The 45092-nt window shown below is 72.9% G+C and carries 50 protein-coding genes; 32 read left to right on the forward strand and 18 right to left on the reverse strand.

Features of this window, described 5'->3' with window-relative positions; translation table 11 throughout:
* Positions 1 to 201 precede the first annotated feature (201 nt).
* Positions 202 to 507 carry a hypothetical protein gene (locus tag FHP29_RS15830; protein WP_139623854.1) on the forward strand — a complete coding sequence of 102 codons (306 nt, stop codon included), beginning with the start codon at positions 202 to 204 and terminating at the stop codon, positions 505 to 507.
* A gap of 3 nt (positions 508 to 510) precedes the next feature.
* On the opposite strand, the gene FHP29_RS15835 is transcribed toward FHP29_RS15830, so the two are convergent.
* Positions 511 to 1524: a hypothetical protein gene (locus FHP29_RS15835; RefSeq protein ID WP_139623855.1), complete on the reverse strand. Its 1014-nt coding sequence runs from the start codon at positions 1522 to 1524 to the stop codon at positions 511 to 513.
* A gap of 19 nt (positions 1525 to 1543) precedes the next feature.
* Positions 1544 to 2515 carry a hypothetical protein gene (locus FHP29_RS15840; RefSeq protein ID WP_139623856.1) on the reverse strand — a complete coding sequence of 324 codons (972 nt, stop codon included), beginning with the start codon at positions 2513 to 2515 and terminating at the stop codon, positions 1544 to 1546.
* Between the two features lie 25 nt (positions 2516 to 2540).
* On the opposite strand from FHP29_RS15840, the gene mshB reads away from it, so the two are divergent.
* The 6 genes from mshB to FHP29_RS15870 all read left to right on the forward strand — a co-directional run bounded on the left by mshB (position 2541) and on the right by FHP29_RS15870 (position 7968).
* Positions 2541 to 3470 (forward strand): N-acetyl-1-D-myo-inositol-2-amino-2-deoxy-alpha-D-glucopyranoside deacetylase, encoded by a 930-nt coding sequence (gene mshB, locus FHP29_RS15845; RefSeq protein ID WP_139623857.1) that lies wholly within the window; start codon positions 2541 to 2543, stop codon positions 3468 to 3470.
* Between the two features lie 5 nt (positions 3471 to 3475).
* The gene (locus FHP29_RS15850) at positions 3476 to 3814 is read left to right on the forward strand and encodes a hypothetical protein (protein ID WP_139623858.1); all 339 of its coding nucleotides are present in this window, start codon (positions 3476 to 3478) and stop codon (positions 3812 to 3814) included.
* A gap of 25 nt (positions 3815 to 3839) precedes the next feature.
* Positions 3840 to 5648 (forward strand): VanW family protein, encoded by a 1809-nt coding sequence (locus tag FHP29_RS15855; protein ID WP_158296595.1) that lies wholly within the window; start codon positions 3840 to 3842, stop codon positions 5646 to 5648.
* 62 nt (positions 5649 to 5710) lie between these two features.
* On the forward strand, positions 5711 to 6316 hold the full coding sequence (locus FHP29_RS15860; protein ID WP_139623860.1) for a 2'-5' RNA ligase family protein: 606 nt from the start codon (positions 5711 to 5713) through the stop codon (positions 6314 to 6316).
* A 27-nt stretch (positions 6317 to 6343) separates the two neighbouring features.
* On the forward strand, positions 6344 to 6787 hold the full coding sequence (locus FHP29_RS15865) for a Zn-ribbon domain-containing OB-fold protein (protein WP_139623861.1): 444 nt from the start codon (positions 6344 to 6346) through the stop codon (positions 6785 to 6787).
* Positions 6784 to 7968: a lipid-transfer protein gene (locus tag FHP29_RS15870; RefSeq protein ID WP_139623862.1), complete on the forward strand. Its 1185-nt coding sequence runs from the start codon at positions 6784 to 6786 to the stop codon at positions 7966 to 7968. Before FHP29_RS15865 ends, FHP29_RS15870 begins: the two co-directional genes overlap by 4 nt.
* 6 nt (positions 7969 to 7974) lie before the next feature.
* On the opposite strand, the gene FHP29_RS15875 is transcribed toward FHP29_RS15870, so the two are convergent.
* The gene (locus FHP29_RS15875) at positions 7975 to 8808 is read right to left on the reverse strand and encodes an adenylate/guanylate cyclase domain-containing protein (protein WP_139623863.1); all 834 of its coding nucleotides are present in this window, start codon (positions 8806 to 8808) and stop codon (positions 7975 to 7977) included.
* A 53-nt stretch (positions 8809 to 8861) separates the two neighbouring features.
* Between FHP29_RS15875 and FHP29_RS15880 the strand changes: the two genes are divergently transcribed.
* From FHP29_RS15880 to FHP29_RS15920, 9 genes are all read left to right on the forward strand, one after another.
* A complete protein-coding gene (locus tag FHP29_RS15880; RefSeq protein WP_139623864.1) occupies positions 8862 to 10310 on the forward strand; it encodes a MoxR family ATPase in 1449 nt (482 codons plus the stop codon).
* Positions 10303 to 10698 (forward strand): OsmC family protein, encoded by a 396-nt coding sequence (locus FHP29_RS15885; protein WP_139623865.1) that lies wholly within the window; start codon positions 10303 to 10305, stop codon positions 10696 to 10698. The genes FHP29_RS15880 and FHP29_RS15885 overlap by 8 nt, the downstream gene beginning before the upstream one ends.
* The gene (locus FHP29_RS15890; protein WP_139623866.1) at positions 10695 to 12722 is read left to right on the forward strand and encodes a vWA domain-containing protein; all 2028 of its coding nucleotides are present in this window, start codon (positions 10695 to 10697) and stop codon (positions 12720 to 12722) included. Before FHP29_RS15885 ends, FHP29_RS15890 begins: the two co-directional genes overlap by 4 nt.
* A gap of 122 nt (positions 12723 to 12844) precedes the next feature.
* Complete coding sequence (locus FHP29_RS15895) at positions 12845 to 13195, forward strand: hypothetical protein (RefSeq protein ID WP_139623867.1); 351 nt, start codon at positions 12845 to 12847, stop codon at positions 13193 to 13195.
* On the forward strand, positions 13192 to 14982 hold the full coding sequence (locus tag FHP29_RS15900) for an alpha/beta hydrolase (RefSeq protein WP_139623868.1): 1791 nt from the start codon (positions 13192 to 13194) through the stop codon (positions 14980 to 14982). The genes FHP29_RS15895 and FHP29_RS15900 overlap by 4 nt, the downstream gene beginning before the upstream one ends.
* Positions 14983 to 14984: 2 nt before the next feature.
* Positions 14985 to 15533 carry a hypothetical protein gene (locus FHP29_RS15905; RefSeq protein ID WP_139623869.1) on the forward strand — a complete coding sequence of 183 codons (549 nt, stop codon included), beginning with the start codon at positions 14985 to 14987 and terminating at the stop codon, positions 15531 to 15533.
* Between the two features lie 11 nt (positions 15534 to 15544).
* A complete protein-coding gene (locus FHP29_RS15910; protein ID WP_139623870.1) occupies positions 15545 to 16324 on the forward strand; it encodes a TSUP family transporter in 780 nt (259 codons plus the stop codon).
* A 23-nt stretch (positions 16325 to 16347) separates the two neighbouring features.
* The gene (locus FHP29_RS15915; protein WP_139623871.1) at positions 16348 to 16722 is read left to right on the forward strand and encodes a pyridoxamine 5'-phosphate oxidase family protein; all 375 of its coding nucleotides are present in this window, start codon (positions 16348 to 16350) and stop codon (positions 16720 to 16722) included.
* 5 nt (positions 16723 to 16727) lie between these two features.
* A complete protein-coding gene (locus FHP29_RS15920) occupies positions 16728 to 17459 on the forward strand; it encodes a VOC family protein (protein ID WP_139623872.1) in 732 nt (243 codons plus the stop codon).
* On the opposite strand, the gene FHP29_RS15925 is transcribed toward FHP29_RS15920, so the two are convergent.
* Both FHP29_RS15925 and msrA read right to left on the reverse strand, forming a co-directional pair.
* Entirely contained in the window at positions 17437 to 18780 is a 1344-nt protein-coding gene (locus FHP29_RS15925; RefSeq protein WP_139623873.1) for an ABC1 kinase family protein, read from the reverse strand. The genes FHP29_RS15920 and FHP29_RS15925 overlap by 23 nt on opposite strands.
* Before the next feature lie 109 nt (positions 18781 to 18889).
* Positions 18890 to 19534, reverse strand: coding sequence for a peptide-methionine (S)-S-oxide reductase MsrA (msrA, locus tag FHP29_RS15930; RefSeq protein ID WP_139623874.1), 645 nt, complete (start codon positions 19532 to 19534; stop codon positions 18890 to 18892).
* 151 nt (positions 19535 to 19685) lie between these two features.
* Between msrA and FHP29_RS15935 the strand changes: the two genes are divergently transcribed.
* Together FHP29_RS15935 and FHP29_RS15940 are read left to right on the forward strand one after the other, a co-directional pair.
* Entirely contained in the window at positions 19686 to 20858 is a 1173-nt protein-coding gene (locus tag FHP29_RS15935; RefSeq protein WP_192904031.1) for a cystathionine gamma-synthase, read from the forward strand.
* Between the two features lie 309 nt (positions 20859 to 21167).
* Positions 21168 to 22517, forward strand: coding sequence for an AI-2E family transporter (locus tag FHP29_RS15940; protein ID WP_139623875.1), 1350 nt, complete (start codon positions 21168 to 21170; stop codon positions 22515 to 22517).
* Here FHP29_RS15940 and greA read toward each other — a convergent pair.
* Together greA and FHP29_RS15950 are read right to left on the reverse strand one after the other, a co-directional pair.
* A complete protein-coding gene (gene greA / locus FHP29_RS15945) occupies positions 22505 to 23011 on the reverse strand; it encodes a transcription elongation factor GreA (RefSeq protein ID WP_139623876.1) in 507 nt (168 codons plus the stop codon). The genes FHP29_RS15940 and greA overlap by 13 nt on opposite strands.
* A 54-nt stretch (positions 23012 to 23065) precedes the next feature.
* Positions 23066 to 23488, reverse strand: coding sequence for a DUF4307 domain-containing protein (locus FHP29_RS15950; RefSeq protein ID WP_139623877.1), 423 nt, complete (start codon positions 23486 to 23488; stop codon positions 23066 to 23068).
* A gap of 32 nt (positions 23489 to 23520) precedes the next feature.
* Between FHP29_RS15950 and mca the strand changes: the two genes are divergently transcribed.
* Together mca and FHP29_RS15960 are read left to right on the forward strand one after the other, a co-directional pair.
* Positions 23521 to 24429 carry a mycothiol conjugate amidase Mca gene (mca, locus tag FHP29_RS15955; protein ID WP_139623878.1) on the forward strand — a complete coding sequence of 303 codons (909 nt, stop codon included), beginning with the start codon at positions 23521 to 23523 and terminating at the stop codon, positions 24427 to 24429.
* Between the two features lie 12 nt (positions 24430 to 24441).
* On the forward strand, positions 24442 to 24687 hold the full coding sequence (locus FHP29_RS15960) for a hypothetical protein (protein ID WP_139623879.1): 246 nt from the start codon (positions 24442 to 24444) through the stop codon (positions 24685 to 24687).
* Here the strand turns inward: FHP29_RS15960 and FHP29_RS15965 are convergent.
* Complete coding sequence (locus FHP29_RS15965) at positions 24672 to 25265, reverse strand: TetR/AcrR family transcriptional regulator (RefSeq protein WP_205014182.1); 594 nt, start codon at positions 25263 to 25265, stop codon at positions 24672 to 24674. The genes FHP29_RS15960 and FHP29_RS15965 overlap by 16 nt on opposite strands.
* Before the next feature lie 60 nt (positions 25266 to 25325).
* On the opposite strand from FHP29_RS15965, the gene FHP29_RS15970 reads away from it, so the two are divergent.
* Positions 25326 to 26597: an oxygenase MpaB family protein gene (locus FHP29_RS15970; RefSeq protein WP_139623880.1), complete on the forward strand. Its 1272-nt coding sequence runs from the start codon at positions 25326 to 25328 to the stop codon at positions 26595 to 26597.
* Here FHP29_RS15970 and FHP29_RS15975 read toward each other — a convergent pair.
* From FHP29_RS15975 to FHP29_RS15985, 3 genes are all read right to left on the reverse strand, one after another.
* The gene (locus FHP29_RS15975; protein WP_139623881.1) at positions 26587 to 27123 is read right to left on the reverse strand and encodes a hypothetical protein; all 537 of its coding nucleotides are present in this window, start codon (positions 27121 to 27123) and stop codon (positions 26587 to 26589) included. The genes FHP29_RS15970 and FHP29_RS15975 overlap by 11 nt on opposite strands.
* Positions 27120 to 27317: a hypothetical protein gene (locus FHP29_RS15980; protein ID WP_139623882.1), complete on the reverse strand. Its 198-nt coding sequence runs from the start codon at positions 27315 to 27317 to the stop codon at positions 27120 to 27122. The genes FHP29_RS15975 and FHP29_RS15980 overlap by 4 nt, the downstream gene beginning before the upstream one ends.
* A 149-nt stretch (positions 27318 to 27466) precedes the next feature.
* Complete coding sequence (locus FHP29_RS15985) at positions 27467 to 27916, reverse strand: hypothetical protein (RefSeq protein WP_139623883.1); 450 nt, start codon at positions 27914 to 27916, stop codon at positions 27467 to 27469.
* 134 nt (positions 27917 to 28050) lie between these two features.
* Here FHP29_RS15985 and FHP29_RS15990 point away from each other — a divergent pair, with 134 nt between their 5' ends.
* Positions 28051 to 28434: an MmcQ/YjbR family DNA-binding protein gene (locus FHP29_RS15990; RefSeq protein WP_240044543.1), complete on the forward strand. Its 384-nt coding sequence runs from the start codon at positions 28051 to 28053 to the stop codon at positions 28432 to 28434.
* A gap of 14 nt (positions 28435 to 28448) precedes the next feature.
* On the opposite strand, the gene FHP29_RS15995 is transcribed toward FHP29_RS15990, so the two are convergent.
* Positions 28449 to 29120, reverse strand: coding sequence for a PaaI family thioesterase (locus FHP29_RS15995; RefSeq protein ID WP_240044544.1), 672 nt, complete (start codon positions 29118 to 29120; stop codon positions 28449 to 28451).
* A 16-nt stretch (positions 29121 to 29136) separates the two neighbouring features.
* Here FHP29_RS15995 and FHP29_RS16000 point away from each other — a divergent pair, with 16 nt between their 5' ends.
* On the forward strand, positions 29137 to 29913 hold the full coding sequence (locus FHP29_RS16000; protein ID WP_139623886.1) for an enoyl-CoA hydratase-related protein: 777 nt from the start codon (positions 29137 to 29139) through the stop codon (positions 29911 to 29913).
* Positions 29914 to 30173: 260 nt separating this feature from the next.
* Here FHP29_RS16000 and FHP29_RS16005 read toward each other — a convergent pair whose 3' ends face one another.
* The gene (locus FHP29_RS16005; protein WP_139623887.1) at positions 30174 to 31133 is read right to left on the reverse strand and encodes an acyl-ACP desaturase; all 960 of its coding nucleotides are present in this window, start codon (positions 31131 to 31133) and stop codon (positions 30174 to 30176) included.
* A gap of 110 nt (positions 31134 to 31243) precedes the next feature.
* On the opposite strand from FHP29_RS16005, the gene FHP29_RS23145 reads away from it, so the two are divergent.
* The 5 genes from FHP29_RS23145 to FHP29_RS16025 all read left to right on the forward strand — a co-directional run bounded on the left by FHP29_RS23145 (position 31244) and on the right by FHP29_RS16025 (position 37052).
* Positions 31244 to 31375: a hypothetical protein gene (locus tag FHP29_RS23145; protein WP_275669452.1), complete on the forward strand. Its 132-nt coding sequence runs from the start codon at positions 31244 to 31246 to the stop codon at positions 31373 to 31375.
* Positions 31372 to 32514 carry a N(5)-(carboxyethyl)ornithine synthase gene (locus tag FHP29_RS16010; RefSeq protein ID WP_139623888.1) on the forward strand — a complete coding sequence of 381 codons (1143 nt, stop codon included), beginning with the start codon at positions 31372 to 31374 and terminating at the stop codon, positions 32512 to 32514. Before FHP29_RS23145 ends, FHP29_RS16010 begins: the two co-directional genes overlap by 4 nt.
* A 136-nt stretch (positions 32515 to 32650) precedes the next feature.
* Positions 32651 to 34657: a thioredoxin domain-containing protein gene (locus FHP29_RS16015; RefSeq protein WP_192904045.1), complete on the forward strand. Its 2007-nt coding sequence runs from the start codon at positions 32651 to 32653 to the stop codon at positions 34655 to 34657.
* The gene (locus FHP29_RS16020; protein WP_139623890.1) at positions 34654 to 35541 is read left to right on the forward strand and encodes a DUF1353 domain-containing protein; all 888 of its coding nucleotides are present in this window, start codon (positions 34654 to 34656) and stop codon (positions 35539 to 35541) included. Before FHP29_RS16015 ends, FHP29_RS16020 begins: the two co-directional genes overlap by 4 nt.
* Before the next feature lie 20 nt (positions 35542 to 35561).
* Positions 35562 to 37052 (forward strand): aldehyde dehydrogenase family protein, encoded by a 1491-nt coding sequence (locus FHP29_RS16025; RefSeq protein WP_139623891.1) that lies wholly within the window; start codon positions 35562 to 35564, stop codon positions 37050 to 37052.
* On the opposite strand, the gene FHP29_RS16030 is transcribed toward FHP29_RS16025, so the two are convergent.
* Positions 37009 to 37944, reverse strand: coding sequence for a DMT family transporter (locus FHP29_RS16030; protein ID WP_139623892.1), 936 nt, complete (start codon positions 37942 to 37944; stop codon positions 37009 to 37011). The two genes, FHP29_RS16025 and FHP29_RS16030, sit on opposite strands and share 44 nt — an antisense overlap.
* Here FHP29_RS16030 and FHP29_RS16035 point away from each other — a divergent pair.
* The gene (locus tag FHP29_RS16035; protein WP_139623893.1) at positions 37943 to 39355 is read left to right on the forward strand and encodes an aminotransferase-like domain-containing protein; all 1413 of its coding nucleotides are present in this window, start codon (positions 37943 to 37945) and stop codon (positions 39353 to 39355) included. The two genes, FHP29_RS16030 and FHP29_RS16035, sit on opposite strands and share 2 nt — an antisense overlap.
* Positions 39356 to 39405: 50 nt before the next feature.
* On the opposite strand, the gene FHP29_RS16040 is transcribed toward FHP29_RS16035, so the two are convergent.
* Positions 39406 to 40134 carry a hypothetical protein gene (locus FHP29_RS16040; protein WP_139623894.1) on the reverse strand — a complete coding sequence of 243 codons (729 nt, stop codon included), beginning with the start codon at positions 40132 to 40134 and terminating at the stop codon, positions 39406 to 39408.
* Between the two features lie 9 nt (positions 40135 to 40143).
* Complete coding sequence (locus FHP29_RS16045) at positions 40144 to 40344, reverse strand: PIN domain-containing protein (protein ID WP_139623895.1); 201 nt, start codon at positions 40342 to 40344, stop codon at positions 40144 to 40146.
* 101 nt (positions 40345 to 40445) lie between these two features.
* Between FHP29_RS16045 and rlmC the strand changes: the two genes are divergently transcribed.
* The gene (gene rlmC, locus FHP29_RS16050) at positions 40446 to 41615 is read left to right on the forward strand and encodes a 23S rRNA (uracil(747)-C(5))-methyltransferase RlmC (RefSeq protein WP_139623896.1); all 1170 of its coding nucleotides are present in this window, start codon (positions 40446 to 40448) and stop codon (positions 41613 to 41615) included.
* Here the strand turns inward: rlmC and trhA are convergent.
* Both trhA and FHP29_RS16060 read right to left on the reverse strand, forming a co-directional pair.
* Positions 41600 to 42340 (reverse strand): PAQR family membrane homeostasis protein TrhA, encoded by a 741-nt coding sequence (gene trhA, locus FHP29_RS16055; RefSeq protein WP_139623897.1) that lies wholly within the window; start codon positions 42338 to 42340, stop codon positions 41600 to 41602. The two genes, rlmC and trhA, sit on opposite strands and share 16 nt — an antisense overlap.
* 100 nt (positions 42341 to 42440) lie before the next feature.
* Complete coding sequence (locus FHP29_RS16060; protein WP_139623898.1) at positions 42441 to 43601, reverse strand: AIM24 family protein; 1161 nt, start codon at positions 43599 to 43601, stop codon at positions 42441 to 42443.
* Between the two features lie 101 nt (positions 43602 to 43702).
* On the opposite strand from FHP29_RS16060, the gene FHP29_RS16065 reads away from it, so the two are divergent.
* Positions 43703 to 44476: an isoprenyl transferase gene (locus FHP29_RS16065; RefSeq protein WP_139623899.1), complete on the forward strand. Its 774-nt coding sequence runs from the start codon at positions 43703 to 43705 to the stop codon at positions 44474 to 44476.
* 36 nt (positions 44477 to 44512) lie between these two features.
* On the forward strand, positions 44513 to 45092 hold a 580-nt coding region (locus FHP29_RS16070), incomplete at its 3' end, for a siderophore-interacting protein (RefSeq protein WP_240044545.1).

Below are 45092 nucleotides of genomic sequence, written 5' to 3' on the forward strand. Positions count from 1 at the left end.
GATGCCGGCGACCTACGTCTGGACCAGCCCCACCGGGTTCCGGTTCCGGGTCGACCACCGCGGCACCCACCCCGTCCACGACACCAGACGCGACACCGGCGACGCCGGCCCGCCCGACGAGTAGCCACCCCGCCCCGAACCCCCGCAGACGCAGCACTCTGCGGGGACACAGGCGTGTCACGGTCTGGGAGGATGGACCCTATGCGGGGCATCTTCTTCGACGAGGACGACGCGCGGGCAGCCGCGCTGGTGCTGGTCCGTGGCGGCTTCGCGGCGGAGGTCGTCCGCGAGCCCCTGGCCGGCGAGGACGACGACGAAGGCCACCCGTGGGCCGTGGTCACCGACGCTCCCGAGATCCAGCTCGAGATGCTCGTGGAGACGTACGACGGCTGGCTGGACCATGACGACGATCCCGCAGCCACGAGCCCTCTGGCGGAGCCCCCCACGAAGGCGGGGTTCGCGCTGCCGCTGCCCGACGCGCCGAAGCGGATCAAGCGCCCCGAGTGAGGTTCAGCGCGGGCAGGCGAGCGGGCCGTCGGCGCCGAGGTACGTCCGGTTCGCGGTGACCCGGTCGGCGAAGGGCACGTCCACATGGACGGTCGTGCCCTCCACTCCGATCGTCACCGGCTTCCCGGCGAGCTCCTGCTCGAGGCGGGCCGCGTCGGCTTGCGCGCTGTCCGCCGATCCGAAGAGCCGCAGCGACCGGGCGGGCTGGTCGGGGTGGATGAGGAAGCCGACCGCCCGGCCGTCGGGTGTCCGCCGGGCGCCGTCGCACGGGCCGTCCAGCCCCAACAATGCGTACTCGAGGCCCTCCGGCTCGGCCTGGGCGAGGATGTCGTCGAAGGTCCCTGCCTCGGCGAGGGAGTCCGCCTTGTCGTCGATCACGTCGAGGACGTCGTCGGCACCGAAGCCGAACAACATGAGGTGCTCGTCGGGGAGGAGGAGGACGTAGGACAGCTCCATCGGGTAGCGGCCGCCGTAGCGGTTCGAGCCGTCGACGGCGCTGAAGTCCGGCTGGAACAGGGGGCGCTCGTCGGGGCCGGACCGCTTCAGCCCGGCGTCCTCGAGGTCGGCGGCGACCGCGTCGAGGTCGAGGTCGTCCGACATCCGCCAGACCACGGCGTCCTTCGGCGTGGGCAGTCCGGCCTCGTCGCTGCCGACGGCCTCCCACTCGACGTCGAGAACGCTGAACGCGGCGGTGCGCATCGCCGGAGCGTCAGTCGTCAGGTGGAGCCGGTATCCCTCGGCGAGGAAGGTCTGCGCCCAGTCGTCGAGATCTGCCTCCGCGGCGTCCCTCGCGACGTCCTCCAGGTCCAGGCGCTCAGCGACGACGGCCCGGTCGGTGAACGTCACCGCCTGGCTGTCGGCAGGCAGGTAGGCGAGCGCCTGTTCCAGCCGCGACCCCTTCGGCTCCGTCGCCGGCTCGTCGCCGGCCGCATCTCCTCCGCTGGAGCACGCACCCAGCGCGGGGGCGCAGAGCGAGACGATGACGGCCGCGACGAGCCGGCCCGAGAGGATCCCCATGGGGCAGGAGTATGCAGTGCTACTTCCCCAGCGGGCAGGCGAACGGACCATCCGCCTGCAGCCACGCCTGGGCCATCGTCTGTCGGTCCTTGGGGCTGGCCCGGGCCAGCACGGCCCGGTCGTCGGCCTCCACCTCGACGTCGGCGTCGAAACCGGTGAGGTCGGCTCGCTCGTCGAGGTACGTCGCCAGGCCGTCCGCGTCCGCGGCGGCGTCCTTCTCGCCCGCGAACAGCCGTACGCCGGTGACCTCGTCGGGCGTGGCGAAGAGGGCGGTCCCGTCGGGGTGGAGCAGCCCTTCGTACTGCTGGGCGGCCTGCGCGGGGCTGATCCGCCCGGAGCCGGCGCACGAGGGCTCGAGGGTCAACGCGGCGTACTCCAGCGCGCCCTGGTCCTCGGCCTCGTCGACCAGGTCGCCGAAGCTGCCGGCGTCGGCCAGTGAGTCGGTGTCGTCCGCGACGACGTCGAGCAGGGCGTCCACCTCGGAGCCGGAGACGATGAGCTCCTCGTCGGGGAGGAGGACGAGCGTGAGCAGCGGGGCGGCCGGGTAGCGGCCACCGATCAGGCCCGTCTCGTCGGCGTCCGCCAGGTCGGCGGTGAACGCCGGACGGTCGGACGAGCCGGAGCGCTCGAACCCCGCGTCCTCGAGGTCGGCGGCGACGGCGTCGAAGTCGAGGTCGTCGGACATCTTCCAGACGCGGCTGAGCCCGTCGCCGCTCGTGACGGCCTCCCACTCGACGTCCGCGTCGTCGAAGGCGGCGTCGTCCATGACCGCCGACCAGCGAGCCAGCTCGGTGCCGTAGGCGGTCTCCGGCTCGCCGTCGCCGACGCGCTCGGTCACGGCCGCTCGGTCGACGAAGCTGAGCGTGGTGGCGTCCGCGGGGAGGTACTCCAGCGCCTCCTCGAGCCGCGAGCTCCCGTCGAGCAGCGCGCAGCCGGTGAGGGAGCCGCCGGTGAGGACCGTGACGAGCGCAAGGCGTCCGGGGAGCCGCATGGGGGACATCATTACGCTCGTCCCCATGAACTCGACCGCCGCCCACCGGCTGCTCCTCGTGCACGCGCATCCCGACGACGAGTCGATCGGCCAGGGCGCCACGATGGCAAAGTACGTCGCCGAGGGGCGCGGCGTCACGCTGGTGACGTGCACGGCGGGCGAGATGGGCGAGATCCTGGTGCCCGACCTCGAGCACCTCGCCGCCGACAAGGAGGACCGGCTCGGCGAGCATCGGCGTGGCGAGCTCGACAAGGCCATGGCCGCGCTCGGCGTGACCGACCACCGCTTCCTCGGCGGCTTCGGCACCTACCGTGACTCGGGCATGAAGTGGCACGCCGACGGCCACGCCGTCGCCGCCGACGACGTGCACGAGAACGCCTTCTGGAACGCCGACCTCACCGAGGCCGCGACCCATCTCGTCGCCGTCATCCGGGAGGTGCGCCCCCAGGTGCTGGTGACCTACGACGAGTTCGGCAACTACGGCCACCCCGACCACATCCAGGCCCACCGGGTGGCGATGTACGCCGCGCAGCTGGCCCAGGCGCCGTCGTACCGTCGTGATCTCGGGGAGCCGTGGGAGATCGAGAAGATCTACTGGAGCGCGATCTCGGAAAGCCGGATGCGCGAGGGCCTTCGCCGGCTGCGCGAGGCCGGCGACACGACGACCTTCGAGGGGATGGACCCCGACGGCGCGCTGCCGCCGATGTTCCGTCCCGACGACGACATCAGCTGCGAGGTCGACGCCGGCGAGTACGTCGAGCAGAAGCTCGAGGCCCTGCGCGCGCACGCCACCCAGATCACCACCGACGGTCCGTTCTTCGCGCTGTCCAACAACGTCGGCGCGCAGGCGTTCGGCCGGGAGCAGTTCCGGCTGGTGAAGGGGACGCCGGGAGCGCCGCTCGACCCCGAGACCGGCTGGGAGAGCGACCTGTTCGCCGGCATTCCCGGCGCCTGACGCGGGTGCGGGGGCTCCTCGCGCTCGCCTGTCTGGCCCTCGGGGCCGGCGTCGGGCTGTGCGCCGTGCTGCTGCACGGCTACGGCTGGGGCCTCGGGCTCGGGATCGCGGCGACGGCGGCCACGCTCGTCGCCCTCCCCGGCGGCTGGCGGACGCGGCTGGCGTTCGCCCTGGGTTGGACGGCGCTCCTCGGCGTCGCGTCCTTCCAACGGCCCGAGGGGGACTACCTGATCGCCGGCGACGCGTCCGGCTACCTGCTGCTCGCCACCGGGGCGGTCGTCCTCGGATGCGGATTCGTCGGGCTGGTGCCGCGGCGCGCGAGCGCTGACGATGAGGACCGGTGAGCAACCCCTCCTTAGGATGAGGCGCGTGACGTTCTGGGACTCTGACGCCGGCGGGGACACCGGCGGGGACGCGGGCAAGGCCGAGCGCCCCGGCGGTCGGGTCGTGCTGGTCGTGGTCGTCCTGCTCGCGCTGCTCGTCGGTGGCGGGTACGCCGCCGCCCACGCCGTGGCGGGCGACAAGGTCCCCACCGGCACGAGCATCTCCGGGGTCGAGGTCGGTGGTCTGACCCGGGACGCGGCGATCGACAAGCTCGAGAGCACCTTCGGCGCGCGTGCGGACGCCCCGATCAAGGTGAGCGTCGGGCACCAGGGCGCCAGTGAGGTCAACGACGCGAAGGTGGAGCCGAGCGACATCGGCCTGGCCATCGACTACGCCGCGTCGGTCGACGCCGCGGGCGCGGGTGACTCGTGGAGTCCCGCGCGCCAGTGGGACTACTTCACCGGCGGCGGCAAGGTCGACGCCGTCGTCGACGTCGACGAGGGCCTGCTGGACCAGAAGCTTGCCGAGCTCTCCGAGGGTCTCGGCACGCCGCCGAAGGACGGCGCCATCACGTTCAGCCCGGACGGCGTGCAGACGACCCAGCCGCTGGCCGGTCAGGCGGTCGACCGCGACAAGGCCCGTGCGGCGCTCACCGACGCGTTCCTCACCGGGGAGACCGCGGTCGAGCTCGAGGTCGCGCCCGCCCAGCCCGACATCGACGCCGCCGACCTGGCCGAGGCCCTCGACGGCTTCGCCAACCCGGCGATGGCGAACGCGGTCACCCTGCAGTTCGGCGAGAACGACGTGAAGCTCGCGCCGCGGACCTTCGCGTCGGTGCTGTCGATGAAGCCCGAGAACGGCGAGCTCGTCCCCGTCGTCGACGAGGCGGCCCTGGCGGCGCTGGTCAAGGGCGCCACCGCCAGCGGTCAGCCCGTCGACGCGACCGTCAAGCTCTCGAAGAAGGGCAAGCCGAAGGTCGTGCCCGCCAAGCCCGGCGTCACCTTCGACCCCGCCGAGGCCGCCCGGGTCTTCCTCGGACTGCTCACTGCACCCGAAGGCTCGCGCAGCGCCCCGGTCACCGCGCAGGTCGTCGACGCGGCCTTCACCACCAAGGACGCGGAGGACCTCAAGATCGTCGAGAAGATCTCGGAGTTCTCGACGTTCTACCCCCACGCCGACTACCGCAACATCAACATCGGCCGCGCCGCCGAGCTGATCGACGGCACCGTGCTCAAGCCCGGGGAGGAGTTCTCCCTCAACGGCATCGTCGGCGAGCGCACCGCCGCCAACGGCTTCACCGAGGGCTACATCATCAGCAACGGCATCCTGAAGAAGGACCTCGGCGGCGGCGTCTCGCAGATGGCGACGACGACGTTCAACGCGATGTTCTTCGCCGGTCTCAAGGACATCCAGCACAAGCCGCATTCGTTCTACATCGACCGCTATCCCGTCGGCCGCGAGGCCACCGTCGCGTGGCCGACCGTCGACCTCCGCTTCCAGAACGACACCGAGTACGGCGTCCTCATCCACGCCTGGGTGGTCCCCAGCACCTGGTCGCGCCAGGGCAAGGTCACCGTGCAGATGTGGTCCACCAAGAAGTGGGACATCGAGTCGCAGACCTCGGGCCGCTATGCCACGGTCCCGCCGAAGGTCCGCACGCTGACCACCCCCGACTGCGAGCCCAACACCGGGTGGTCCGGCTTCCAGGTCGACGTGACCCGGATCTTCCGCAAGCACGGGGACCCCGCGGTCGACCACACCGAGAAGTTCCACACGGTCTACACCCCCGCCGACACGGTGAAGTGCGAGAAGCCCGCCCCGCCGCCGGCAGCCAGTCCCGACCCGGGGGAGTGACCCGCCGATTCGGCTCGAACCCGTCGGCGCCCTGCCGATAGGAGCGGCGTGGAGTTCGGACCATGATGCTGCGCGCGGCCTTCGTGCCGCCTGAGGAGGCGGTCGAGCAGCTGCGCGCGCTCGGCGGGAGGCTGGCCCAGCTGCCGGGGATCAGCGCGGTCGGGCCGGGGCGGGTCGACGTGCCGATCGCGGGGTTGGGCAATGTCGTCGAGGCTGACGCGAGCCGGTTCGCCGGCGTGCTCGCCGAGTGCCTCTCGGACATCCCGCCGGTCGCCGTGCGGGCGGCCGGGGTGGAGCTCGCCGGCGAGGAGGTGACGGTCCGCCTCGACGGGGACGTCGCCACGTTGGCCGCCGTCGCCCGCGCCGTGGGCACGGCGGCGGAGCGCGTCAACGTCTACATCGACCGGCGCGGGTTCCGCCCCGCGGTCGTCGTGGGGTCGGTGGCGAGCACGCGACCGGGATCGCCGCTCGACCGGATGCTCTCGGGGCCGGGCGTGCTGTGCGGGCTCGCGATGGAGCCGTGGCCGGTGGCGGAGGTCGCGCTGATCCGGACGCGCTGGTTCGGGGGCGAGGCGCGCGCGGAGACGGCGTACCGGATCCCTTTCCGGGCGGAGAGTTTCGTTGGCCGGGACTTCCGGACCGCGAAGGCGTCGACTCCCCTAGAATAGGAACACGTTCTATTTCAGGGAGTTCCCATGACCGCGACCCCCGTCATCGAGGGTTGGTTCACCACCGGCGCGGAGCCGCGGCTCCTCGCCTCCCGGTGCACCGCATGCAGCAACGTCGTGTTCCCGCCGGTGTCCGGCGACGCCGGGGCGGCCGCCTTCTACTGCCGCAACCCCGCGTGCGACGGCCAGGAGCACGACACCGTCGAGCTCGCGCGCCGCGGTCGGGTGTGGTCCTACACCGACGCGCAGTACCAGCCGCCCGCGCCGTACGTCCCCGCCAGCGACCCGTTCCAGCCGTTCGCGCTGGCCGCCGTCGAGCTGCCCGAGGGGATCGTCGTGCTCGGACAGGTGGCCGCCGGGTTCGGGGTGGGAGACCTGAGGGTCGGCTCCGAGGTCGAGCTCGTCGTCGAGACGCTCCACGCCGACGAGGCGGGCGAGCGCACCATCTACCGCTGGAGGCCGGTCGCATGAACGTCGTGATCGCGGGTGCGGGCATGCACCCCTGGGGCAAGTGGGGCCGCAACTTCACGGAGTACGGCGTGCACGCCGCCCGCGAGGCGCTGCGCGACGCCGGCGTCGCGTGGACCGACGTCGACCTGGTCGTCGGCGGCGAGACGGTCCGCAACGGGTACGCCGGCTACGTCGCCGGCTCCACCTTCGCCCAGGCACTGGGCTGGAACGGCGCGCGGATCGCGACGTCGTACGCCGCCTGCGCGACGGGCGCCCAGGCCATCGACACCGCCCGGGCCCGGATCCTCGCGGGTCTGAGCGAGGTCGCGCTCGTGGTCGGCGCCGACACGACGCCCAAGGGCTTCCTCGCGCCCAACGCCGGCGAGCGCTGGAACGACCCCGACTGGCTGCGCTTCCGGCTGCTCGGCATGACGAACCCGGCGTACTTCGCGCTCTACGCGCGTCGCCGCATGGATCTCTACGGCGCCACGGCCGAGGACTTCGCCCAGGTCAAGGTCAAGAACGCCAAGCACGGCCTGGAGAACCCCTACGCCCGGTTCCGCAAGGAGTCGTCGGTCGAGGAGGTGCTCGCCTCGCCGATGGTCTCCGACCCGCTGCACCTGCTCGACATCTGCGCCACCTCCGACGGAGCCGCCGCGGTCGTGCTGACCAGCGCGGACTACGCGAGGAGGCACGGCCTCGCCTCGCCGGTCACCGTGGCCGCCGTCTCCACGGTCACCCCGACCTTCCCGAACACGGTCATCGACATGCCGCTGCTCGCCACCGACTCCTCGGCTGTCACCGGGGTGCCGGAGCGGACGTTCAAGGAGTCGATCGGGCAGGCGGCGTACGACGAGGCCGGCATCGGTCCCGAGGACGTCGACGTCGCGGAGGTCTACGACCTGTCCACGGCGCTCGAGCTGGACTGGATCGAGGACCTGCAGCTGTGCAAGCGCGGCGAGGCCGAGGCCCTGCTGCGCGCCGGCGACACCACCATCGGCGGCCGGATCCCCGTCAACCCCTCCGGTGGCCTGGCGTGCTTCGGCGAGGCCGTGCCCGCCCAGGCGATCGCGCAGGTCTGCGAGCTCACCTGGCAACTCCAGGGCCGCGCCGAGGGTCGCCAGGTGGAAGGCGCGAAGGTCGGGATCACCGCCAACCAGGGCCTGTTCGGCCACGGCTCGTCGGTGATCCTCTCGGTCTGAGCTCGGCTAGGACGGCGGCCGGATCTCCCAGACCACGTGCTCGCCGGCGAGTCCCTTGAGCTCGACGGTGTCCCGCTCGACCAGCGTGAGGGCCACCTCCTCGCCGAGCGCCTCGCGGACCGCGTCGCTGGCGAGGATCTCCCCGCCGTGCGCGAGGTTCGCGACCCGGGCCGCCATGGCGACGTTGCGCCCGAAGTAGTCGCCGTCGCGGGCGACCACCTGGCCGGTGTGGATGCCGATCCGCACCAGGATCGGGCCGTAGCGGCGCAGGGTGACGTCGCGGGGGAGGTCGCGCTGGATGCCCAGCGCCGCGCGGCAGGCGGCCTCGGTGTCGCGGAAGGCCACCATGAAGCCGTCGCCCGCGGTCTTCACCACCTGCCCGCGGTTCCTCTCGATCTGGGCACGCAGCACGCGGTCGTGGGCGGCCAGCACCTTGATCCAGGTCGCGTCGCCCAGCCGGTCGTTGAGCGGCGTCGACTCCTCGATGTCGGAGAAGAACAGCGTGACCGTGCCGTCGGAGGCGGCCATGTTGAGGATGTCGGCCCGCTCCTCGTCGCTGGCCCAGGACTGGAGGTCCTCGACGGTGCTCTGGATCAGGCCGGTGATGCCGTGGGAGCGGACCTTCGAGGCGGTGCGGATCACCCGTCGTACGGCGCGCTCGGCCGAGTTGGCCGGCGGCGGGGGACGCAGCGCCGCGTCGAGATCCGACTCGAGCTGAGCGACGTGGGCCCGGATGTCGGCGAGCTGGCGCTGCAGGCGGTCCCGGTCGCGGGCGAAGCCCAGCACCAGCCCCGCCAGCACGACCGACAGCACGCACAGCACCGCGACGAGGATGGTCACGAGTCGAAGACTAGGGGCAGGAATCCTCTTGCGGGCCGCAGTAGCGTGAGACGGTGACCACTCCGGTTCCCACGACTGCCGCCACGTCCGCTCCCACCATCAGCACCCTCGGCGAGCTCCGGGCCTCCGGCCACGAGCTCCGGTCCCTGCGTGCGGAGCTCCGCGACAACCTCCTGGCCCGACTCGCCGCGGGCGAGGACCCCTGGCCGGGCCTGCACGGCTTCGAGGACACCGTGATCCCGCAGCTGGAGCGCGCGATCATCGCCGGCCACGACGTCGTCCTGCTCGGCGAGCGCGGCCAGGGCAAGACCCGCCTGTTGCGCACCCTGGTCGGCCTCCTCGACGAGTGGACGCCGGTGATCTCGGGCTCCGAGCTCGGCGAGCATCCCTACGAGCCGGTCACCGTCGCGTCGAGGGCCGCCGTGGCGTCGTACGGCGACGACCTGCGGATCTCCTGGCGCCACCGCGAGGAGAGGTACGCCGAGAAGCTCGCCACCCCCGACACCAGCGTCGCCGACCTCATCGGCGACGTCGACCCGATGAAGGTCGCGGAGGGCCGATCCCTGGGCGATCCCGAGACGATCCACTTCGGACTCATTCCCCGCTCCCACCGGGGGATCGTGGCGATCAACGAGCTGCCGGACCTGGCCGAGCGGATCCAGGTCGCGATGCTCAACGTGATGGAGGAGCGCGACATCCAGATCCGCGGCTACGTCCTGCGGCTGCCGCTCGACGTGTTCGTCGTGGCCTCCGCCAACCCGGAGGACTACACCAACCGCGGCCGGATCATCACCCCGCTCAAGGACCGCTTCGGCGCCGAGATCCGCACCCACTACCCCCGGGCCCTGGACGCGGAGATCGCCGTGATTCGCCAGGAGGCCGACCTGCTGGCCGACCGCGTCGACGTCCCCGACTTCCTCGTCGAGATCCTGGCTCGCTTCACCCGCAACCTGCGCGAGTCGAGCGCGGTCGACCAGCGCTCGGGCGTCTCCGCCCGGTTCGCGATCGCGGGCGCCGAGACCATCGCGGCGGCCGCCCTGCGCCGCGCGACCATCCACGGCGAGGATCGTGCGGTCGCGCGGGTCGTCGACCTCGAGACCGCGGTCGACGTGCTCGGCGGCAAGATCGAGTTCGAGTCCGGCGAGGAGGGTCGCGAGGCCGAGATCCTCACCCACCTGCTGCGTACGGCGACCGCGGAGACGGTGCGCGAGCGCCTGCGCGGACTCGACTTCGCCCTGCTCGTCGAGGCGGTCGAGGAGGGCGCCACGATCACGACCGGCGGCTCCGTCACGGCGCGCGACGTGCTGGCCGGCCTCCCGGTGCTCGGCGAGTCCGAGCTCTACGACGAGGTCTGCGAGCGGGTCAACGGACCCGGCGGCGGGCGCACCGACGGCGAACGCGCCGCGGCGATCGAGCTCGCCCTCGAGGGACTGTTCCTGGCCCGCAAGATCGGCAAGGACGTCCAGCTCGGCCAGGCCGGATCCGAGACCGTCTATGGCTGATCCGTTCGAGGTCCGCGTGAGCGCCGGCTCCCTCCGGGCGGACGACACCGCCGGCTGGGTGGTGCCGCACGCCTGGACCGAGCGCGGCATCGTGGTCGAGGCGCCGGGCACCGGTGCCCACCTCCTCCACGCCGCCGTCGCGGTGTGTGTGCTGAACGACGTCGTCCGCGAGGCGCGGTCCCTCGACCTGGTCGTGCACGGCGTGGCGGTGACCGCGGAGGGAGGGTTCGACGAGCACTGGACGTCGACCGGCATCTCCTACCGCGTCGCGATCGACTCCGCGGAGGACGCTGCCGCCGTCTCGGCGCTCATCGAGCGGGTCGACGAGGTCGCCGAGATCCCTCGCGCCGTTCGCGCGGGCGCCGACGTACGACGGGTGGCCGGATGAGTCGCTATCGCAGGTACGACGGGGGCGACCCCCTCGCGCCACCGATCGACATCGCCGAGGCGCTCGACGCGATCGGTGAGGACGTCATGGCCGGCTACAGCCCGGAGCGGGCGATGCGCGAGTTCCTGCGCCGCGGTGGGCAGGACCAGGCCGGGCTGGACGACCTCGCCCGGCGGGTGGCCGAGCGCCGCCGCGAGCTGCTCCAGCGGCACAACCTCGACGGCACCCTCGACGAGGTGCGCGAGCTGCTCGACAAGGCGGTGCTCGAGGAGCGCAAGCAGCTGGCCCGCGACGCGATGATGGACGACGGCGACCGCGCCTTCCGGGAGATGCGGCTGCAGAACCTGCCCGACTCGCCGGCCGCCGCGGTCACCGAGCTCGGCGACTACGACTGGCAGTCGCGCGAGGCACGCGAGGCCTTCGAGCAGATCAAGGACCTGCTCGGCCGCGAGCTGCTCGACCAGCGCTTCGCCGGCATGAAGCAGGCGCTCGAGAACGCCACCGAGGCCGACCGGCAGGCGATCGGCGAGATGCTCGCCGATCTCAACGAGCTGCTGGAGAAGCACGCCCGGGGCGAGGACACCCCCGAGGACTTCGACGAGTTCATGGCCAAGCACGGCCAGCACTTCCCGGAGAACCCCCGCAACGTCGACGAGCTCGTCGATGCCATGGCGCAGCGCGCCGCCGCCGCTCAGCGGATGCTCAACTCGATGACGCCGGAGCAGCGCCGCGAGCTGATGGAGCTCTCCGCCCAGGCGTTCGGCTCGCCGGCCCTGATGGACCAGCTCTCCCGCCTCGACCAGAACCTGATGTCCCTGCGCCCCGGCGAGGACTGGGGCGGCTCCGAGCAGTTCGGCGACGGCGACCCGTCGACGACCGGCCTCGGCCTCGGCGACGGCACCGGCGTGCTGCAGGACCTCGCCGACCTCGACGCGCTGGCCGATCAGCTCGCGCAGTCGTACGGCGGGGCGAGGCTCGACGACGTCGACCTCGACAAGCTCGCCCGCCAGCTCGGAACCGAGGCCGCCGTCGACGCCCGCAAGCTCCAGGAGCTCGAGCGGGCGCTGCGCGAGTCCGGCGCGATGGAGCGCGGCTTCGACGGCGAGCTGCGGCTCACGCCGAAGGCGATGCGCCAGCTCGGCAAGGCGTTGCTGCGCGACGTGGCCCAGAGGATGTCGGGCCGGCAGGGCCAGCGCGACGTACGCCAGGCGGGCGCGGCCGGCGACCTGTCCGGCGCCACCCGCCCCTGGGAGTTCGGCGACACCGAGCCGTGGGACCTGCCGCGCACGCTGCTCAACGGCGTCCTGCGCCGTGCCGGGGACCCCGGAGGCCGACTGCTGGCGATCGACGACATCGAGGTCGCCGAGACCGAGGCCCGCACCCAGGCGGCGGTCTCGCTGTGCGTCGACACCTCGTTCTCGATGGCGATGGACGGGCGCTGGGTGCCGATGAAGCAGACCGCGCTCGCGCTGCACACGCTCATCGGCTCGCGGTTCCGCGGCGACAGCCTGGAGCTGATCGGCTTCGGCCGCCACGCCCAGACCATGCGGATCGAGGAGCTCACCGCGCTCGACGCCCGCTGGGCCAAGGGCACCAATCTCCACCACGCGCTGCTGCTGGCCAACCGCCACTTCCGCAAGCATCCCAACGCCCAGCCGGTGCTGCTCATCGTCACCGACGGGGAGCCGACCTCCCATCTCGAGTCGAGCGGCGAGGTCTACTTCGCCTATCCGCCGCACCCGATGACCATCGCGCTCGCCGTGCGCGAGCTCGACAACGCCCGCCGGCTCGGCGCGCAGACGACCTTCTTCCGGCTCGGCGAGGATCCCGGCCTGGCCCGGTTCATCGAGTCCATGGCGCGCCGTGTCGACGGGTCGGTCATCGCGCCGGAGTCCGGCGACCTGGGTGCCGCGGTCGTCGGCTCCTACCTCGGCTCGCGGCGCGGCGGAACGCCCGGCGGGGGCGGCCCGGGGCCGGGGACGTACGGCGACTGGTTCGGCTCGCGCGGGTTCTGGGTGGGCTGACCGGCCCGTTCTGAGCGGGATTCGCCGGCCTCCTGTGGACAACCGGATCCGCTCGTTTCCCGCCCGAGGCGCTCGGGCAGCCGACGGTGCATGAACCCACCACTCACCCCGCTGGTCACGTCATGACCGCCACCCTCGATGTCCCGTACGCCGTGCTCAAGGCCGCGCGTGAGCGCTGGGACGCCGCCGCCGACGAGCTCGAGGGCGCCTGGCGCCGCCTCGCCGGCGTGTCCGTCACCGGGCTGTCCGCGACGGTCGCCGCCGCGGTGACCGGCTTCGCCGAGCCCTGGGTCGACGAGCTCAAGGCGGCCTCGCAGCTCGCGGCCGGATATGCCGAGGAGCTCTTCCTCTTCAACCGGATGAGCGTGCTCGTCGACGAGGCGGAGGCCGCGCGGCTGCGCTCCCTCCTGCCGTGGGTCGAGCACGACGCCCCGATCCGGGAGGTCGGCGGCTCGGGGGTGGGGCTGCCATGACCCTCGTCAACGTCCCCGTCCACGTCCCGCCCTGCCCGGTCCTGGAGTCGGAGCCCGCCGCCGCCCAGGACCTGGCCACCGACCTGCGGGCCGCCGCCATCGCCGTCAAGAACGTCCAGGGCTGGGCCTCCTCGATCGCGGCGCCGGCGTGGCTCGGCGACACCGCCGACGCGCACGACCACGCCGCGACCCGGTTCGCGGCCCGGCTGGACGGTGCCGAGGCCGCCTTCGACCGGGCGGTCACCGCTGCCGACGCGTTCGGCGAGCGCCTGGTCCGGCTGACGGCGCGGCGCACCCGCCTCATGACCCGACAGGCAGAGGTCAACGCGGCGATCGACGTCCTCATCAACGAGGTCGCGGCCGCGACCGACGACAGCCGGCTCGCCGAGTTCCAGCGCCGTTCGGACGACCTCGCGGCCCGCGCCGACCGGCTGCGCATCCGGATCGACGGCTGGCTCACCGACGTGACGGACGCCGAGACCGACCTCGTCGCCGCGCTCCGCGGCGTCGACTCGGTCGCCGAGGGTGCGGACGCCGCGGCCGCCACCGACCGACCGGACACCGGCGAGCTCGCGCGCCGGCTCCGCAGTCTCGGCGGCGATCCGGTCGCCGTCGGCGCCTGGTGGCGCCGGCTCAGCCGGGCCGAGCAGGAGGCGGTCACCACCGAGCATCCCGAGCTCGTCGGCGCCGCCGGCGGGATCCCGGTCTCCGATCGCGACGAAGCCAACCGCGGCGAGCTGGCCCACCAGCTCGACCACCTGGGACAGCGCGAGGAGGACGGACAGCTCACCGGGGCGGAGAAGGACGTCCTGCGCAATGCGAAGGCCGTCGACGACGGCCTGGACAGGTATGCCGGCCAGCTGGATCCCAGCACCCGCACCCACCTCGCCGAGCTGATCGCCTTCCACCCCGAGCTGCACTCCGGCGACGGTGGCGTCGCGGTCAGCTTCGGCGATCCCGACACGGCCGACCATGTGTCGGTCAACGTGCCAGGACTGACCACCGACACCACCGGTCTGGCCGGCAACCTGGACAAGACCCACGGCCTCCATGAGGCGGCGCTCGCCGAGGGGCGGGGGAGCGTGGCGTCCGTCTACTGGGGCGACTACGACGCCCCGAGCGGCAACCCGCTCAACCCGCTCGACCCTCTCGGGCAGCTCGACTTCGACAGCGTCGCGCTCACCGACAAGGCCGAGGCGGGCGGTGACCGGCTCGGCGGGTTCGTGGACGGGATCCGCGGCTCCGACCAGGGCGCGCCGGCCCATCTCACCGTGATCGGGCACAGCTACGGCTCGACCACCGTCGGCCACGCGCTCGCCGACGGGCTGCCGGCGGACGACGCGGTGCTGCTCGGCAGTCCCGGAGTCCCCGCGGCGACAGCCGGCCAGCTGACCGACGCGGAGGTGTGGGTCGGGAGCAAGGACCACGACCCGGTCTCCCTGCTGGGCGACGGCGACCGCGGCGGCCTCGGCACGCTGGGGCACGATCCGGCCGACGCCGCCTTCGGCGGCACCCGGTTCGCCACCGGCGACGGGGAGCTGCGCGCCGAGGCGCTGCTCGCCAACCACACGTCGTACTTCAAGGGGAGCTCGCTCACCAACATGGCCCACGTCGTCGCCGGTGAGGACGACGACGTCGACCGGCAACCGGGGCGCGGGGCGGAGGGCGGAGACCATCTCACCCTGCCGGAGCTCCTGGTGGCCTCCAGCGCGGCGAGCGCAGGGCACGGGCTGGCCGAGGCCGGCGAATGGTTCTGGGACCACAGCCGGCTCGGTGGGATCCTGTGACCATGCGCCTTCTCGGGAACGCACGCCGTACGCTGCCTGCCCTCATCCTGCTCGTGCTCGCCGGCGGTCTGGCCGCCTGCAGCGACGACCCCGCGACGCAGCCGAAGCGGTCCGGGGCTGACGACCCCGTCCCGCGTGTCGTCCAGGACGCCGACGCCGCCCTGGACGGCGTCCTCCACCGCATCGCGGACGAGTTGGGGCTCACCTGGGCCACCGGCAACCGCTTCTACAACCTGTGCGGGGAGAGCTACGCGCCGGGCGGCGTCGTCATGGACACCTTGTTCCGCTTCGACTCGTCGGACGTCCTGACGCTCGAGCAGGGGATCGAGAAGATCAGGGCCCTCCTCGAGGAGGACGGCTGGACCGTCAAGAAGCCGGTCGCCAACCCGGACTCGGTGATCCTTCGCGCCACCAAGGGCGTCTTGGATCTACACCTGGAGCTCGCGGGGGGCCTCCTGCAGGGCCATCTGGGGTCCGACTGCATCGAGACGTCGGACGACGTCGCGCGCGAGTGGGCCGACAAGCCCGACGCCGAGCTCGACTGGTCGTAGAGTCCACCCGCGTGGGGGACCTGAGCCTGAGCGTCGTCGCCCTGCTCGCGCTCGCGGCGCTCACCGCCGGGTTCGTGGACGCGGTCGTCGGCGGAGGCGGCCTGATCCAGCTGCCGGCGCTGCTCGTCGGCCTCCCGGGCGCGAGCCCGGTGCAGATCCTCGCGACCAACAAGATCGCCTCGGTGTGCGGTACGTCGGCCAGCTCGCTCACCTACTACCGCCGGCTCGCCCCGGACCCGCGCACCTTCCTGCCCCTCATGGCGCTCGCTCTGGCAGGGGCGTTCTCAGGGGCGCTGCTCGCCTCGCAGGTCCCGCGTGAGGCGTTCGAGCCGATCGTGCTCGTGGCCCTGATCCTCGTCGGCGGCTACGTGCTCGTGCGCCCCGAGCTGGGGGAGCGGACGGCGCTGCGGTTCGCCGGGCACCGGCACCTCGCGGCCGCGATGGCGGTGGGCTTCGTGATCGGCTGCTACGACGGCGTGCTCGGCCCCGGGACGGGCAGCTTCTTCGTCTTCGCCCTCGTCGGCCTGATGGGCTACGACTTCCTGCAGGCCTCGGCCAAGGCCAAGCTGGCCAACTTCGCCACCAACGTCGGTGCCCTCCTGCTCTTCGTGCCCAGCGGCGCGGTGCTGTGGGACATCGGGCTCCTCATGGGCGCCTGCAACCTGGTCGGGGGCTATCTCGGCGCCCGCACCGCCGTCGCCCGCGGCTCCCGGTTCGTGCGGCTGTTCTTCATCGCCGTGGTGAGCGCGTTCGTGGTCCGCATCGGCGGAGGTGTCCTCGGTCTGTGGTGAGCCGGAACCTCTAACCTGGGCCCATGAGCATCCCGGTGGATCCCGCGGACCTGCGCCAGGCCCTGGCCGACTTCGACAGCGGCTATCTGCTGACCACCTCCTCGCCGCAGGTGAAGGTCGTCACCGTCGACCCGGTCGCCGGCGACGACGGCACGCTGCGGGTCGCCGGTCCGGGCCGCGGCACGCTGCGCAACCTCGCCGAGAATCCCACCGTCACCGTCGTCTTCCCGCCCCGCGAGCGTCACGGCTACACGCTGCTGGTCGACGGCACCGCGCGGGTCGAGGGCGAGGACGTCGTCGTCGCCCCGACGGCCGCGGTCCTCCACCGCCCGGCCGCCCATGCCGACGGCCCGCTCCCGCCTGACGGCTGCGGCCACGACTGCGCCCCGGTGACCTGAGCGCGATGAGCCCGTCCTGGATCACCGCCTTCCTCGACAACGCGCCGCAGCACCACCACGAGAGCGTCGGGTTCTGGCAGGAGGCCACCGGCTACGCCGTCTCGCCACCGCGCGGCGACCATGACGAGTTCGCCACGCTCCTCCCGCCCGACGGCGACGCCTTCCTCAAGGTCCAGCGGCGCCACGCCGGCGCCGACCGGATCCACCTCGACCTCCACGTCCCCGACCCGCTGGCCGCGGCGGACGCCGCCCGCGTCGCCGGCGCGACGATCGTCGCCGACCGGGGTTACGTCGTGATGGCCTCGCCCGCCGGCTTCGTCTTCTGCTTCGTCGACCACCCCGCGTCCCGGCGACCGGCCGCCACCGTGCACGGCCCGGGATCCGCCGTGCGGGTGGCCCAGGTGTCGATCGACGTCCCGCGGCCGGCGTACGACAGGGAGCTGGCCTTCTGGACCGCCGTCACCGGCTGGCCGCAGCGCGCGTCGTCGGTGACCGAGGACTTCCGCTTCCTCGTCGCGCCGCAGGGTCAGCCGCTGGGCCTGCTCCTCCAGCGGCTCGGCGCCGACGACACCGGTGAGGTCCGGGCCCACCTCGACTGGGCGACCACCGACCGGGCGGCCGAGACCGAGCGCCATCTCGGGCTCGGTGCCCGGGTGCTCGCGCAGCACCGGTACTGGACCGTGCTCGCCGACCCCGTCGGCCGGGTCTACTGCCTCACCGATCAGGACCCGGGGTGAAGCCCGGCAGGAACTCCTGCATGATCGCCCGGAACGGCGCCTCGGCCTCGAGCTGGCTGAGGACGCCCACGCCGCCGAGCCAGGTCCGGTGGATGAGGACGTACGACGGCGGCAGGTTGAGCTTGATGCTCACCGTGTAGGCCGGGTCCCTGGGGTTGTTGATCCGCTGGAACTGCTCGCGCATCCACTCCCGGCTGAACCGGAACCGCTCCACCAGCGTGGGATCGACGAACGGGGCGAGGTAGTCCATCAGCAGCTCCGGCTCGATCCGGATCCGGTCCTTGAGGAAGCCCTCCTCGCGCAGCCCGGCGATCAGCGCATCCCCGTCGCCGGCGGCGCAGAGCGTGATCAGCCGACCCATCGGCTCGGGCAGCCCCCGCTGCGGCAGGCGCGCGACCGCGCCGTAGTCGAGAACCCCCATCCGGCCGGGGCTTCCGTCGTCGTTCGGGATCACCCGGAAGTTCCCCGGATGCGGATCGGCGTGCAGGAGGCCGGTGCGGGCCGGGCCGGAGAACAGGAAGCGGGTGAAGATCTCGCCGTAGTGGTCGCGTTCGAGCGGGGTGCCGCCGGAGATGATCGACGCCAGCGAGCCCGCTGAATCCAGCCACTCGGTGACCAGCACCCTTGGACCGACCGCGACCACGTCGGGCACCACGATCCACGGATCGTCACCGAACGCCTGCGCGAACTCCCGCTGCGCCTCGGCCTCCAGGTCGTAGTCGAGCTCCTCGCGAGCGCGCGCCTGGACCTCTTCGACGAGCGGCTTCATGTCGACCCCGGGGATGAGCGGGCCGATCGCGCGGGCGGCCCGCGCCAGGGTGCGCAGGTCGGCCATCAGGGCGTCGCCGGCATTGGGGTACTGCACCTTCACCGCGACCCGGCGTCCGTCGTACCACCGGCCCTCGTGCACCTGCCCGATGCTCGCCGCCGCCGTCGGCGCCCCGTCGAGCCAGACCAGGCGCTCCTTCCAGTCCTCACCGAGGTCCTCGGCGAGGATGTTGCGCACCGTCTGGGTCGGCATCGGGGGAGCCGAGTCCTGCAGGCGGGTCAGCTGCTCGCGGTACGGCGCCGCCATCTCCTCGGGCAGCGCGGACTCGAGCACGCTGAGGGCCTGGCCGAACTTCATCGCGCCGCCCTTGAGCTCGCCCAGGGTCTTGAACAGCTGCTCGGCCGTGCGCTGCTGGATCTCGCTCATCACGGCCTCGGCCGGAGCCCCGCCGAGGCGCCGGCCGAAGCCGACCGCCGTGCGCCCGGCGTACCCGAGGGGGAGCGCCGCGAGCCGCGCCGTGCGCGCCGCGGCCTTCCGGGGGAGGTCAGCCATGGGACCAGTGTCGGTCATCGGCCCAACCGACACCGGGGATATGCGTCGGCCGGGTCCGCCGGTCCGCCGGGTCCGCCGGGTCCGCCGGGTCGGCTGCGCCAGGCGAGCCTCAGGCGGTCTCCGGGAACGGGATCCCGGTGTTCGCGTGGCAGCGGTAGCCGTTGGGCACCTTGTGGAGGTACTGCTGGTGGTGCGGCTCGGCGTAGTAGTACGGCCCGGCCGGCTCGATCTCCGTGGTGATCCGGCCGTAGCCGCGGTCGGCGATCTCGTCGCCGTACACCTTCGTCAGCTCGCGGGCGGTCTGCTCCTGCTCGGGCGTCGTGAAGTAGATCGCCGAGCGGTACTGCGTGCCGACGTCGTTGCCCTGGCGCATGCCCTGGGTCGGGTCGTGGACCACGAAGAACTGCTTGACCAGGTCGGCGTAGGAGACGCGGTCGGGGTCGAACACGATCCGGACGGCCTCGGTGTGGCCGGTGCGACCGCTGCAGACCTCCTCGTACGTCGGGTTCGGGGTCGCGCCGCCGGCGTACCCGACGGAGGTCGACCAGACGCCGGGGATCTGCCAGTAGATCTCTTCGGCGCCCCAGAAGCAGCCGAGGCCGAAGACCGCGACCTCGAGACCGTCGGGGACCTCGTCGGTGACGAGGGGGGCGTCGAGGACCTCGTGGCGCGTGGGGAGGGCGAAGGTGGGGGTGGTGCGGCCGGGCAGCGCCTCGGCGGGGTCGATCAGCTCGGTCTTGCGGCGGGAGAACATGGCTCCATTGTCGCCGCGAGGGCAAGGGCCGTGGAAGAACGACGGTCGTCGGCGACGACGCCTACCTGACGCTGCTCGACAAGGCTGCGGCGCTGCGGAGATCGCCATGGCGCTCGACCGCGCCGTGCCGCGGCTTGAGTAGGCTCGAACGGTGAGCGACAACCACATCGACGAGCACCTCGACGGCGCCGGCTTCGAGACCCGGGCCATCCACGCCGGCTATCGCCCCGACCCGACCACCGGCGCGGTGATCCCGCCCATCTACGCGACCTCGACCTATGCCCAGGACGGCGTGGGCGGGCTGCGCGGCGGCTACGAGTACAGCCGCTCGGCGAACCCGACGCGCACCGCGCTGGAGTCCACCCTCGCGGCTCTCGAGGGGGCTGCCCACGGGTTCGCGTTCGCCTCGGGACTGGCCGCGGAGGACACCTTGATCCGGGCGCTGTGCAAGCCGGGCGACCACGTGGTGCTGCCCAACGACGCCTACGGCGGCACCTTCCGACTCTTCGACAAGGTCGCCACGGTGTGGGGGATCGAGCACAGCCCGGCTCCGGTGACCGACGTCGACGCCGTCCGCGCCGCGATCCGGCCCGGCGCCACGCGGATGGTCTGGGTGGAGACGCCCACCAACCCGCTGCTGTCGATCGGTGACATCGAGGCCCTGGCCGCGGTGGCCCACGACGCGGGCGCCCTGCTCGTCGTCGACAACACCTTCGCGTCGTCGTACCTCCAGCAGCCGCTGGCCCTCGGCGCCGACGTCGTCGTCCACTCGACGACGAAGTACGCCGGCGGCCACTCCGACGTCGTCGGCGGCGCGCTCGTGGTGGACGACGACGCGCTGGCCGAGCGGATCGGCTTCCACCAGAACTCCATCGGCGGCGTGGCCGGCCCGTTCGACTCGTGGCTGGTGCTGCGCGGCCTCAAGACCCTCGCCCTGCGCATGGAGCGGCACAGCGACAACGCCGAGAAGGTCGCGGACTTCCTCGCGCGGCATCCCGCGGTCAGCCAGGTGATCTACCCCGGGCTGCCTGACCACCCCGGCCACGCCCTCGCGTCGCGGCAGATGAGGCGGTACGGCGGCATGGTGTCCTTCCGCGTGAAGGGCGGCGAGGAGCAGGCGCTCGCGATCTGCGCGGCGACGTCGGTCTTCACCCTCGGCGAGTCGCTCGGTGGGGTCGAGTCGCTCATCGAGCACCCCGGGCGGATGACGCACGCCAGCGTCGCGGGCACCGACCTCGAGGTCCCCGCCGACCTGATCCGGCTCAGCGTCGGGATCGAGACGTCCGAGGACCAGATCGCCGACCTCGAGCGGGCCTTGGGCTGATCGCCAACCCTCGCCCGGGGGTGTCCTCGCCCCGGCTGGGGCCCCCGCTCCGCGGTAGCGTCATACGAATGGTGGCCTTGAGCCCTCGCGACGTATGACGTCCCGGCCCCGCCGGTGGGTCGGCGCGCAGCGTCATACGAAGGGGGGCCTTGAGCCCTCGGAGCGTATGACGTCCCGGCCCGGCCGGTGGGTCGGCGCGTAGCGTCATACGAATCGTGGCCTCCAGCCCTCGCAACGTATGACGTCCCCGCCCCGCCGGAGGACCCGCACGTCGGGGAGCGGCGAAGGGCGAGCGTCTAGCCTGAGCAGATGAGCGAGGGACCCGCCGAGACGCCCGCCGAGGAGTCAGCCGAGACGCCCGCCGAGGAGGCGGCGTCCCGGGCTGCGCAGGACCACGCGGTGCGGGAGGCGGAGGAGGACGAGCCGCCGCTGGGGCCCGACGAGGGGGAGCGTGAGGAGCGGCTGTTCCGCCGCTTCGCGCACCAGTGGGCGCTGGCCCGCGAGCGGGAGCGGCGGCAGGGGCCGCTGTCGTTCGCGACCGGGCCGTCCAACCTGCGCCGCGCGGAGGTGCCCTACGGGCTCGACCTCGCCGCGGGATGGGCCTGGCGGCTGCTGCTGATCGCGGGCGCGGGCTACGTCCTGATCTGGCTGGTCGGCTACTTCGCCGTCGTGACCATCCCTCTGGCGGTCGCCCTCCTGATCAGCGCTCTCGCCGCGCCGTTCGTCAGCCTGATCTCACGCTCCGGGGTGCCGCGCGGGCTCTCGGCGCTGCTGGTGGTCGTGTTCGGGTTCGCGATCGTCGGCTCCCTGCTCAGCTTCGCCGGCCAGCAGGTCGCGGCCGGCGCCCACGATCTCGCGGACTCGACCGTGCAGGGCCTGCAGGAGATCCGGGACTGGCTCCAGGACGGGCCGCTCAACGCCAGCGACTCGCAGATCAACGACTACATCAAGAGCGCCCAGGACCTGATCAGCGAGCGCTCCAAGGACGGCGGGGTCCTCTCCCAGGTCAGTGAGGTGGGCACGGCGGTCGGGCACGTCGTCGCGGGCTTCTTCATCGCGCTGTTCGCGACCTACTTCTTCCTCGCCGACGGCGCGCGGATCTGGGCGTGGGTCGTCCGGCTGGCTCCGCGGGTGGCGCGGGCGCGGATGGACAGCTCGGGCCGGGTGGCCTGGCTCTCGCTCGTGCAGTTCGTCCGGGCCACCGTCGTCGTCGCCCTGGTCGACGCCACCGGCATCGCCATCGGCGCCGCCGTGCTGAACGTGCCGTTCGTGCTGGCGATCGGCGTCCTGGTCTTCCTGGGCTCGTTCGTGCCGATGATCGGCGCGACGATCGCCGGCAGCGTCGCCATCCTGGTGGCGCTGGTCGACCAGGGGCCGGTCACGGCGCTGCTGATGCTCGCCGTGGTGGTCGGTGTGCAGCAGCTCGAGGGCCACGTGCTCCAGCCGTTCCTGCTCGGGCGCTGGGTCTCCCTGCACCCGCTGGGCGTCATCCTCGCCATCGCCTGCGGCGTGCTGGTGGCGGGGATCGCGGGCGCGCTGGTCGCCGTACCGCTGGCGGCGGCGGCGAACGCCGTCGTGCTGCACCTGGCCGAGATGGCCGAACCGCCGGCCTCCGAGGAGGAGACCGGCGGTCCGGAGGAGGAACGTCAGCCGGCGTAGGGCTTGGCGTCGAGGATGATCACGGTCTGCGGCTTGCCGTTGACCTCGTAGCTCACGGTCTCGCCCTTGCTGCGGCCGTTGATGGCCTGGCCGAGCGGCGACTGCGGCGAGTAGACGGTGAGCCCCTCGGGGTCGATCTCGCGCGCGCCGAGGAGGAAGGACTCCGCCTCGTCGTCGTCATCGCCCTCGAACTTGTAGGTCACGACCATGCCGGGCTCGACGACACCGTCGTCGGGAGGCGTCTCGCCGACCTCGGCGCGGCGCAGCATGTCCTTGAGCTGGAGGATGCGGGCCTCGTTCTTGCCCTGCTCCTCGCGGGCGGCGTGGTAGCCGCCGTTCTCCTTCAGGTCACCCTCGTCGCGCGCGGCGCTGATCTCGGCGACGATCTCGGCTCGGCGCGGCCCCTCGAGATGCTCCAGCTCGGCCTGCAGCTTGTCGTAGGCGTCCTGGGTCAGCCAGATCGTGTTCTGGCCGCTCTGGTCGGTCTGCGTCATGGGTGCTCCTGCACTGCTCGTTCGCGTACCCGTCCGGGTACAGAAGGTTCTACTTTACCGATAACGCGGCTGACCGGATGTCTTGCAGCCGATCCACTCGACCGTGGTGGCCCGGCGCTCGGTGCGGACGGTGACCCTCTGCACCGCCTCCTCGTCGCGTCCCGGGGTGAAGCTCGCCTCGCCGACGACGGTCTTGTCGTGGGAGATCGCGCGGGCCTTGCAGGTCGCCTCGACCGGGCCGTCGCCGTAGGTCACCCGCACCCGGATCGTGGCGGTGTGGTCGTCGACGATCTCGTGCCCGATCTCCTCCGAGGAGACCGCCGGGTCGGCGTGGAAGACCATCGCCCACACCAGCCAGCCGAGGAAGAGGACCGCCACCGCGCCGGCGCCCAGGACGACCGTCGTACGACGCCCGCGCGACGGGGCGCCGTAGCGTCGGGCCAGGGAGGATGTCGCCGGTTCGGGGGTCGAGCTCACCGGTTCATGGTCTCACCCCGGTCTTTCCTACGATGGTGCGCATGCCCACCTCGCCCGCGCCCGCCGTCGACCGCTCCGGTCTGCGGCTGATGCACGTCCACGCCCACCCCGACGACGAGTCGAGCAAGGGTGCCGCGTCGACGGCCATGTACGCCGCGCAGGGCGCCGACGTGCGCGTGGTCACCTGCACCGGCGGGGAGCGCGGGTCGATCCTCAACCCCAAGATGGACCGTCCGGAGATCCTCGAGAACATCACCGAGGTGCGCCGCCAGGAGATGGAGCGGGCCCGCGACATCCTCGGGATCTCCCAGACCTGGCTGGGCTTCGTCGACTCCGGCTGGCCCGAGGGCGACCCGAAGCCGCCGCTGCCCGAGGGCTGCTTCGCCGTCGTCCCGCTGGAGGAGGCGACCGAGCGGCTGGTGCGCCAGATCCGCGAGTTCCGGCCCCACGTCGTGACGACGTACGACGAGCGCGGCGGCTACCCGCACCCCGACCACATCCGCTGCCACGAGGTGAGCGTGGCCGCGTTCGAGGCGGCCGGCGACCCGGACCGCTTCCCGGACGCGGGGGAGCCGTGGCAGCCGCTGAAGCTCTACTACCACCACTCGTTCAACCGCCCGCGGATGCAGGCGCTGCACGACGCGATGCTCGAGCACGGTCTCGACTCGCCGTGGGGCGAGCGGCTCGCCGAGTGGAAGCCCGAGCCGGACTGGGACGCCCGGATCACCACGCGGGTGCCGTGCCCCGACTACTTCGGCGTGCGCGACCAGGCGCTGCTCGCGCACGCGACGCAGATCGACCCCGACGGCCACTGGTTCGCCATCCCGCGCGAGATCCAGGTGGAGGTGTGGCCGACCGAGGACTACGAGCTGGTGGTGAGCCACGTCGCGTCCCCGACCCCCGAGGACGACCTGTTCGCCGGGGTCACCGCCGAGGCCTGACACACTGGGAGCATGCTCGCCGCCGTCGCCACCCAGGCTCTCGTGTTCGCCAAGGACAAGCCGGTCGACCAGGACACCAACATCGTGGCCGGCTGGACGGCGTTCTGGGTCTTCCTCGGGCTGATCCTCGCCGTGGCCGTGATCGGCTGGGCGCTGACCCGCAGCCTGCGCACGGCCGCCCGGGCCAAGGACGCCGGCGTGTACGGCGACGAGCCGGTCGTCGACGACGACACCGACGGCGGTCAGCCCAGCAGGTAGCCGCCCACCAGGGCGAGCACCTCGTCGAGCAGCTGCTCGCGGGTCACGACGTCGGGCTGGTCGAGGACCCAGCGCATCGACAGGTTCTCGATCGCCAGGACCACCACCCACGCGGCGACGGCCGGATGGGGCCGGTGCGTGACGTCGGGACGGGCGGCGAGATAGGTCGCGATGAGCTCGCGCACGCGTCGTTCGAGCGCGGCGCGGCGCTCCCGGCTGCGCTGGACCGGCAGCTCCTCGGCGACCACGCGCAGCAGCTCGCGGTCGGCCTCGAGCGCGGTGAGCAGCGCGTCGGCGGTCGCGCGCACCATGGCGGGCCCGAACTCCGCGATCCGGTCGGCCAGCGACGCGGCGACCCGCTCGGCCACCTCGTCCCAGTAGCGGTCGATGACGACGTCGAGGATGGCCGTCTTGTCCGGGAAGTACTGGTAGAGCGAGCCGGGGCTGACCCCGGCGACGGTCGCGACGCGGTTGGTGCTGAACGCGTCGTACCCGCGCTCGACGAGGACGCTGCGCCCCGCGGCGACGATCCGCTCCACCATCGCCTTCGAACGGGCCTGCTGGGGGGACTTGCGCATGGAGCTGCTCCGCCTGGTTGCGACTTGAATGCGAGCATTGACTCGCGTCACGATCATGACATGACCGCAGAGCTCGACGCCAGCCCGACGACGCCCGCCTCGGCGTCGTACCCGACGAGGTTCCGCGCCGGCGGGGAGCGCAACGAGCGGCTCGGGCGCGCGCTCAAGGTGGTCGGCCGGGTGCGCGGGGTCGACGAGGCGCTGCTCGACCGGATCGGGCGGGCCATGCTCGAGCGCGACGAGCTCGGCGCGCGGCTCGCGGACGCGATCCGGTTGCGAGGGGACGCCGCGGGACGGGTGCGGATGGACCAGGTACGACGCGCGCTCGAGGGCGGGCTGAGCGCCGTACCCGATGCGCCGCCGGCGCTCGCCGAGCTCCTCTCCGAGGTCGAGACCGATCCCGCCTGGCTCGACCGCGCGCTGGTCGAGGAGGGCGCCCGTGTCTTCCGACGGCTCGGGCAGAACGCGCAGGACGTCCTGCTGCAGCTCTCCCTCGTCGGCGGCTACCGGTTCGGCGGGCCGACCGACCTGCTGGTCGCGACCGGCGGGCTCACCGGCGAGCAGACCCTGCGCCGTCTCGCCGAGACCCAGAAGTGGGGCGCGAGCCTCACCGAGCCGCACTCCCTCCTCCCGCCGCGTGACGGCCGCGCGCCCGGCGAGGGCTGGCGGCTCACCGTCCACGTCCGCCTCATGCACGCGCTGGTCAACCACGCGTTCGAGGACAGCTGGGACACCGAGCAGTGGGGGCTCCCGATCAACCAGGCCGACCAGGCCTCCACCCTCGGGCTGTTCGACGGGGTGCTGATCATCGGCTCCCGGGCCCTCGGCGTACCGATCCCGCCGGCGGAGTCCCGGGCGCTCATGCACCTGTGGAGGTACGTCGGCTGGCTGATGGGAGTCCACGACGACTTCCTCGTCGACGACGAGTGGGAGCGCCACCGCATCGACTACCACGTCCTGCTCGCGCAGGGGCCGCTCACCGACGCCGGGCCGCGGCTGGCGCAGGCCGTGGTCGAGGCGCAGGCGCTGCGCCGCTACCCCGGCTGGCCCGCACCGCTCCAGGCCCTGCGAGCGCGCTACGAGCGCGAGCGGCTGCTCTCGATGCTGACTGCGTTCCTCGGTCCGCAGAGCATGCGCGAGCTCGGGCTCCCGCTGCGCCCGCCGTGGGCGCACGCCTATCTCCTGGTGCTCAACACGCTGCGCTATCGCGTGCTGAAGCGGCTGCCGGGCGGCCGCGACCGGCTGGCGCACTGGGGTGCACGGCGGGCGCAGTGGCTGCTCGACAGCTACTTCCAGGGGGACCGCGAGGACGTCGGCGAGCTCAGCCGGTGAGGCCGGGGTCGGCGGCCTCGACGGGCCGGCCGGTGTCACGCACCAGGTAGACCCAGGGGAAGGCGCGGCAGCCGACCTCCCAGCCGTCGCGCTCGTACCTTGCAAGCCCGCCGGACCACAGGACCCTCTTGTGCTCCCAACGGGTGGGTGTGCGGACCATGCGGTGGCGCAGCAGGCCGGCGCCGGTCGTGCGCCAGCCGAGCCGGCCGGCCAGGTCGAGCTCCTGCATCTCGTCGAAGGCGGTCACCGGGCCGAGCCAGCGCTCCTCGGCACCGGGCGGTGCGCCCGCGGCTGCCCGGGCCGGCTCGCGGCCGAAGCGCTGTTGGGCCGCCTGCCGGGTGAGGCCGAGGGTGCTCCCGATCGCCGACCAGCTGTGCCCCGCGGCGCGGGCGGCGTTGACCGCCTGCTGGAGGAGGTCGCCGGTCACGACGTCGGCATCCGCCGTACGACGCACCACGGCCAGCTCGTCCTTCGCGTCGGCGCCCGCGAGGATCGCGCGCCCGATCGTCTCGGCGAGGTTGCTCACCGGTCGTCGCGGCTGGGGAGCCACAGGCCGCGGTCGCCCCGCTTGCGGAGCCGGGCCGAGAGGGTGGCGACGCCGATCAGGATGAGCGCGACGCCGGCGCCCTGGCCCAGGCCGCGGCCCAGACCGTCGAGCGGGAACGAGGTCATGACCGCGGCGATCCCGACCAGGATGGTGGCGATGGACTTGTCGAGCATGCGTCAACGCTATGTTGACGATGCCGCGAGCGTCAAGGATTCGTTGACGTTCGGCTCGGGGCGCGGGGCGCGGGGTGCGGGCAGTGGCCGGACGCGGAGCGGAGCCGGACCCCGCGTGGGGTGCCGGCTCCGCTGTGTGTCGTACTCGATCAGCTGACGGACTTCGTGCAGGTGGTCTGCGCGTCGGTGAAGAGCTTGGCGTCGGCCGGGTCGATGCCCGCGGCGTTGCCGTCCTCGAGCGCCTCCAGCGTGGCGACGGACGCGTCGTCGTAGACCGCGTCGACGAAGCAGGTGACGACCTTGTTCACCAGGTCGGCAGGCATCTCCATGCCGGACTGCTTGCCGGTGTCCAGGACGATCTTCGTGTAGCCCTCGATCACGTCGTCGCGGTCGGGCTTGTCGCCGTCGGCCTCCGGCGCGTCGTTGTCGTCCGCGGTGTCGTCGGTGTCCGCGGTGTCGTCGGCGTCGTTCGCGTCCGACGACTGCGAGGTCGAGTCCTTGGTGTCGGGCTCGTCCGCGTCGTCGCTCCCGCAAGCGGTCAGCAGCCCCGAGAGTCCGAGGGTGGCAACCAGGAGCAGGCCCGGGATCGTTCTACGCATCGTGTTCGGTTTCCCTCCGTGTCGGTCGGGACGCCATCGTCTTGACGCCCCGCGGAGGCGTCCTACCCAACTCCTGGGCCACGAACCTTCTCGCCCGTCGCGCGATGTCGGCGGTCTGTGTCACATTCGTCGGCGTGCCCCGCCCGACCCGTCCCGACGTCCCCGGCGCCTACGTCGCCCGGCTGCGCGCGATCTTCGCCCGCCTGCCCGCCTGTCGCGAGGAGGACGCCTGGGTCGGCGTGCGCTGGCGGGTGGAGGGGACGACGGCGACCGTGGCGCACGTCTTCGGCGGCGAGGACCAGTTGTTCCGGATCGTCTTCCGCGCCGAGCCCGAGGAGGTGATGGCGTTCCAGCACCTCGGGGCGCCGTACTTCAAGGCCGAGTGGGGAGGCAACGTCGTCGGGATGATCGTCGACGACGACACCGACTGGGTCGAGGTAGGCGAGCTGCTGACCGACTCGTTCTGCCTGCAGGCGCCGCAGCGCCTGGTCGACCTCGTCGACCGACCGGGAGCCTGAGCCCTGAGACAGGGTCAGCCCTCCGCGGAGCGCGACCAGCCCTGCTCGGTCTCGGCGAGCGGAGCCCAGCTCGGGATGAGGAACAGCCCGGTCGCCTCGACGGCCGCGTCCTCGCCGCGGACCCCGATCTGCGCCTCGACGGTGATCTTGCGGCCCTCCTCGTGGGCGATCCGGGCCTCCATCCGCACCGGCCCCAGCGGCAGCGGACGCCGGTAGCGCAGGGTCAGCGTCCCGGTCATCGTGAGCCGACGGAAGCCGCTCGCCGTCTCGCCCATGATCTGGTCGAGCATGAGCGCGGACACGCCGCCGTGGACCATGCCCGGAGGACCTTCGTACGCCGCGCCGAGGGTCATCTCGGCGTACGCGCTGCCGAACCCGTCGTGGACGATGTCGACCGGTGGCGCGACGGCGTTGCCGCGCCCGACGACGGCGTTGCCCCAGTTCCAGCTGCGGCCCTCGGAGTTGTAGCGGACGCCGGCCGGCCCGGGGAGCTGGGCGGTGCGCAGCCGCGCGACCAGGCCGTCGACCTCGGCGCGGACCGCGGCCAGCTCGTCGTCGGCGACGGTGGTGCGGATCGTCGCGTCGACCAGGTCGCGCACCGAGTCCGCGAGCGCGGAGACGGCCTTCTCGCGACGCTCGACCTCGTCGGTCGGGACCTCGTCGTGGATGAACATCCCCATCGTCATCCCTAGATTGTCGTGCATGAGTGACCCCGCTCCCGATGCCGCCCCCGCCGTGCAGACGATCCGCGTCGAGCGCACCCTGGTCATCGGGCTCGACCGGCCGACCAAGCGCAACGCGATCAACGGCGCGGTGACCCGTGGACTCGACGAGGCCCTCAACCTGCTCGAGGACGACGCGGACCTGTGGTGCGGCGTACTCACCGGCGGCCCGTCGGTGTTCTCGGCCGGCGCGGACCTCGCCGAGGGGCCGGGGGAGCCGACCGCGCGCGGCGGCATCGCCGGGATCATGGCGCGCGTGCGGCCCAAGCCGCTGATCGCCGCCGTGGAGGGCTACGCGCTCGGCGGCGGGCTCGAGCTGGTCCTGTGCTGCGACCTGATCGTGGCGTCCCGGACCGCCACCTTCGGCTTCCCCGAGGTCAGGCGCGGACTGATCCCGGACTTCGGCGGGGTGTTCCGCGCGCCGCGCGTGCTGCCCGCCAACGTCGCCAGGGAGATGTTGCTGACCGGCGAGCCGATCGGCGCCGAGCGGGCCGAGCGCCTGGGCTTCGTCAACCGCCTCGTCGAGCCCGGTACGACGCTCGACGTCGCGCTCGGCCTCGCCGCGGCGATCAACGGGAACGCTCCGCTGGCCGTGCGCGAGGCGCTGGCGTTGGCCCAGGCCGAGATCGACGGCGACGAGGAGGCCGCCTGGGCCGCCAGCCACGCCGCCCACGCCCGGCTGCTCGCCTCGGCGGACGTCGCCGAGGGGATCGGCGCGTTCCTCGAGCGGCGCGAGCCGCGCTGGACCGGACGCTGACGCGACGTGGGGCTCCGCTCCGCTCGACTCTGCTCTGCTCTGCGCCGCGGTGGGTCGGGGACGTCATACGTTGCGTGGGTTGGAGGCCACGATTCGTATGACGTCAGGTGGGTGACTCCGCGGTGGGTCGGGGACGTCATACGTGGCGGGGGTTGGAGGCCACGATTCGTATGACCTCACCGCGGAGCGGGGAGCCGCGGGGCGGAGCGGGGCGGGGGCCAGGCCGAGCCGGGCGCGGCCCCCGACGAGCGGCCAGGGGGTCAGGTGACGACCGGCTCCGGCGTACCCGCGGCCTCCTTGCGCGCGCGGTGCTCGGCGCGGCGGTCGACGAACGCGGTGGCCTGGGCGTCGAGGGCCTCGAGGAAGGTGCCGAGGTCGTCGCGGGCCTGCTCGCCGACGCTGCCGAGGCCGGTGCGCTCGAACACGCCCCAGGCGCGCAGCACCGGCATGATCACGTCGTCGTGGTGCAGGCGAAGGTCGTAGATGCCGGCCTTGGCGATGATCATCGAGTTGCGGCGGAAGCCGGCCATGGTGGCGCCCGGCATCTCGAACCCGATCACCTCGTCGGCGATCGCGCGCATGGTCTCGTCCGGCGCGATGTCGAGGGCGGCCGCGACGATGTTGCGGTAGAAGATCATGTGCAGGTTCTCGTCCTTGGCGATCCGCGCGAGCAGCCGGTCGGCCACCGGGTCGCCGGTGACCTTCCCGGTGTTGCGGTGCGAGACGCGGGTCGCGAGCTCCTGGAAGGACACGTACGCGACGGCCTCCAGCGGGGTCTTGTCGCCGGAGTCGTAGCCCGTGGTCATGTAGTCCATCCGGGCCCGCTCGAGCTCGACCGGGTCGACGCCGCGGGTGACGACGAGGTAGTCGCGCAGCGCGATGCCGTGCCGGTTCTCCTCCGCCGTCCAGCGCCCGACCCACGTGCCCCAGGCGCCGTCGCGCCCGAAGCGGGTCGCGATCTCGCGGTGGTACGACGGCAGGTTGTCCTCGGTCAGCAGGTTGGTGAACATCGCGGCCTTGGCCGTGTCGGACAGGCGTGACTGCTCGGGCGCCCAGTCCTCGCCGCCGAGCATCGCGAAGTCGCGGCCCTCGCTCCACGGGATGTAGTCGTGGGGATGCCACTCCTGCGCGATCGCGAGGTGGCGGTCGAGGTTCTGCGCGACGACGGGCTCGAGCTCGTACAGCAGATCGCCGGTGGTGCCGGGGTCGGTGCTGGTCATGGAGTGCTCCTTCCGGGCGGTCCTTGCAGGCTAGTGCGGATGCGACCGCGGGGCGAGGGCGTACTGTCACAAGGAGGAGCCACCCAGGCTCCCTCTCAGAGAGAACCGCCATGAGCGACAAGTCGCCGCGCCAGAGCATGACCAAGAAGACCGGGAAGTCGATCAAGGAGAAGCGCGCCGACAAGCGCAAGGCCTCCGAGGAGACGTTCACCGAACAGGTCCATCCGGGCAAGAAGAAGTGACGGCCCTCGGGCTGGGCGTCATCGGCTCCTCCGCCAAGGAGAACGAGCACCGCCTGCCCCTCCACCCGGACCACCTCCCGCACCTCGATCCCGACGTCCGGGCGCGGATCACCCTCGAGCACGGGTACGCCGCGCGGTTCGGCGTCGACGACGCCGCCCTCGCTCCGCATATCGCCGGGTTCGCCTCGCGCCAGGAGCTGCTGGCCGACTCCGACGTCGTCCTGCTGCCCAAGCCGCAGCACTCCGATGTCGCCGCGATGGGTCCGGGTCAGGTGCTGTGGGGCTGGCCGCACTGCGTCCAGGACACCGAGCTCACCCAGCTCGCGATCGACCGTGAGCTCACCCTGATCGCCTTCGAGGCGATGAACCACTGGACGCGCGACGGCGGCTTCGGCCTGCACGTGTTCCACAAGAACAACGAGCTGGCCGGCTACTGCTCGGTCATCCACGCCCTCCAGTTGGCCGGACTGACCGGCGACTACGGTCGTCGGCTGAGCGCGGTGGTCATCGGCTTCGGCGCCACCGCCCGCGGCGCGGTCACCGCGCTGAACGCCCACGGTGTGCACGAGGTCGCGGTCCTGACCAACCGAGGGGTGGCCGCCGTCGGCTCCCCGATCCACTCGGTGCGGATCCGTCACTTCGAGCACGACCCGGACGGCGGGCAGCCCAGCGACGTCATCACCGAGCGCGGCCGCGAGCCGCTGCCGGCGTACCTCGCCGAGAACGACATCGTCGTCAACTGCACCCTTCAGGACACCGCCGCGCCGCTGGTCTACCTGCGCGAGGAGGACCTCGCCGCGTTCCGACCCGGCAGCCTGGTCGTCGACGTGTCGTGCGACCTCGGCATGGGCTTCACCTTCGCCCGGCCGACCAGCTTCGAGGACCCGACCTTCGTCGTCGGGAACAACGTCCTCTACTACGGCGTGGACCACACGCCGTCGTACCTGTGGAACTCGGCGACCTGGGAGAACAGCAACGCCCTCATCCCCTTCCTGCGCTCGGTGCTCGAGGGTGGCGCCGCGTGGGACGCCGACGAGACGCTCAGCCGGGCGATCGAGATCCGCGACGGGCGGGTGGTCAACCCGGCGATCCTGGCGTTCCAGGGGCGCGAGGCGGAGCCGCCGTACCGGGTGGCGTGAGGCTCCGGCCCCGGCCCGCGCTGCGGACGTCATACGAACGGTGGGCTACAGCCCTCGGTTCGTATGACGTCCCGGCGCCGGCGCCGGCGCGGTGCGCCGCGCGAGCGGCACGGATTCCGACGGACCCTGCGCGATGATGGACGGCGTGAACCGTCTCGGCGCTGCGACGTCCCCCTACCTCCTCCAGCACGCCGACAACCCCGTCGACTGGTGGGAGTGGGGGCCCGAGGCTTTCGCCGAGGCGAGGCACCGCAACGTCCCGATCCTGCTGTCCGTCGGGTACGCCGCCTGCCACTGGTGCCACGTGATGGCGCACGAGTCGTTCGAGGACGAGACGACGGCGGCGTTCATGAACGAGCACTTCGTCAACATCAAGGTCGACCGGGAGGAACGGCCCGATGTCGACGCGGTCTACATGCAGGCGACGACCGCGATGACGGGGCAGGGCGGGTGGCCGATGACGGTCGTCATGGACCACGACGGGGCGCCGTTCTTCGCCGGGACCTACTTCCCCGACCAGCCGCGGCACGGGTCGCCGGCGTTCACGCAGGTGCTGCAGGCGCTCAGCGCGGCGTGGACCGACCGGAGCGATGACGTACGACGCACCGCGGCCAGCGTCGCGGAGCACCTGCGCAAGGAGGCGGTCCCGGCGCCGTACGCGCTGACGGCCGAGCGGATCGACGGGGCGGTGGCGACGCTGGCGCAGGAGTTCGACGCGCAGGCGGGCGGGTTCGGCAACGCGCCGAAGTTCCCGCCGACGATGGTGCTGGAGTTCCTGCGCCGCTACCGCGGGGCGTCGGAGCAGCAGGCCCGTCACATGCTCGCGCGGACCGTCGCGGCCATGGCGGGCAGCGGGATGTACGACCAGATCGGGGGTGGGTTCGCGCGCTACGCGGTCGACCGCGGCTGGGTCGTGCCGCACTTCGAGAAGATGCTCTACGACAACGCCCAACTGCTCGGCCTCTACGCCCGTCTCGGCACCGCGCTCGGCGACCGGGTCGCGACCGAGACTGCCGACTTCCTGCTGCGGGAGCTGCGCACCGCGGAGGGCGGGTTCGCCTCCGCGCTCGACGCCGACAGCCCGGCCGAGCCGGGGGAGCATGCGCACGAGGGCACGTTCTACGTCTGGACGCCGACCCAGCTGGTCGCGGTGCTCGGACCCGACGACGGCGCCTGGGCAGCCGAGCTGTTCGGCGTCACCGCCGACGGGACCTTCGAGCACGGCACCTCGACCCTGCAGCTGCGCCACTTCCCCCAGGACACGGCCGACCGGGCCCGGCTCGACGGTGTACGACGCCGGCTGCTGGCCGCGCGCGAGGAGCGCCCGCGTCCCGCGCGGGACGACAAGGTGGTCGCCGCCTGGAACGGCCTCGCCATCACCGGGCTGGTCGACGCCGGTCGCCGGCTCGGCCGCCCCGACTACCTCCGGGCCGCGATCGACGCGGGCGAGCTCCTCGAGCGGCTCCACCTGAGCGTCGACGGCGAGACCGGCGCGAGGGTCCTCCGGGTCTCCCGCGACGGAGTCGCCGGCACCCACGCCGGCGTGCTCGAGGACTACGGCTGTGTCGCCTCCGGCTTCCTGGCCCTCGCCCAGGCCACCGCCGACGCCCGCTGGCTGCGTCTGGCCACCGGCCTGATCGACACCGCGCTCGAGCAGTTCGCCGCCCCCGACGGCGGCTTCTTCGACACCGCCGCCGACGCCGAGGCGCTGGTCGCGCGGCCGCGGGACCCCGGCGACAACGCGAGCCCGAGCGGGTTCAGCAGCCTGCTGCACGCGCTGGTCGACGCCCACGCGCTCACCGGCGAGGGTCGCTACCGTGACGCCGCCGAGAGGGCGCGCGCGACGGTCAGCGTGCTCGTCGAGAAGGCGCCGCGCTTCGCCGGCTGGTCGCTCGCCGCCGCGGTCACCATGGCCGAGGGGCCGCTCGAGGTCGCGATCGTCGGGCCGCCGGGCGACGAGCGGGACGCACTGGTCGCCCGCGCGCTCGCGCTCCCGGGCGCCGTGGTCGTCGCCGCCGACGAGGCGACCGACGACATCCCGTTGTTGAGCGGACGCACGCCGGTCGACGGGCGGCCGGCGGCGTACGTCTGCCGCGGCTTCGTCTGCGAGCGCCCGGTCACCGAGCCGGAGGACATCGCGTGACGCCCTGGACCTCCCTGCGGCCCGAGCCGGGACGCTTCCACGACGAGGGCTCGGAGGATCCGCCGCGGATCGTGCTCGAGCGGGTCGAGGTCGGCGACCTGCAGCGCCGCACGGAGCGGTTCAAGATGATGCGCCGCATCGCCTACCGCGACCGGGAGTACGGCGACCTCCTGGTGCCCGCCGACCCGGCGTCCTTCGAGACCGACCTGACCTCGGTCCCGACGATCTTCACCTGGCTGGTGCCGCGCACCGGCCGCCACCTCCCGCCGGCGCTGCTCCACGACGGCCTGGTCCACGGGGCGCACGAGCAGCCGACGTACCTCTCCGTCGAGGGCCACCTCCTCGACCGCGTCGACGCCGACCGGGTGTTCCGCGCGGCGATGCGCGACACCGACACCGGCCCGGTCCGCAGCTGGCTGATCTGGTCGGCCGTGACGCTCTCGACCATCTGGCACGGCTCGGCGTCGTGGAGCCGTGCGCAGCACCTGCGCTACCGGATCCCCGCGGCCGCCAGCGTGCTGGTGATCGCGGTCCTCGGCGTGCTCGCCACCCTCGACCTGGTCGACGTCGTCGACGGGGTCCCGTGGATGGGCAGCCGCTCGGTCCTCATGGAGCTGCTGGGCGGGTTGGCCGGCGCGGTCGTCATCCCCTTCCTCCTCGGCCTGACGTGGGGCAGGTTCGCGATCGCCGGCGTGGTCAGCGGGATCGCGCTCGCCGTGCTCCTCCACGTCACGGTGGCGCTGGCCCTGATCACCCTCGGCTACCAGGCGGCGGAGTGGGTGGCGCGGCGCCGGCCGATCGCCGCGATCGTCGCCGCCGGCGTTGTGATCGCCGCCCATGTGGTGCTCGTCGTCTTGTTCCTGGGCCCATTCCGCTCGAAGTGACCGCGCAGTAGGTTCGGCGTGTGACCAGCACCGACGCCGCTCCCACCTCGACGCAGACCTTCACCTCGCTCGACCCGGCGAGCGGTGAGGTCGTCGGCACCCATCCGATCCACTCCGCCGCCGATGTGGCGGCCGCGGTCGCGACCGCCCGCAAGCAGGCCGAGTGGTGGCAGGCCCTCGGCTACGACGGTCGCAAGAAGGCGCTGGTCCGCTGGCGCAAGCTGATCGCGCGGCGGATGGAGGAGCTCGCCGCCCTCATGGCGCGCGAGACCGGCAAGCCCGCAGGAGACGCCCTGCTCGAGACCGCGCTGGCGATCGACCACCTCGCGTGGGCCGCCAGCCACGCCGAGAAGGTGCTCAAGCGGCGCAGCGTCGCGCCCGGCCTGCTGATGGTCAACCAGGCCGCCAGCGTCGAGTACCGCCCGCTCGGTGTCGTCGGCGTCATCGGCCCCTGGAACTACCCCGTCTTCACGCCGATGGGCTCGATCGCCTACGCCCTCGCGGCCGGCAACGCCGTCGTCTTCAAGCCCTCCGAATTCACCCCCGGCGTCGGCGAGTGGCTGGCCGCGACCTTCCGCGAGGCGATCGGCCGTCCCGTGCTCCAGGTCGTGACCGGGTACGGCGAGACCGGGGCCGCGCTCACGACCGCCGGCGTCGACAAGGTGGCGTTCACCGGATCGACCGCCACCGGCAAGCGGGTCATGGCGGCCTGCGCGCAGACCCTCACCCCGGTCGTCATCGAGGCCGGCGGCAAGGACGCGCTCCTCGTCGCCGACGACGCCGACGTGGCGGAGGCGGCCGACGCCGCCCTGTGGGGCGCGGCGGCCAACGCGGGCCAGACCTGTGCCGGGGTCGAGCGGGTCTACGTCCACGAGCGGGTCTACGACCAGTTCCTCGACGAGCTCGTCGCCCGGGCCGAGAGGCTCGAGGCCCGTCCCGGCGGCCAGGTCGGGCCGATCACCATGCCCTCCCAGGTCGAGATCATCCGCCGTCACGTGGACGACGCCCTCGCCCGCGGCGGCCGCGCGCTGGTGGGCGGTCCCGTCCCGGAGGGGGCCCGGTTCGTGCAGCCGACCGTGCTGGTCGACGTACCCGAGGACTCGGCGGCCGTGCAGGAGGAGACCTTCGGCCCCACCGTGACCGTCACCCGCGTCAAGGACATGGACGAGGCGATCGAGCGCGCCAACGGCACCCGCTACGCGCTCGGCTCGACCGTCTTCTCCAAGGACCAGGGCATGGCGATCGCGCAGCGCCTGCGCGCGGGGATGACCGCCATCAACGGCGTCATCTCCTTCGCCGCCATCCCGACCCTGCCGTTCGGCGGCGTCGGCGACTCCGGCTTCGGGCGGATCCACGGCCCCGACGGGCTGCGCGAGTTCACCTACCCGCACGCGATCGCCCGGCAGCGGTTCAAGCCGGCGATCGCGCTCACCACCTTCCGGCGCACCGCCAAGGAGGAGCAGCAGCTCACGAAGGTCGTGCGCGGGCTGTACGGGCGCGGGAAGCGGTAGCCCCTCCCGCGCACGCGACGACCGCGAGCCCGCCGAGCACGGTCGCCCCGGTGATCTGCTCGCCGAGCAGGAGCCCGGCCCAGGCGATGCTCAGCACCGGCTGGGAGAGCTGGGTCTGGCTGACCTGCGCCATCGGCCCGATCGCGAGGCCGCGGTACCACGCGAAGAAGCCGAGGAACATGCTGATGCAGGCCAGGTAGGCGAAGCAGAGCCACTGCACCGGCGTCCCGGACGGCGGCGCCTCGGCGAGGCTCACCGCGGTGAGCGCCGCCATCGCGGGCGCCGCGAGCACCAGCGCCCAGGAGATCGTCTGCCACGAGCCGAGCTCGCGCGAGATCAGCCCGCCCTCGGCGTACCCGAGCGCGCACAGGACGACCCCGACCAGCAGGAGCAGGTCGGCGCGCTCCAGGTGCGCGGCGCCGCCGCCGTGCAGGACGGCGAACCCGACCGCCGCGGTCGCGCCGAGCGCGGCGAACACCCAGAACGCCGGCACCGGGCGCTCGCCGGTGCGCAGCACCGCGAACACGGCGGTGACCGCCGGGAGCATCGCGATGACCACGGCGCCGTGGCTGGCCGGCACCTCGGTCAGGGCGTACGACGTCAGCAGCGGGAACCCGGCGACGACCCCGCCGGCGACGATCGCCAGACGCAGCCACTGGCGGCCGCGGGGGAGGCGCTGCCGGGTCACGGCGAGCGCTCCGGCGGCGAGGGCCGCGGCGACGACGGCACGCCCGGCGCCGATGAACAGCGGGTCCAGGCCACCGAGGGCGAGCCGGGTGAGCGGGACGGTGAGGGAGAAGGCGGCGACGCCGAGCATCCCCCAAGCCAGACCCGCCGGGAGGAGGGATAGCAGGTCCCGCCGCGGGACGATAGCGCTACTCTGTGCTGACATGAGCAACGATAGCAGTGCCCGGATCGCCGCGGCCCTGCGCGCCTGGATCCGGGACGCGGCCGCCGGCGCGCAACTGCCCTCCTCCCGCCGGCTCGTCACCGAGTACGGCGCCAGCCCGGTCACCGTGCAGAAGGCGCTGCGCCGGCTGGTGGCCGAGGGGCTCGTGGAGAGCCGGCCGGGCGTCGGCACGTTCGTGCGGGCGGTCCGCCCGGTGCGGGGAGCGGACTTCGGCTGGCAGACCTCCGCGCTGCGCACCCCGCGCGCCGACCTGGCGCGGCTCGCCGGACCGTTGCAGACCCCGCCGCCGGACGCCCAGGCGCTGCACGCGGGCTATCCCGGGCCCGACCTGCTGCCCGAGCGGCTGGTGCGCGCGGCGCTCGGCCGCGCCGCCCGCGGAGCCGCCGCCACCGCGCGTCCGCCGGCCGCGGGCCTGGCCGAGCTGCGCGCTTGGTTCGCCACCGAGCTGGCCGAGGCGACCCCGGCTCAGCTGAGCGCGGTGAGCGCCAACGACGTCATCGTCGCGCCCGGCTCCCAGAGCGCGCTGGCCTCGATCTTCCGCGGCCTGGTCGCGCCCGGGCAGCCGCTGCTCATCGAGTCGCCGACCTACTGGGGCGCGATCCAGGCCGCCCGCCAGGCCGGCGTGGAGCTCGTCCCCGTCCGCAGCGGCGCCGACGGTCCTGACCCCGCCGACGTCGACCGCGCGCTGCGCGAGACCGGCGCCCGCGCCCTCTACGCCCAGCCCAGCTTCGCCAACCCGACCGGGGCGCACTGGAGCGTCGAGCGCGGGGAGGCGGTGCTCGACGTGGTGCGCTCCCACGGGGCCTTCCTCGTCGAGGACGACTGGGCGCACGACTTCGGCATCGACGCCGACGTCCGCCCGCTGGCCGCCCACGACAGCGCGGGCCACGTCGTCTACCTCCGCTCGCTCACCAAGAGCGTCTCGCCGGCGATCCGGGTCGCCGCCGTGATCGCCCGCGGCCCGGCCCGCGACCGCATCCTCGGCGATCGCGCCGCCGAGTCGATGTACGTCAGCGGACTGCTCCAACAGGCCGCCCTCGAGGTCGTCAGCGACCCCGGCTGGCGCACCCACCTGCGCCGACTGCGGGTCCAGCTGCGTGAGCGCCGCGACCTGCTCGTCGCCGCGGTCCGCGACCACGCGCCCTCGCTCGCCCTGGAGGTGGTGCCGCCGGGCGGCCTGCACCTGTGGGCCCGGCTGCCGGACGGCACCGACACCGAGCGGCTGGTGCGCGACTGCGCGGCCGACGGCGTCTGGGTGGCCGGGGGCGACGAGTGGTTCCCGGCCGAGCCCGCGGCGCCGTACGTCCGGCTCACCTTCATCGGACCCGAGCCCGGCGGGTACGCCGCCGCGACGCAGGTCGTCGAGCGCGCGATCGGACGGCAGCACGCCTGAGCGCCGGGCACCGGCTTCGCCGCCGAGAGGTGCGGCTGGAGGCTCGGGCCTCAGCTCGCCGGCGACGACCCGCGGTCGTGGTTGAGGACCGCGATCTTCTGCCAGATCTTGCGCTCCAGCGAGACGGTGAGGGTCTCGATCGTGCTGACCGTGTCGAGGACGACCGGGTCGCGCGACGCCTCGGCGCACAGGGCCGCGGTCTTGCCGACCAGGCTCAGCAGCTCCGAGCAGTAGTCGAGGTAGTTCTCGAGCTCGTCCGGGCCGAGGTCCATGCTGACGCTGGCGTCCGTGCGCCGGAAGCTCGAGCGCAGCCGCTCGGGATCCTTGGTCAGCTGGTGCATGTCGATGATGTGGGCCAGCGAGCGCAGCCGGTGCAGGAGCTCGAGCAGGCTGGAGCGCTGCAGCCGCTCGGGCACCGAGTAGAGGAACCAGATCGCCAGCGCCGCGAACACCAGGTCGTTGACCGCGCTCTCCAGCAGCGGGATCCAGGCCAGGCCGTCGTCGGGCGCGTCCTCGAGCGCGGCGCGGACCGCGAGCACCAGCACCGTGGCGGTGATCGCGACGATCGCGACGATCGCGACCCGGGACAGCGGCCGCAGCCACGACCGGCGCCCGCGCACCGTGGCCGTCGATGACCCGACCGTCTCCACGAGCGCGGCGAGTTCGCCGACGACCCGGTGCAGTCCACGGCCGGGGAACCGCGCGCCGATGCGCTCCTCGAGGCGCCGAACGGTGGCCAGCACCGGCGCGACCTGAACCTTCTCCAGCGGCGAGGACACGGCCGCAGCCTACGGCCGGGCCGGCGCCGGCCGTGCGCTCTCCAGCGCAGCACCGCCAGCCCGGGCGCTGACCCGAAGGCGTCGTCGGCCGAGCGCCTCGCTCCACCGGTCGCGCAGGGCGGCCGCCTCGGTGAACCTTCCGAGCCGCACCTTCAGCGACACCTCGAAGGCCGAGACGTCCGACACGAAGCGGCGCGGCGCCTCGCGCATGCACGTTGACAGTCGTCATGGACCAAGTCCAGTGGACTGACCGACGCTGGGCCGGCTGCGACGAGTGCTGCTGCCGCGGACGTCCGCCCTACGATGAGCCCATGGCTCTCGCCGTGCTCGACTGCGCCCACTTCACGGCGGGGGAGTGCCGGTCCTGCACCTGGCTCGGGCAGCGGTACGACGACCAACTGGCGGCCAAGGACGCGTCGGCCCGCGCGCTGGTGGCGGCCCCCGACGCGGTCTGGCTGCCGCCGCTCGGCAGCTCGCCGGCCGGCTTCCGAAACAAGGCCAAGATGGTCGTCGCCGGTCCCGCCGGGGCGCCGACGCTGGGCATCCTGGGACCCGACGGCGCGGGCGTCGACCTGCGCGACTGCGCCCTGCACGAGCCGGTCGTCGTGGCGGCGCTGCCGGTGCTCGCCGAGCTGATCCGGCGCGCCGACCTGACGCCGTACGACGTCGGGTCGGCCGAGCCGGTGAACCGGCGGGGCGAGCTCAAGCACCTCCTCGTGACCGCCTCGCCCGACGGCGAGCTGATGGTGCGGCTGGTCGTCCGCTCCACCGCCGTCGAGGCCCGGGTGCGCAAGCACCTGCCCTGGCTGCTCGCGCAGCTGCCCGCGGCGCGGGTCGTCACCCTCAACGTCCAGCCCGAGCACCGCGCGGTCCTCGAGGGGGAGCGGGAGATCGTCCTCACGGAGGCGGACACGCTGCCGATGCGCCTCGGCGCGGTGACGCTGCACCTGCGCCCGCGCAGCTTCTTCCAGACCAACACCGCCGTCGCCGCGGCGCTGTACGCCGAGGGGGCGGCCTGGGTCGCCGACCTCGCGCCGGCGCGGGTGGTCGACCTCTACTGCGGCGTCGGCGGGTTCGCGCTCCACCTCGCCGCCCCGGACCGGCAGGTCACCGGCATCGAGATCAGCGCCGACGCGATCGCCAGTGCCGAGCGCTCACGCGACGAGGCGGGGCTGCCCGGCACGATCCGTTTCGCCGTCGGCGACGCCACCGCTCCCGAGCACGCCGGCCTCCTCGCCGGGGCCGACCTGGTCGTGGTCAACCCGCCCCGGCGCGGCCTGGGTCACGACCTGGCCCGGCGACTCGAGGAGTCGGGCGCGCGCCACGTGCTCTACTCCAGCTGCAACTCCGAGACGCTGGCGCGCGACCTGACCGACCTGGCGTCCTACCGACCGGTGCGGGCGCGGGTCTTCGACATGTTCCCGCAGACGGCGCACGCCGAGGTGCTGGTCCTGCTGGCGAGGGATCAGCGCAGCGAGTAGGTCGCCAGCGAGACGCCGACGTAGTGCGCCACGAACGCGGCGATGGTGAAGCCGTGGAAGATCTCGTGGAAGCCGAACACGCGCGGCGAGGGGTCGGGCCATTGGAAGCCGTAGACCAGTCCGCCCATCGTGTAGAGCGCTCCGCCGACGGCGATCAGCACGAAGATCGCGATCCCGATGCCGAGCCCGAGCGCGGTCGCGCCCTGGAAGAACGCGGGGATGAAGAAGATCGCCGCCCAGCCGAGGGCGATGTAGATCGGCGCGGAGAGCCAGCGCGGCGCGCCCGGCCAGAAGAGCTTGAACGCGATGCCGAGCAGGGCGCCGCTCCACGCGACCGAGAGCATCACCACCCGGGACGCACCGTCGAGCAGGATCAGCCCGAACGGGGTGTAGGAGCCGGCGATGAACAAGAAGATGTTGGAGTGGTCGAACCGGTTGAGGATCGTCCACACCTTCGGCGACCAGGTGCCGCGGTGGTAGAGCGCGGAGGTGCCGAACAGCAGGAGGGCGGATCCGGCGTACAGCGCCGAGCCCACCCGGGTCGTCGCGGTCGGTGAGAGGCAGACGAGCACGATGCCGGCAGCGAGGACGAGCGGGGTCGACACGAGGTGGGACCAGCCACGGAGCTTCGGCTTGATGTCCGCGACGGTCTCGCTGATCTGCTCCCCGAGGTCGTCCAGCCGATCGCGGACCTTCTCGTTCGCGTGGTGGATGGCCTGGTTCATGAAGTGAGGGTACCCGCGCCGGGTGGACGCAACGACGGCCGGACGGACGTGATCTCACGCTCATCCGGCCGTCGTCGACGGGCCGATCGGAGGTTGTCGGTCAGTGCGTGTGCGGGGGCACGACGCCGCCCTCGGACGGCTGCACGATCACGAAGCCCTGGCCCTGGAAGGCGACCTGGAAGGCCTCGCCGGAGCCGCGGCCGATGAGCGCGCCGGCGGTGAAGGTCGAGCGGATCGAGGTCTGCAGATGGGTCGACCACGCGACGAGGGCGTTGGCGTCGGCGAAGGTCGGCGCCTCGCCCGGGTTGAGCACCACGGGCTGGCCGTCGGTCGTGATCGCCACCCAGCCGGTGCCGCGCAGGGTCGTGTTGAACAGGCCGCCCGCGGCGATGCTGCCGCCCTTGACCCGCTCGATGTTCCAGTCCAGCGCGGCCGAGAAGGCGAGCACGTTGTTGCCGTTGACCGACAGGCCGCTGTTGTTGAGGTGGAGGATGTGCACGTCGTGCGCGGCGTCGGCGAGGAAGACGTCGCCCTGGCCCTCGACCCGCATCAGGGACAGCCCCTCCCCGGTCAGCGCCTTCTTGAGGAACTTCGCGGCGCCGCCGCCCTGGTACTGGAAGTTGACGTTGCCCTGGTAGGCCACCATCGCGCCCTGCTTGGCCATGAACGGCTCCATCACCCGGACCCGCAGCAGCTTCTTGTTCTGCAGGCTCGCGCCGACGCCGTCCTTCTCGCTGAACCGGCCGTCGATGAGGTCGCCGCTGATGCCGGCGAACGCGTCGCTGGGGACCTGCTGGGCGCCGTACCCGGGACCCGGCTGCTGCACGGGCGGCTGCGCCTGCTGGTACGGCGGCTGGGCGGGCGGCTGGGCCGGGGGCTGGGCCTGCGGCTGGTAGGGCTGCTGGGAGGGCGGCTCGGCGGGGCGCGGGGCGACCGCGGTCACGGCGTCGAAGGAGAACGCCGGCTCGGACGACTCGCCCGCCCCGGTCTCCGGCTCCTGCCCGGCGTCCTGCCCGGACTCCTGGGACTCCTGGGACTGCTCGGCCTCCCGGCTGCCGACCCACTCGTCGGACCCGCTCTGCCCGGAGTCCTGACCCGTGTCCTGACCCGTGTCCTGCCCGGCCCCCTGGTCGGTGGAGGCGTACAGCGGGTCCATCGCCTGGTTGCCGTGGTCGGACACGTGGTCGGTCCACTGGGAGCCGTCCCAGTAGCGGAGCTCGTGGCGGCCGGTCGGGTCGGGGTGCCAGGCGGCTGCAGTCATGGTCGTCCTATCTCTGGGTTCGATCGAGGCTCGCGAGCAGTCTCAGGAGCACCATCGTGTCAGTCGGGTGGGTGGGCCGGTAGCCCGGCTACGATCGGTCTGTGGCCGATTGGAAGCGTGGTGTGCGCAGGGTGCTCTACCCCGCCTACGAGGCCCGCATGCTTCGCCGGATGCCCGGCAACCTGCCCAAGCACATCGGCGTGATGCTCGACGGCAACCGGCGCTGGGCCAAGGCCGTCGGACGCGACACCGCCCACGGCCACCGCGCGGGCGCGGCCAACATCGAGCCGCTGCTGGGCTGGTGCGACGAGGTCGGCATCGAGGTGGTCACCCTCTGGCTGCTCTCCACCGACAACCTCAACCGTCCGGCGGGCGAGCTCGAGCCGCTGCTGGAGATCATCTCCGACGCGGTCGACTCGCTGGCCGACCAGCGCCGCTGGCGCCTCCACCTGGTCGGCGCCCTCGACCTGCTGCCGGCCGAGACGGCGAAGCGGCTCAAGGCCGCCGCCGAGGCGACGGCCGACGTCGACGGCATGATCGTCAACGTCGCGGTCGCCTACGGCGGGCGCCGCGAGATCGCCGACGCGGTGCGCTCGCTGCTCACCGAGCACGCCGCCAAGGGCACCCCGCTCGAGGAGCTGGCCCAGCTGATCGACATCGAGCACATCGAGGAGCACCTCTACACCAAGGGCCAGCCCGACCCCGACCTCGTCATCCGCACCTCCGGCGAGCAGCGGCTCGGGGGCTTCCTGCTGTGGCAGAGCGCCAAGTCGGAGTTCTACTTCTGCGAGGCCTACTGGCCCGACTTCCGTCGCGTCGACTTCCTGCGCGCGATCCGCGCCTACGCCCAGCGCGAGCGCCGGTTCGGGGCCTAGCTCGGCCCGCTGGATGGGGCCGGTACCGTGACGGGCGTGAGCAAGCCCATCACGCTGCTGACGGTCGAGGCCACGGAGCAGCTGACCCCCGGGATGGTCCGGATCCGCTTCTCCGGCGACCTCGCCGCGTTCGCCGACAGCGCCTTCACCGACCGCTACGTCAAGCTCGTCTTCGGCGACCCGGCTGAGCTGGAGGCCGGCGGCCGGCCGACGCTGCGCACCTACACCGCCCTCGACCCCGACGTCGCGCAGGGCACGCTCGCCATCGACTTCGTCGTCCACGGCGACGAGGGCATCGCCGGCCCGTGGGCGGCCCGGGCCCAGCCCGGCGACACCATCCACGTCCGCGGTCCCGGCGGCGCCTACGCCCCGGACCCCCAGGCCGACTGGCACCTGCTGGCCGGCGACGAGGCGGCCATCCCCGCCATCCGCCAGGCTCTCGCCGCGCTCGCCCCCGAGGCGCGGGGGTACGCCGTGGTCCAGGTCGACGGGCCGTCGTACGAGCAGCCGCTCGACACGCCGGCCGGCGTCGCACTGACCTGGCTGCACCGCTCCGACCCGACCCACCCCGGCCTCGCCGACGCCGTCAAGGCGCTGCCGTGGCGCGAGGGACGGG

Source organism: Nocardioides albidus (assembly GCF_006335005.1).
GTDB lineage: Bacteria > Actinomycetota > Actinomycetes > Propionibacteriales > Nocardioidaceae > Nocardioides > Nocardioides albidus.

Excerpts from the sequence above, each read along its gene's own strand:
- msrA (WP_139623874.1), bottom strand. The coding sequence starts at position 19,534 with ATGTTCTCCCGCCGCAAGACCGAGCTGATCGACCCCGCCGAGGCGCTG.
- FHP29_RS15870 (WP_139623862.1), top strand. The coding sequence starts at position 6,784 with ATGAACGTCGTGATCGCGGGTGCGGGCATGCACCCCTGGGGCAAGTGG.
- FHP29_RS16045 (WP_139623895.1), bottom strand. The coding sequence starts at position 40,344 with ATGCGCGAGGCGCCGCGCCGCTTCGTGTCGGACGTCTCGGCCTTCGAG.
- mca (WP_139623878.1), top strand. The coding sequence starts at position 23,521 with ATGGTGCGCATGCCCACCTCGCCCGCGCCCGCCGTCGACCGCTCCGGT.
- FHP29_RS15980 (WP_139623882.1), bottom strand. The coding sequence starts at position 27,317 with ATGCTCGACAAGTCCATCGCCACCATCCTGGTCGGGATCGCCGCGGTC.
- FHP29_RS15940 (WP_139623875.1), top strand. The coding sequence starts at position 21,168 with ATGAGCGAGGGACCCGCCGAGACGCCCGCCGAGGAGTCAGCCGAGACG.
- rlmC (WP_139623896.1), top strand. The coding sequence starts at position 40,446 with ATGGCTCTCGCCGTGCTCGACTGCGCCCACTTCACGGCGGGGGAGTGC.
- FHP29_RS15835 (WP_139623855.1), bottom strand. The coding sequence starts at position 1,524 with ATGGGGATCCTCTCGGGCCGGCTCGTCGCGGCCGTCATCGTCTCGCTC.
- FHP29_RS16060 (WP_139623898.1), bottom strand. The coding sequence starts at position 43,601 with ATGACTGCAGCCGCCTGGCACCCCGACCCGACCGGCCGCCACGAGCTC.
- FHP29_RS23145 (WP_275669452.1), top strand. The coding sequence starts at position 31,244 with ATGAGCGACAAGTCGCCGCGCCAGAGCATGACCAAGAAGACCGGGAAG.
- FHP29_RS15920 (WP_139623872.1), top strand. The coding sequence starts at position 16,728 with ATGAGCCCGTCCTGGATCACCGCCTTCCTCGACAACGCGCCGCAGCAC.
- FHP29_RS15995 (WP_240044544.1), bottom strand. The coding sequence starts at position 29,120 with ATGACGATGGGGATGTTCATCCACGACGAGGTCCCGACCGACGAGGTC.
- FHP29_RS16000 (WP_139623886.1), top strand. The coding sequence starts at position 29,137 with ATGAGTGACCCCGCTCCCGATGCCGCCCCCGCCGTGCAGACGATCCGC.
- FHP29_RS15890 (WP_139623866.1), top strand. The coding sequence starts at position 10,695 with ATGAGTCGCTATCGCAGGTACGACGGGGGCGACCCCCTCGCGCCACCG.
- greA (WP_139623876.1), bottom strand. The coding sequence starts at position 23,011 with ATGACGCAGACCGACCAGAGCGGCCAGAACACGATCTGGCTGACCCAG.
- FHP29_RS15860 (WP_139623860.1), top strand. The coding sequence starts at position 5,711 with ATGATGCTGCGCGCGGCCTTCGTGCCGCCTGAGGAGGCGGTCGAGCAG.
- FHP29_RS15865 (WP_139623861.1), top strand. The coding sequence starts at position 6,344 with ATGACCGCGACCCCCGTCATCGAGGGTTGGTTCACCACCGGCGCGGAG.
- FHP29_RS15925 (WP_139623873.1), bottom strand. The coding sequence starts at position 18,780 with ATGGCTGACCTCCCCCGGAAGGCCGCGGCGCGCACGGCGCGGCTCGCG.
- FHP29_RS15840 (WP_139623856.1), bottom strand. The coding sequence starts at position 2,515 with ATGCGGCTCCCCGGACGCCTTGCGCTCGTCACGGTCCTCACCGGCGGC.
- FHP29_RS15830 (WP_139623854.1), top strand. The coding sequence starts at position 202 with ATGCGGGGCATCTTCTTCGACGAGGACGACGCGCGGGCAGCCGCGCTG.
- FHP29_RS15965 (WP_205014182.1), bottom strand. The coding sequence starts at position 25,265 with ATGCGCAAGTCCCCCCAGCAGGCCCGTTCGAAGGCGATGGTGGAGCGG.
- trhA (WP_139623897.1), bottom strand. The coding sequence starts at position 42,340 with ATGAACCAGGCCATCCACCACGCGAACGAGAAGGTCCGCGATCGGCTG.
- mshB (WP_139623857.1), top strand. The coding sequence starts at position 2,541 with ATGAACTCGACCGCCGCCCACCGGCTGCTCCTCGTGCACGCGCATCCC.
- FHP29_RS16015 (WP_192904045.1), top strand. The coding sequence starts at position 32,651 with ATGGACGGCGTGAACCGTCTCGGCGCTGCGACGTCCCCCTACCTCCTC.
- FHP29_RS15905 (WP_139623869.1), top strand. The coding sequence starts at position 14,985 with ATGCGCCTTCTCGGGAACGCACGCCGTACGCTGCCTGCCCTCATCCTG.
- FHP29_RS16035 (WP_139623893.1), top strand. The coding sequence starts at position 37,943 with ATGAGCAACGATAGCAGTGCCCGGATCGCCGCGGCCCTGCGCGCCTGG.
- FHP29_RS15970 (WP_139623880.1), top strand. The coding sequence starts at position 25,326 with ATGACCGCAGAGCTCGACGCCAGCCCGACGACGCCCGCCTCGGCGTCG.
- FHP29_RS15885 (WP_139623865.1), top strand. The coding sequence starts at position 10,303 with ATGGCTGATCCGTTCGAGGTCCGCGTGAGCGCCGGCTCCCTCCGGGCG.
- FHP29_RS15985 (WP_139623883.1), bottom strand. The coding sequence starts at position 27,916 with ATGCGTAGAACGATCCCGGGCCTGCTCCTGGTTGCCACCCTCGGACTC.
- FHP29_RS16005 (WP_139623887.1), bottom strand. The coding sequence starts at position 31,133 with ATGACCAGCACCGACCCCGGCACCACCGGCGATCTGCTGTACGAGCTC.
- FHP29_RS15960 (WP_139623879.1), top strand. The coding sequence starts at position 24,442 with ATGCTCGCCGCCGTCGCCACCCAGGCTCTCGTGTTCGCCAAGGACAAG.
- FHP29_RS16030 (WP_139623892.1), bottom strand. The coding sequence starts at position 37,944 with ATGTCAGCACAGAGTAGCGCTATCGTCCCGCGGCGGGACCTGCTATCC.
- FHP29_RS15915 (WP_139623871.1), top strand. The coding sequence starts at position 16,348 with ATGAGCATCCCGGTGGATCCCGCGGACCTGCGCCAGGCCCTGGCCGAC.
- FHP29_RS15895 (WP_139623867.1), top strand. The coding sequence starts at position 12,845 with ATGACCGCCACCCTCGATGTCCCGTACGCCGTGCTCAAGGCCGCGCGT.
- FHP29_RS15900 (WP_139623868.1), top strand. The coding sequence starts at position 13,192 with ATGACCCTCGTCAACGTCCCCGTCCACGTCCCGCCCTGCCCGGTCCTG.